Annotated in this window: 59 protein-coding genes, 1 pseudogene and 1 riboswitch (2 of these 61 running past the window's edge); of the genes and pseudogenes, 37 read left to right on the top strand and 23 right to left on the bottom strand. The window is 72.6% G+C overall.

Annotation, left to right across the window (positions count from 1 at the left end; translation table 11 throughout):
* On the top strand, positions 1–598 hold the 3' portion of the coding sequence (locus ACZ4U1_RS18395) for a phosphodiester glycosidase family protein (protein WP_467904385.1). 641 nt of this gene lie to the left of the window's left edge; 598 of the gene's 1239 nt are visible here — the last part of the coding sequence; its start codon lies beyond the left edge, outside the window; the stop codon is at positions 596–598.
* 14 nt (positions 599–612) lie between these two features.
* Here ACZ4U1_RS18395 and ACZ4U1_RS18390 read toward each other — a convergent pair whose 3' ends face one another.
* From ACZ4U1_RS18390 to ACZ4U1_RS18365, 6 genes are all read right to left on the bottom strand, one after another.
* Positions 613–807: a hypothetical protein gene (locus tag ACZ4U1_RS18390; protein WP_358644418.1), complete on the bottom strand. Its 195-nt coding sequence runs from the start codon at positions 805–807 to the stop codon at positions 613–615.
* Positions 808–910: 103 nt separating this feature from the next.
* The gene (locus ACZ4U1_RS18385; RefSeq protein WP_467904384.1) at positions 911–1774 is read right to left on the bottom strand and encodes a phosphatidylinositol-specific phospholipase C/glycerophosphodiester phosphodiesterase family protein; all 864 of its coding nucleotides are present in this window, start codon (positions 1772–1774) and stop codon (positions 911–913) included.
* A gap of 115 nt (positions 1775–1889) precedes the next feature.
* Positions 1890–2963: an acyl-CoA dehydrogenase family protein gene (locus tag ACZ4U1_RS18380; RefSeq protein ID WP_467904383.1), complete on the bottom strand. Its 1074-nt coding sequence runs from the start codon at positions 2961–2963 to the stop codon at positions 1890–1892.
* Positions 2960–4141: an acyl-CoA dehydrogenase family protein gene (locus tag ACZ4U1_RS18375; protein ID WP_467904382.1), complete on the bottom strand. Its 1182-nt coding sequence runs from the start codon at positions 4139–4141 to the stop codon at positions 2960–2962. The genes ACZ4U1_RS18380 and ACZ4U1_RS18375 overlap by 4 nt, the downstream gene beginning before the upstream one ends.
* Entirely contained in the window at positions 4138–5103 is a 966-nt protein-coding gene (locus tag ACZ4U1_RS18370) for an NADPH:quinone oxidoreductase family protein (protein WP_467904381.1), read from the bottom strand. Before ACZ4U1_RS18370 ends, ACZ4U1_RS18375 begins: the two co-directional genes overlap by 4 nt.
* 86 nt (positions 5104–5189) lie before the next feature.
* On the bottom strand, positions 5190–5762 hold the full coding sequence (locus tag ACZ4U1_RS18365) for a helix-turn-helix domain-containing protein (RefSeq protein WP_467904379.1): 573 nt from the start codon (positions 5760–5762) through the stop codon (positions 5190–5192).
* Between the two features lie 65 nt (positions 5763–5827).
* Here ACZ4U1_RS18365 and ACZ4U1_RS18360 point away from each other — a divergent pair, with 65 nt between their 5' ends.
* From ACZ4U1_RS18360 to ACZ4U1_RS18325, 8 genes are all read left to right on the top strand, one after another.
* Positions 5828–6820 (top strand): NAD(P)/FAD-dependent oxidoreductase, encoded by a 993-nt coding sequence (locus ACZ4U1_RS18360; RefSeq protein ID WP_467904377.1) that lies wholly within the window; start codon positions 5828–5830, stop codon positions 6818–6820.
* Positions 6821–6849: 29 nt separating this feature from the next.
* A complete protein-coding gene (locus ACZ4U1_RS18355; protein WP_467904376.1) occupies positions 6850–8388 on the top strand; it encodes an ATP-dependent DNA ligase in 1539 nt (512 codons plus the stop codon).
* The gene (locus tag ACZ4U1_RS18350; protein WP_467904375.1) at positions 8385–8858 is read left to right on the top strand and encodes an NUDIX hydrolase; all 474 of its coding nucleotides are present in this window, start codon (positions 8385–8387) and stop codon (positions 8856–8858) included. Before ACZ4U1_RS18355 ends, ACZ4U1_RS18350 begins: the two co-directional genes overlap by 4 nt.
* Positions 8859–8935: 77 nt before the next feature.
* Complete coding sequence (locus ACZ4U1_RS18345; RefSeq protein ID WP_467904373.1) at positions 8936–10321, top strand: NADP-dependent succinic semialdehyde dehydrogenase; 1386 nt, start codon at positions 8936–8938, stop codon at positions 10319–10321.
* Positions 10322–10347: 26 nt separating this feature from the next.
* Positions 10348–10581 carry a DUF6213 family protein gene (locus tag ACZ4U1_RS18340; RefSeq protein ID WP_356148676.1) on the top strand — a complete coding sequence of 78 codons (234 nt, stop codon included), beginning with the start codon at positions 10348–10350 and terminating at the stop codon, positions 10579–10581.
* Between the two features lie 174 nt (positions 10582–10755).
* Positions 10756–11817, top strand: coding sequence for a type III polyketide synthase (locus ACZ4U1_RS18335; RefSeq protein WP_467904371.1), 1062 nt, complete (start codon positions 10756–10758; stop codon positions 11815–11817).
* On the top strand, positions 11817–13034 hold the full coding sequence (locus tag ACZ4U1_RS18330; protein WP_467904370.1) for a cytochrome P450: 1218 nt from the start codon (positions 11817–11819) through the stop codon (positions 13032–13034). The genes ACZ4U1_RS18335 and ACZ4U1_RS18330 overlap by 1 nt, the downstream gene beginning before the upstream one ends.
* A 7-nt stretch (positions 13035–13041) precedes the next feature.
* A complete protein-coding gene (locus ACZ4U1_RS18325; protein ID WP_467904369.1) occupies positions 13042–13563 on the top strand; it encodes a cupin domain-containing protein in 522 nt (173 codons plus the stop codon).
* Positions 13564–13578: 15 nt separating this feature from the next.
* Here ACZ4U1_RS18325 and ACZ4U1_RS18320 read toward each other — a convergent pair whose 3' ends face one another.
* Complete coding sequence (locus tag ACZ4U1_RS18320; RefSeq protein WP_467904368.1) at positions 13579–14805, bottom strand: acyl-CoA dehydrogenase family protein; 1227 nt, start codon at positions 14803–14805, stop codon at positions 13579–13581.
* Between the two features lie 170 nt (positions 14806–14975).
* Between ACZ4U1_RS18320 and ACZ4U1_RS18315 the strand changes: the two genes are divergently transcribed.
* A complete protein-coding gene (locus ACZ4U1_RS18315) occupies positions 14976–15584 on the top strand; it encodes a TetR/AcrR family transcriptional regulator (RefSeq protein ID WP_467904367.1) in 609 nt (202 codons plus the stop codon).
* A 12-nt stretch (positions 15585–15596) separates the two neighbouring features.
* Here the strand turns inward: ACZ4U1_RS18315 and def are convergent, their stop codons facing one another.
* Positions 15597–16136, bottom strand: coding sequence for a peptide deformylase (def, locus tag ACZ4U1_RS18310; RefSeq protein ID WP_467904365.1), 540 nt, complete (start codon positions 16134–16136; stop codon positions 15597–15599).
* Positions 16137–16289: 153 nt separating this feature from the next.
* On the opposite strand from def, the gene ACZ4U1_RS18305 reads away from it, so the two are divergent.
* From ACZ4U1_RS18305 to rocD, 8 genes are all read left to right on the top strand, one after another.
* Positions 16290–17528, top strand: a complete 1239-nt coding sequence (locus ACZ4U1_RS18305) for a DUF1727 domain-containing protein (RefSeq protein ID WP_467904364.1) — start codon at positions 16290–16292, stop codon at positions 17526–17528.
* 20 nt (positions 17529–17548) lie between these two features.
* Positions 17549–18277 (top strand): type 1 glutamine amidotransferase, encoded by a 729-nt coding sequence (locus ACZ4U1_RS18300; RefSeq protein WP_467904363.1) that lies wholly within the window; start codon positions 17549–17551, stop codon positions 18275–18277.
* Positions 18278–18504: 227 nt separating this feature from the next.
* The gene (locus ACZ4U1_RS18295; RefSeq protein ID WP_467904362.1) at positions 18505–19530 is read left to right on the top strand and encodes a 6-phosphofructokinase; all 1026 of its coding nucleotides are present in this window, start codon (positions 18505–18507) and stop codon (positions 19528–19530) included.
* A gap of 103 nt (positions 19531–19633) precedes the next feature.
* The gene (locus tag ACZ4U1_RS18290; protein WP_467904360.1) at positions 19634–20584 is read left to right on the top strand and encodes a cytochrome c oxidase assembly protein; all 951 of its coding nucleotides are present in this window, start codon (positions 19634–19636) and stop codon (positions 20582–20584) included.
* A gap of 70 nt (positions 20585–20654) precedes the next feature.
* Positions 20655–20822: a hypothetical protein gene (locus tag ACZ4U1_RS18285; RefSeq protein ID WP_189300980.1), complete on the top strand. Its 168-nt coding sequence runs from the start codon at positions 20655–20657 to the stop codon at positions 20820–20822.
* A 37-nt stretch (positions 20823–20859) separates the two neighbouring features.
* Positions 20860–21345: an Lrp/AsnC family transcriptional regulator gene (locus ACZ4U1_RS18280; RefSeq protein WP_356148706.1), complete on the top strand. Its 486-nt coding sequence runs from the start codon at positions 20860–20862 to the stop codon at positions 21343–21345.
* A 153-nt stretch (positions 21346–21498) separates the two neighbouring features.
* Entirely contained in the window at positions 21499–22308 is an 810-nt protein-coding gene (gene ddaH, locus ACZ4U1_RS18275; protein WP_467904359.1) for a dimethylargininase, read from the top strand.
* A complete protein-coding gene (rocD, locus tag ACZ4U1_RS18270; RefSeq protein ID WP_467904357.1) occupies positions 22308–23525 on the top strand; it encodes an ornithine--oxo-acid transaminase in 1218 nt (405 codons plus the stop codon). Before ddaH ends, rocD begins: the two co-directional genes overlap by 1 nt.
* 67 nt (positions 23526–23592) lie before the next feature.
* On the opposite strand, the gene ACZ4U1_RS18265 is transcribed toward rocD, so the two are convergent.
* Together ACZ4U1_RS18265 and ACZ4U1_RS18260 are read right to left on the bottom strand one after the other, a co-directional pair.
* Complete coding sequence (locus tag ACZ4U1_RS18265) at positions 23593–24243, bottom strand: DUF305 domain-containing protein (protein ID WP_467904356.1); 651 nt, start codon at positions 24241–24243, stop codon at positions 23593–23595.
* Positions 24244–24373: 130 nt separating this feature from the next.
* Positions 24374–24775: a DUF6153 family protein gene (locus ACZ4U1_RS18260; RefSeq protein WP_467904355.1), complete on the bottom strand. Its 402-nt coding sequence runs from the start codon at positions 24773–24775 to the stop codon at positions 24374–24376.
* Between the two features lie 146 nt (positions 24776–24921).
* On the opposite strand from ACZ4U1_RS18260, the gene ACZ4U1_RS18255 reads away from it, so the two are divergent.
* Together ACZ4U1_RS18255 and ACZ4U1_RS18250 are read left to right on the top strand one after the other, a co-directional pair.
* Positions 24922–25647 (top strand): lysophospholipid acyltransferase family protein, encoded by a 726-nt coding sequence (locus ACZ4U1_RS18255; protein WP_467904354.1) that lies wholly within the window; start codon positions 24922–24924, stop codon positions 25645–25647.
* A gap of 57 nt (positions 25648–25704) precedes the next feature.
* Positions 25705–26727 carry an NAD-dependent epimerase/dehydratase family protein gene (locus ACZ4U1_RS18250; RefSeq protein ID WP_467904353.1) on the top strand — a complete coding sequence of 341 codons (1023 nt, stop codon included), beginning with the start codon at positions 25705–25707 and terminating at the stop codon, positions 26725–26727.
* A 63-nt stretch (positions 26728–26790) separates the two neighbouring features.
* On the opposite strand, the gene ACZ4U1_RS18245 is transcribed toward ACZ4U1_RS18250, so the two are convergent.
* The 8 genes from ACZ4U1_RS18245 to ACZ4U1_RS18210 all read right to left on the bottom strand — a co-directional run bounded on the left by ACZ4U1_RS18245 (position 26791) and on the right by ACZ4U1_RS18210 (position 33734).
* Positions 26791–28386 carry an alpha/beta hydrolase gene (locus tag ACZ4U1_RS18245; RefSeq protein ID WP_467904351.1) on the bottom strand — a complete coding sequence of 532 codons (1596 nt, stop codon included), beginning with the start codon at positions 28384–28386 and terminating at the stop codon, positions 26791–26793.
* A gap of 143 nt (positions 28387–28529) precedes the next feature.
* Positions 28530–29297 (bottom strand): urease accessory protein UreD, encoded by a 768-nt coding sequence (locus tag ACZ4U1_RS18240; protein WP_467904350.1) that lies wholly within the window; start codon positions 29295–29297, stop codon positions 28530–28532.
* A complete protein-coding gene (gene ureG, locus ACZ4U1_RS18235) occupies positions 29285–29962 on the bottom strand; it encodes an urease accessory protein UreG (protein WP_467904349.1) in 678 nt (225 codons plus the stop codon). The genes ACZ4U1_RS18240 and ureG overlap by 13 nt, the downstream gene beginning before the upstream one ends.
* Positions 29963–30194: 232 nt before the next feature.
* Positions 30195–30869, bottom strand: coding sequence for an urease accessory protein UreF (locus tag ACZ4U1_RS18230; protein ID WP_467904348.1), 675 nt, complete (start codon positions 30867–30869; stop codon positions 30195–30197).
* A complete protein-coding gene (locus ACZ4U1_RS18225) occupies positions 30869–32590 on the bottom strand; it encodes an urease subunit alpha (protein ID WP_467904347.1) in 1722 nt (573 codons plus the stop codon). Before ACZ4U1_RS18225 ends, ACZ4U1_RS18230 begins: the two co-directional genes overlap by 1 nt.
* A complete protein-coding gene (locus tag ACZ4U1_RS18220) occupies positions 32583–32894 on the bottom strand; it encodes an urease subunit beta (RefSeq protein ID WP_467904346.1) in 312 nt (103 codons plus the stop codon). Before ACZ4U1_RS18220 ends, ACZ4U1_RS18225 begins: the two co-directional genes overlap by 8 nt.
* 10 nt (positions 32895–32904) lie before the next feature.
* Positions 32905–33207 carry an urease subunit gamma gene (locus tag ACZ4U1_RS18215; RefSeq protein WP_467904344.1) on the bottom strand — a complete coding sequence of 101 codons (303 nt, stop codon included), beginning with the start codon at positions 33205–33207 and terminating at the stop codon, positions 32905–32907.
* A 248-nt stretch (positions 33208–33455) separates the two neighbouring features.
* Positions 33456–33734, bottom strand: coding sequence for a type II toxin-antitoxin system Phd/YefM family antitoxin (locus ACZ4U1_RS18210; RefSeq protein WP_467904343.1), 279 nt, complete (start codon positions 33732–33734; stop codon positions 33456–33458).
* A gap of 87 nt (positions 33735–33821) precedes the next feature.
* On the opposite strand from ACZ4U1_RS18210, the gene ACZ4U1_RS18205 reads away from it, so the two are divergent.
* The 3 genes from ACZ4U1_RS18205 to ACZ4U1_RS18195 all read left to right on the top strand — a co-directional run bounded on the left by ACZ4U1_RS18205 (position 33822) and on the right by ACZ4U1_RS18195 (position 35816).
* Entirely contained in the window at positions 33822–34457 is a 636-nt protein-coding gene (locus tag ACZ4U1_RS18205) for an ATP-dependent Clp protease proteolytic subunit (protein WP_467904342.1), read from the top strand.
* A 7-nt stretch (positions 34458–34464) separates the two neighbouring features.
* Positions 34465–34770, top strand: a complete 306-nt coding sequence (locus tag ACZ4U1_RS18200) for a hypothetical protein (RefSeq protein WP_467904341.1) — start codon at positions 34465–34467, stop codon at positions 34768–34770.
* 418 nt (positions 34771–35188) lie between these two features.
* A riboswitch (cyclic di-AMP (ydaO/yuaA leader) is annotated at positions 35189–35339 on the top strand.
* A 3-nt stretch (positions 35340–35342) separates the two neighbouring features.
* On the top strand, positions 35343–35816 hold the full coding sequence (locus ACZ4U1_RS18195) for a C40 family peptidase (protein WP_467904339.1): 474 nt from the start codon (positions 35343–35345) through the stop codon (positions 35814–35816).
* Positions 35817–35823: 7 nt separating this feature from the next.
* On the opposite strand, the gene ACZ4U1_RS18190 is transcribed toward ACZ4U1_RS18195, so the two are convergent.
* The gene (locus ACZ4U1_RS18190; RefSeq protein ID WP_467904338.1) at positions 35824–36441 is read right to left on the bottom strand and encodes a LysE family translocator; all 618 of its coding nucleotides are present in this window, start codon (positions 36439–36441) and stop codon (positions 35824–35826) included.
* An 84-nt stretch (positions 36442–36525) separates the two neighbouring features.
* On the opposite strand from ACZ4U1_RS18190, the gene ACZ4U1_RS18185 reads away from it, so the two are divergent.
* Positions 36526–37449, top strand: coding sequence for a LysR family transcriptional regulator (locus ACZ4U1_RS18185; protein ID WP_467904337.1), 924 nt, complete (start codon positions 36526–36528; stop codon positions 37447–37449).
* A 530-nt stretch (positions 37450–37979) separates the two neighbouring features.
* On the opposite strand, the gene ACZ4U1_RS18180 is transcribed toward ACZ4U1_RS18185, so the two are convergent.
* Positions 37980–38435, bottom strand: coding sequence for an ATP-binding protein (locus ACZ4U1_RS18180; RefSeq protein ID WP_467904336.1), 456 nt, complete (start codon positions 38433–38435; stop codon positions 37980–37982).
* A gap of 213 nt (positions 38436–38648) precedes the next feature.
* On the opposite strand from ACZ4U1_RS18180, the gene ACZ4U1_RS18175 reads away from it, so the two are divergent.
* A complete protein-coding gene (locus tag ACZ4U1_RS18175) occupies positions 38649–39509 on the top strand; it encodes a helix-turn-helix domain-containing protein (RefSeq protein WP_467904335.1) in 861 nt (286 codons plus the stop codon).
* A 9-nt stretch (positions 39510–39518) separates the two neighbouring features.
* Positions 39519–39740 carry a DUF397 domain-containing protein gene (locus tag ACZ4U1_RS18170; RefSeq protein ID WP_467904333.1) on the top strand — a complete coding sequence of 74 codons (222 nt, stop codon included), beginning with the start codon at positions 39519–39521 and terminating at the stop codon, positions 39738–39740.
* Between the two features lie 79 nt (positions 39741–39819).
* Here the strand turns inward: ACZ4U1_RS18170 and ACZ4U1_RS18165 are convergent, their stop codons facing one another.
* The gene (locus ACZ4U1_RS18165; RefSeq protein WP_467904331.1) at positions 39820–40947 is read right to left on the bottom strand and encodes an 8-amino-7-oxononanoate synthase; all 1128 of its coding nucleotides are present in this window, start codon (positions 40945–40947) and stop codon (positions 39820–39822) included.
* A gap of 147 nt (positions 40948–41094) precedes the next feature.
* Between ACZ4U1_RS18165 and bioB the strand changes: the two genes are divergently transcribed.
* The 4 genes from bioB (at position 41095) to ACZ4U1_RS18145 (ending at position 45102) form a co-directional block, all read left to right on the top strand.
* Positions 41095–42312 carry a biotin synthase BioB gene (gene bioB / locus ACZ4U1_RS18160; RefSeq protein WP_467904329.1) on the top strand — a complete coding sequence of 406 codons (1218 nt, stop codon included), beginning with the start codon at positions 41095–41097 and terminating at the stop codon, positions 42310–42312.
* A complete protein-coding gene (locus ACZ4U1_RS18155; protein ID WP_467904328.1) occupies positions 42305–43585 on the top strand; it encodes an adenosylmethionine--8-amino-7-oxononanoate transaminase in 1281 nt (426 codons plus the stop codon). The genes bioB and ACZ4U1_RS18155 overlap by 8 nt, the downstream gene beginning before the upstream one ends.
* Position 43586: 1 nt before the next feature.
* Positions 43587–44303 (top strand): dethiobiotin synthase, encoded by a 717-nt coding sequence (gene bioD / locus ACZ4U1_RS18150; RefSeq protein ID WP_467904326.1) that lies wholly within the window; start codon positions 43587–43589, stop codon positions 44301–44303.
* Positions 44304–44409: 106 nt separating this feature from the next.
* On the top strand, positions 44410–45102 hold the full coding sequence (locus ACZ4U1_RS18145; RefSeq protein WP_467904324.1) for a class I SAM-dependent methyltransferase: 693 nt from the start codon (positions 44410–44412) through the stop codon (positions 45100–45102).
* Here the strand turns inward: ACZ4U1_RS18145 and ACZ4U1_RS18140 are convergent, their stop codons facing one another.
* A complete protein-coding gene (locus tag ACZ4U1_RS18140; RefSeq protein WP_467904322.1) occupies positions 45103–45477 on the bottom strand; it encodes a fic family toxin-antitoxin system, toxin component in 375 nt (124 codons plus the stop codon).
* A gap of 4 nt (positions 45478–45481) precedes the next feature.
* A complete protein-coding gene (locus ACZ4U1_RS18135) occupies positions 45482–45724 on the bottom strand; it encodes a toxin-antitoxin system HicB family antitoxin (protein ID WP_467904320.1) in 243 nt (80 codons plus the stop codon).
* 170 nt (positions 45725–45894) lie between these two features.
* Here ACZ4U1_RS18135 and ACZ4U1_RS18130 point away from each other — a divergent pair, with 170 nt between their 5' ends.
* The 7 genes and pseudogenes from ACZ4U1_RS18130 to ACZ4U1_RS18100 all read left to right on the top strand — a co-directional run.
* On the top strand, positions 45895–46737 hold the full coding sequence (locus tag ACZ4U1_RS18130; RefSeq protein WP_467904318.1) for an ABC transporter ATP-binding protein: 843 nt from the start codon (positions 45895–45897) through the stop codon (positions 46735–46737).
* Between the two features lie 4 nt (positions 46738–46741).
* Positions 46742–49309 carry an ABC transporter permease gene (locus ACZ4U1_RS18125; protein ID WP_467904316.1) on the top strand — a complete coding sequence of 856 codons (2568 nt, stop codon included), beginning with the start codon at positions 46742–46744 and terminating at the stop codon, positions 49307–49309.
* A gap of 141 nt (positions 49310–49450) precedes the next feature.
* Positions 49451–49897: pseudogene (locus ACZ4U1_RS18120) on the top strand (GNAT family N-acetyltransferase); the annotation flags it as partial.
* A gap of 152 nt (positions 49898–50049) precedes the next feature.
* Complete coding sequence (locus tag ACZ4U1_RS18115) at positions 50050–51456, top strand: hemolysin family protein (RefSeq protein WP_467904314.1); 1407 nt, start codon at positions 50050–50052, stop codon at positions 51454–51456.
* Entirely contained in the window at positions 51453–52472 is a 1020-nt protein-coding gene (locus ACZ4U1_RS18110; protein WP_467904312.1) for a hemolysin family protein, read from the top strand. The genes ACZ4U1_RS18115 and ACZ4U1_RS18110 overlap by 4 nt, the downstream gene beginning before the upstream one ends.
* Positions 52473–52525: 53 nt before the next feature.
* Positions 52526–53314, top strand: a complete 789-nt coding sequence (locus ACZ4U1_RS18105; RefSeq protein WP_467904310.1) for an SGNH/GDSL hydrolase family protein — start codon at positions 52526–52528, stop codon at positions 53312–53314.
* A 120-nt stretch (positions 53315–53434) separates the two neighbouring features.
* Positions 53435–53580, top strand: partial view of a hypothetical protein gene (locus tag ACZ4U1_RS18100; RefSeq protein ID WP_467904309.1) — the start only. It continues 301 nt past the right edge of the window; the window shows 146 of its 447 coding nt (coding positions 1–146); the start codon lies at positions 53435–53437; its stop codon lies off the right edge, out of view.

Below are 53580 nucleotides of genomic sequence, written 5' to 3'. Positions count from 1 at the left end.
GGTGCGGGCCGTCTGCGGCACCGACACCCAGCGGTCGGCGCCGTGCAGCAGCGACACGTACGAGGTGAAGGTGCGCGGCGGCCGGGTGGTCGCCGCCTCCGACGCCCCGGGCAGCGGCACGATCCCGGCGGACACCACGGTCCTGGTGGGCCGTGAGGAGGGCGCGCGGAAGCTGCGCAAGCTGTCCGTCGGTGACCCGGTGAAGGTCACGCACACCCTGGTGGCGGCCTCGTCCGGGGTGCCGTACACGTTCGCGATCGGCGGGTTCCCGATCCTGCGCGGCGGCACCCCGCTGTCCGGCCTGGACGATGTCACCTCGGCGGTGCGCACGGTCGTCGGCTTCAAGGACGGCGGCCGGCGGCTGCTGCTCCTCGCGCTGGACGGCTCCGCCGCCTACCGCTCCGGCCTGACCGTCGCGGAGGAGGCCGAGACCATGCGGTCGCTGGGGGCCACCGACGCCTTCAACCTCGACGGCGGCGGCTCGACGGAGCTGGTCACCCGCGGCACCGACGACACCGCCGTGACGGTGCGCAACCACCCGAGCGGCGGCGCCGAACGCCCGGTGCCCAACGGCATCGGCGTCTTCTCCGCGGAATGACGAACGCGGTGACCTCAGGGCCGCAGGCTGCTCACCAGGTCGGCGGTCGCGGTGAGCCCGCTGTGGATGGTGGGCGCCATGCTGGTGCTGGCCAGGTAGAAGCCGAGCAGCAGGCAGACCAGGGCATGGGAGATCTTCAGCGAGCAGTTGCGAATGAAGATCACGGCCAGGATCAGAAGCAGCAGCACCACAGAGATGGAAATGGCCATCGGGAACCCTCCTCCGCCACGCCCCGTGTGCGGCGTTCGGCCGCAAGTGTGGCGTAGCGGAGGGTTCGTCCGGGCTGCTGACATGTCCTCCGATCGTGTGGTCTTACGCGGAGGGGTGGGCGTCGAGGAAGGCCTCCAGGCCGGCGAGGTCGTCGGTGTTGAGGTAGTCGACCCCGGCGGCGAGCAGCTCGGTCCACAGCGCGTCCCGGGCCGGGCCCGCGGTGTCGGGGGTGGCCCAGAACCGGACCTGCTGTCCGCGCGCGTGGGCGGCGGCGGTGATGCCGCGCAGCTTCTGCCGCTCGGCGTCCGGGAAGGTCCCCACGCCCGTCCAGCCGAAGTTCTGCGTCCAGTTGTCGCTGATCAGCGAGATGAGGGAGGCCGGGGCGGAGCCGCCGAGGTCGCCGAGCCGGCCGTCGTAGAAGGCGCGGCGCTCGGTCTGCGCCTCCATCGGGGTACGGGCCGCGCGGTCGCCGGAGACGACGGCGGTGACCGGGCCGGGGTGGACGCGGCCGTGCGCGTACCGGGTGAACAGGTGCGGGTAGCGGCGCAGGTGGCGGTCGAGTGCGCGGTACGTCGAGGAGCCCTCGGTCTTGATGTCGACGAGGAGCTGCAGCGGCCGGCGCGAGCCCGGGTGGACCGAACCGTGGTTGGCCTCGACCCGGGCGGCGAGCGGTTCCAGGTAGAGGGATTCGAGGGTGCGGGACGGGTCGAGGCCGGACGCCTCGTGCCCGATGAGGAGCTGGTCGCCCACGAGGAAGATGTCGGCTTCGACGCTGCCGAAGCGGTGGTCCAGGGCGTCGAGGAGGGGCCGCGCGTGCGCGTAGTCGTTGTGGGCGTGGGCGTGCCGCAACGGGCGCGGGCGATGCGCCTGCTGCCCGGCCGACGCTCCGTGCGCGGGCAGGGCGAGGGTGCCGGCGAGGGCGGCGCCGAGGGTGGTGAGGGCGCTGCGACGGGTGGTGAGGGCCATGCACTGCCTCCCTGGGAATGCCGGATGGGGCCGAAGGGAGTATGCGTGCGGCACACCACCGATCGACCCCACCGAGCGGGGAGTTCGCCCTCTGTTCACTTGTGGCCGGTCGGTGTCAGGGCCCCTGGAGATCGATCACCGTGGCCAGCGCCTCGCGGTGGGTACCCGCCGTGCCGTAGGCGATCGAGTCCGCCTTGGCCCGCTTCAGGTACAGGTGGACCGGGTGCTCCCAGGTCATGCCGATCCCGCCGTGGAGCTGCAGCGCCTCCTCGGTGACGTGGACCGCCACGGGTGCCGCGTACGCCTGCGCGACGGCGACCGAGACCTCCGTGTCCTCGCCGGTGGTGAGCGCGTCGGCCGCGGCGCGGGCGGCGGCCCGGAGGTTGACCACCTCCAGCCACAGCTGGGCGAGCCGGTGCTTGAGCGCCTGGAAGCCGCCGACCTGCCGGTTGAACTGCTTGCGCTCCTTCAGGTACCAGACCGTCTCCGTCAAGGCCCAGTCGGCCACGCCGAGTTGCTCGGAGGCGAGCAGACCGGCGGCGGCGCTGAGGGCACGCCGTACGGCGGGTTCGGCCTCGCCGACCCGGCGGCCGGGAGCACTCTCCAGCCGTACGGCCGCCAGTGGACGGGTCAGGTCGAGGGAGACCTGCGGGGTGACGGTCACGGCGTCGGCGGCGACGGCGTACAGGCCGCCGTCGTCGGCCGGGACGAGCAGCACGTCGGCGACGGCCGCGTCCGCGATGCCCGTCAACTCGCCGTGCAGACGGCCGTTCTCCACCCGTACGGCCTTGACGCCGCTGCCCGGGGCCGTGTGCAGGCCGACCGCGAGCGCGCCGATGGTGCGCCCGGAGGCCAGTCGGCCCAGCAGCTCCCGGTCGTCACAGGCGAGCAGGGCCTCGGTGGCCACGACCGCGCTGGTCAGGTACGGCACCGGAGCGACCGCCCGCCCCAGCTCCTCCAGGACGACGGCGGCCTCCCGGTGGGTCGCGCCCTGACCGCCCTGCTCCTCGGGGACCAGCAGTCCGGCCAGGCCCATGCTCTCGGCGAGGGACTTCCACAGGGCGCGGTCGTGCGGGGCGTCCGACTCGCTGCGGGCGATCACGTCGGCCGCGGCGCAGTGGTCCGTGAGCAGGTCGCGGACGGCGGCCCGCAGCGCCTCTTCCTCCTCGGAGTACAGCAGATCCGTCATCGGGCGAGGTCCTTCCAGGCGACGTCCTTGTCGGTGCGCGGCTCGGCGGGCAGGCCCAGGACGCGCTCGGCGACGATGTTCAGCAAGATCTCGGTGGTCCCGCCCTCGATGCTGTTGCCCTTGGAACGCAGATAGCGGTAGCCCGCGTCCCGGCCGGTGAAGTCGACGAGTTCGGGGCGGCGCATGGTCCAGTCGTCGTACAACAGGCCTTCCGCTCCGCGCAGTTCGACCTCCAGGCCGCTGATCTCCTGGTTGAGGCGGGCGAAGGCGAGCTTCATGCCGGCGCCCTCGGGTCCGGGCTGCCCGGCGACGAGCTGCTGGCGCAGGCGTTCGGCGGTGAGCCGGGAGACCTCGGACTCGACCCACAGCCTGAGCAGCCGCTGGTGCAGGTCGTGGGTGCGCAGTTCGGGGCGTTCGCGCCAGGTCTTCGCGACCGGGCCGATCATGCCGCCCTCGCGGGGCAGGGCCATGCCGCCGATGGCGACGCGTTCGTTGTTGAGCGTGGTCTGGGCGACCCGCCAGCCGTCGCCGACCTCGCCGAGGCGGCGGTCGTCGGGGATGCGGACGTCGGTGAGGAAGACCTCGTTGAACTCGGCCTCGCCGGTGATCTGGCGCAGCGGCCGGACCTCGACGCCGGGGTCGGTCATGTCGCAGATGAAGTAGGTGATGCCCGCGTGCTTGGGCACGCCCGGGTCGGTGCGGGCGATGAGGATGGCCCAGCGGGCGTTGTGCGCCCCGGACGTCCACACCTTCTGCCCGTTGACCACCCACTCGTCGCCCTCGCGGACGGCCCGGGTGCCGAGCGCGGCGAGGTCGGAGCCGGCGCCGGGCTCGCTGAACAGCTGGCACCAGACCTCCTCCCCGGTCCACAGCGGCCGCAGATAGCGCCGCTTCTGCTCCTCGGTGCCGTACTTGAGGATGGTCGGCGCGGCCATGCCGAGCCCGATGCCGTTGCGGCGCGAGTCGTTGTCGGGGGCGCCGGCGGCTTCCAGTTCGGCGTCCACCACGGCCTGGAGCGAGCGCGGGGTGCCGAGTCCGCCGAGACCCTCCGGGTAGTGCACCCAGGCGAGGCCCGCGTCGAAGCGGGCGCGGAGGAACTCCAGGCGGTCGGTGGCGGCCGGGGGGTGCGCGGCCAGGAACTCCTCGGTGCGGCGGCGCAGTTCCGCTGCGTCGATCATGCTGCCTCCTCCGTCAGTACGGCGATCCGGCCGGTGGACAGGCCGTCCGCCACCTTCTGCACGGCGGCCGCGGCCCCCTCCAGCGGCACGCGTTCGCTCACCAGCGGCTTGACGGCGCCCCGGGCGGCCAGTTCGGTGAGCTGCTCGTGGCAGTGCCGGACGAGCCCCGGGTTCTTGGTGTTGTACAGGCCCCAGTGCAGGCCGAGGATCGAGTAGTTCTTCACCAGCGCGTGGTTGAGGGCCGGGCTGGGGATGGTTCCGCCGGCGAAGCCGACGACGACGATCCGGCCCTCGAAGGCGACGACCTTCGCGGACTGGGCGTAGGCGTCGCCGCCGACGGGGTCGTAGATCACGTCGGCGCCGCGTCCGCCGGTGGCTTCCTTCACGGCGGCGACGACGTCCTCGCCGCGCCGGTCGATCACCACGTCACAGCCCAGCTCCCGGGCGACGGCGGCCTTGCCGGCGCCGCCGACGACGCCGATGACCGTGGCGCCGGCCGCCTTGCCGAGCTGTACGGCGGCGCTGCCGACGCCTCCGGCGGCGGCGTGCACGAGCAGGGTCTCGCCCGCTTCCAGGCGGGCCCGGCGGTGCAGGCCGAACCAGCCCGTCTGGTAGCCGATGTGCAGGGCCGCGGCCTCGGCGTCGTCCAGCGCCTCGGGCGCGGGCAGCAGGGCCCGGGCGTCGGCGAGGGCGTACTCGGCGAAACCGCCGTACGGCAGCGCGGGGTTGGCGATCACCCGGCGGCCGTCCTCGGTCTCGCCGCAGATCTCCACACCCGGGGTGAAGGGCAGCGGGGGCCGGATCTGGTACTGGCCCCGGCACAGCAGCGCGTCCGGGAAGTTGACGTTGGCGGCGCGCACCCTGAGCAGGACCTGGCCGTCACCGGGCGTGGGCCGCTCGACGTCATGGAGCCGCATCACCTCGCTCGGCTCGCCGTTCTCGTGCACTTGCCATGCCTGCATGCGGTGCCTCCACGCGACTGCTTCGCCGGACCGGGGTCGATCGCATACTAAGCGGTCGCTTGCCGATCAGGGAACAGTCGCGTGGGTCACGTGCGGGCCGGCCGCGCCCGTACGTGCATCCGCTCCCCCTGCGGCCCGAACAGGCTGAGGAACTCCACCGGCCCCTCCCCCGTCGACCCGAACCAGTGCGGCACCCGCGTGTCGAACTCGGCCGCCTCGCCCGCCGACAGCACGACGTCGTGCTGTCCGAGCACGAGCCGGAGCCGCCCGGAGAGCACGTACAGCCACTCGTACCCCTCGTGCGTCCGCAGGTCGGGCTCCATCGCGCGCTGCGGCTCGATCACCTTGTAGGCCTGGAGGCCGCCCGGCTGGCGGGTCAGCGGGTAGAGGGTCCGCCCCTGCCGCACGATCGGCTTGGCCCGCACCCGGGGATCCCCTACCGGCGGCGCGCCGACCAGCTCGTCCAGCGGCACCTGGTGGGCCTGGGCGATCGGCAGCAGCAGCTCCAGGCTGGGCTTGCGCAGACCGGACTCCAGCCGGGACAGCGTGCTCACGGAGATGCCGGTGGCCTCCGACAGCGCGGCCAGGGTCACCTCCCGCTCCTTGCGGATGCGACGCAGCCTCGGACCCACGTCCGCCAGTACCTCGTCTGTACTCATGGCCCCTATTGCAGGAACGGCAAATACGTTTGTCAATCCCGCAGCGGTCGAGCGACCGTCGCCTCATGACCGAGAACAACGTGACCGAGAACACCAGGTACGAGGTTGTCGTCGTCGGCGGCGGAGCCGCCGGCCTGTCCGCCGCGCTGGTCCTGGGCCGGGCCCGGCGCCGCACCCTGGTCGTGGACGCGGGCGAGCCGCGCAACGCGCCGTCCGCGCACATGCAGGGGTATCTGTCCCGGGACGGCATGTCCCCGGCCGAGTTCCTCGCCGTCGGACGGGAGGAGATCGCCCGGTACGGGGTGGAGCGGGTCCGGGACCGGGTGGTGGACGCCACCCGGGACGCGCACCGAGACGGGGCCGGGGACGGTGACTTCACGGTCGTCCTCGCGGGCGGCCGGACCGTACGGGCCCGGCAGCTGGTGGTCGCGACCGGGCTGAAGGACGAGCTGCCGCCGGTCCCGGGGCTCGCCGAGCGGTTCGGCCGGGACGTGCTGCACTGCCCGTACTGCCACGGCTGGGAAGCCCGCGACCTGCCGACCGGCGTCCTCGCGACCTCCGCGCTCAGCGTGCACCAGGCCCTGATGGTCACCCAGTGGTCGAAGGACGTACGTCTCTTCCTGCACGAGGTGAGCGAGTGGGAGCTGACGGACCAGGACCTGCGCCGGCTGGCCGCCGCCGGGGTCACGGTCGTCCCCGGCAAGGTGGCGGAACTCGTGATCACCGACGACCGGCTGACCGGGGTCCGGCTCGCCGGGGACACCCCCTCCGGGGGAGGAACGGTCCACCACCGCGCGGTGCTGTACGCCGCCCCGCGCGCCGTCCCGAACAACGACCTGCTGGTCCGGCTGGGCGCGGAGCTGCGCGAGACCCCGTTCGGCAGCTACCCGGTGATCGACGAACGGGGCCTGACGAGCGTGCCCGGCCTGTGGGCGGCGGGCAACGCGAGCGGCTTCGCGGAGCAGGTGGTGAACGCGGCGAGCAGGGGTTACCGGGCGGGCGCGGCGATCAACGGGGAGCTGCTGATGGCCGACCTCGACGCTGCCGTACGGGTGTAGACCCGGCTGCTCCGGTGCACCATGGCTGCATGCTCCTGACCCGGTTGGCCCAGGTGTCCCGGGAGGTCGCCGCGACAGCGGCCCGGTCCCGCAAGACCGCGCTGCTCGCGGACTTGTTCCGGGACGCGGAGGCGGACGACGTGCCGATCGTCATCCCCTATCTGGCCGGACGCCTGCCGCAGGGCCGGCTCGGCGTCGGCTGGAAGGTGCTGGGCCGCCGGGTGCCGCCGGCCGACGAGCCCTCCCTCACCGTGCGGGAGGTCGACGCCCGGCTCACCGAGCTGGGCAAGGTGTCCGGGCCCGGCTCCCAGGCGGAGCGGGCCCGGATCGTCGGCGAGCTGATGGGCGCGGCGACGGAGGAGGAGCAGCGGTTCCTGCTCGGTCTGCTCACCGGCGAGGTCCGGCAGGGCGCGCTGGACGCGGTCGCGGTGGAGGGCCTCGCCCGGGCGACCGGCGCGGACCCGGCGGACGTGCGGCGGGCCGTGATGCTCGCGGGCTCGCTGCAGACGGTGGCCCAGGCCCTGCTCGGCGAGGGGCCCGGGGCGCTGGAGCGGTTCCGGCTCACCGTGGGCCGCCCGGTGCTGCCGATGCTGGCGCACAGCGCGTCCTCGGTCGCGGAGGCGGTGGAGAAGCTGGGCGCCTGTGCGGTGGAGGAGAAGCTGGACGGCATCCGGGTCCAGGTGCACCGGGACGGCGACACCGTGCGGGTGCACACCCGCACGCTGGACGACATCACCGACCGGCTGCCGGAAGTGACCGCCGCCGCACGGGAGTTGCGGGGTGAGCGGTTCATCCTGGACGGGGAGGTGATCTCCTTCGACGCGGCGGGCCGGCCCCGGTCCTTCCAGGAGACGGCCGGCCGGGTGGGTTCCCGGACGGACGTGGTGCGGGCGGCCGAGGAGGTCCCGGTCTCCCCCGTCTTCTTCGACGCCCTCTCCGTCGACGGCCGCGACCTGCTCGACCTGCCGTTCGCCGAGCGGCACGCGGAGCTGGCCCGGCTGGTGCCCGAGCCGATGCGGGTGCGGCGCACGGTGGCCGCGGGCCCGGCGGACACCCCGGAGGCGGAACGGTTCCTCGCCGAGACCCTGGCCCGCGGCCACGAGGGCGTGGTGGTCAAGGCGCTGGACGCGCCGTACAGCGCGGGCCGGCGCGGCGCCTCCTGGCTGAAGGTCAAGCCCGTGCACACGCTCGACCTGGTGGTGCTGGCCGCCGAGTGGGGTCACGGCCGCCGCACCGGCAGGCTGTCCAACCTCCACCTCGGCGCCCGCACCCCGGACGGCGGCTTCGCGATGCTCGGCAAGACGTTCAAGGGCATGACCGACGCGATGCTCGCCTGGCAGACCGAGCGGCTCCAGGAGCTGGCGGTCGAGGACAACGGCTGGGTGGTCCGGGTCCGCCCCGAACTGGTCGTGGAGATCGCCTACGACGGGCTCCAGCGCTCCACCCGCTACCCGGCCGGCGTCACCCTGCGCTTCGCGCGCGTGGTCCGCTACCGCGAGGACAAGCGCCCCGAGGAGGCCGATACCGTGGAGGCCCTGCTGGCAGCCCACCCGGAGGTCACGCCGTGACGGTGCGGACGACGAAGCACAGCGCGGGACTGCTGTTGTTCCGGCACACCGATCAGGGGCTGGAGGTATTGCTCGGCCATATGGGCGGCCCGCTCTGGGCGAAGAAGGACGCGGGCGCCTGGACCGTGCCGAAGGGCGAGTACGACCCGGCGGAGCCGGCCTGGGAGGCGGCCCGGCGGGAGTTCCAGGAGGAGCTGGGGCTGGCGCCGCCCGACGGGGAGGCCGTACCGCTGGGCGAGGTCGTGCAGCGCAACGGCAAGATCGTCACGGCGTGGGCGGTGGCGGCGGACCTCGACCCGGAGACGATCACCCCCGGGACCTTCACCATGGAGTGGCCGCCGCGGTCGGGCCGGACGCGGGAGTTCCCCGAGCTGGACCGGGTGGCGTGGTTCGGACTGGACCGGGCCCGTGCGGTGATCGTCACGGCCCAGGCCGCGTTTCTCGACCGGCTGGCGGAGCACTCGGGCTGACCCGAGAGCCTGTCGCGTTGCGACTTGCCGGGCCGCGCGCGAAGGTCGAGACAAGCCCGCTCCCAGGGAGGTCAGCCATGCCCATCGCGACGGTGAACCCGGCGAACGGCGAGACGCTCAAGACGTACGAGCCGATGGGCGAGGAGGAGCTGGAACGCCGGCTCCAGCTCGCCGAGGCCACGTTCCGCACGTACCGGACGACGTCGTTCGCCGACCGCGCCCAGCTGCTGAACAAGGCCGCCGACCTGCTGGACGAGGACCGGCAGGAGATCGGCCGGGTCATGACCACCGAGATGGGCAAGCCGGTCAAGCAGGCCCGCGCGGAGGCCGCGAAGTGCGCCAAGGCGATGCGCTGGTACGCGGAGCGGGCCGAGGGGCTGCTGGCCGACGAGGAGCCCGCCGAGTCCGATGTGAGCGACTCCGGCGCCTCCCGGGTCCGGGTCCGCTACCGGCCGCTCGGCCCGGTCCTCGCCGTGATGCCGTGGAACTTCCCCCTGTGGCAGGTGATCCGGTTCGCCGCGCCCGCGCTGATGGCGGGCAACGTGGGCCTGCTCAAGCACGCCTCCAACGTCCCCCAGACCGCGCTCTACCTGGAGGACCTGTTCCACCGGGCGGGCTTCCCGGAGGGCTGCTTCCAGACGCTGCTGATCGGCTCCGGCGCGGTGGACGACATCCTGCGCGACGAACGCGTGAAGGCGGCCACCCTGACGGGCAGCGAACCCGCGGGCCGGGCGGTCGCGTCCACCGCCGGCGAGATGGTCAAGAAGACGGTGCTGGAGCTGGGCGGCAGCGATCCCTACGTCGTCATGCCCTCCGCCGACCTGGACCGCGCGGCCGAGGTCGCGGTGACCGCGCGGGTGCAGAACAACGGGCAGTCCTGCATCGCCGCCAAACGGTTCATCGTGCACACCGACGTCTACGACGCGTTCGCCGAGAAGTTCGTCGCGGGCATGCGGGCCCTCAGGATCGGCGACCCGCTGGCGGAGGACACCGAGATCGGGCCGCTCGCCAGCGAGCAGGGCCGCGCGGACCTGGAGGAGCTGGTGGACGACGCCCGGCGGAGCGGGGCCCGGGTGCTGTGCGGCGGACAGCGGCCGGACGGGCCCGGCTGGTACTACCCGCCGACCGTCCTGGCCGGCATCACCCGGGAGATGCGCATCCACCGCGAGGAGGCGTTCGGGCCGGTCGCCACGCTGTACCGGGCGGACGACCTGGACGAGGCCGTACTCATCGCCAACGACAGCTCGTTCGGGCTGAGTTCGAACGTGTGGACGCGGGACGAGAACGAGGTGGAGCGGTTCGCGCGGGACCTGGAGGCCGGCGCCGTGTACGTCAACGGGATGACCGCCTCCCATCCGGCGTTCCCGTTCGGCGGGGTGAAGCGCTCGGGCTACGGGCGTGAGCTGTCCGGGCACGGAATCCGGGAGTTCTGCAACATCACCACGGTTTGGCAGGGTGCGTGAGCGCCGCGCGGCTACCATCCCGTTTTGTGAACCGCGAAGTGACCCTGCCTCTGATCGTCGACGACCGCGGTGTCCTGCAGGTCTCCGCGGCCGACGTGAGTAAGTTGTTGCGGACCGTGGGTGCGCGGTGGCTGCATCTCGTCGAGGCCGGGGAACAGAGGCTGGACGAGGACACGGTCGCCGCGCTGACCATCGAGCTGGCCAAGCTGGCCGACCGGATCGACGTGGCGTGCATCGCGCACAGCAGTGGGGCGCCGTAACGGCCGGCACCGCGTTTTCCCTCGTCCGGGGGCATGAATCGCCCTGCGAGCCTGACCCGGGGGTCCCCGGTTCGGAGTAATCCAGCGCGAGATCGTCGTCCTCCCGGGTGACGGTGGGTGGAGCACCCAAAAGGTGTGGACCACCTTCCGGACAGCGGAAAGCAGGGACGGTTCATGGCGACTTTGTGCAGACCATCGGTGTCGGTCCCGGAGCACGTGATCACGATGGAGGAGACGCTGGAGCTGGCGCGCTCCCGTCACGCGGACCACCCCCAACTGCCACTGGCGCTGAGGCTGATCGAGAACACCGGCGTCAGGACACGGCACATCGTGCAGCCCATCGAGGAGACCCTGAAGCACCCGGGCTTCGAGGAGCGCAACAAGCTCTACGAGGCCGAGGCGAAGGCCCGCGTCCCCGCGGTGATCCAGCGCGCCCTGGACGACGCGGAGCTGCTCACCAGCGACATCGACGTGATCATCTACGTGTCGTGCACGGGCTTCATGATGCCGTCGCTCACGGCGTGGCTGATCAACGAGATGGACTTCGACAGCACCACGCGCCAGCTCCCGATCGCCCAGCTGGGCTGCGCGGCCGGCGGCGCCGCGATCAACCGGGCGCACGACTTCTGCTCGGCCTACCCGCACGCCAACGCGCTGATCGTGGCCTGCGAGTTCTGCTCGCTGTGCTACCAGCCCACCGACCTCGGCGTCGGCTCGCTGCTCTCCAACGGCCTGTTCGGCGACGGCATCGCCGCCGCCGTGGTGCGCGGGCGCGGCGGCACGGGCGTCAGCCTGGAGCGCAACGGCTCCTATCTGATCCCCAAGACCGAGGACTGGATCGCCTACGACGTCCGGGCGACCGGTTTCCACTTCCTGCTGGACAAGCGGGTGCCCGCGACCATGGAGCCGCTCGCCCCGGCGCTGAAGGACCTGGCGGGCAGCCACGGCTGGGACGCGTCCGACCTGGACTTCTACATCATCCACGCGGGCGGCCCCCGAATACTGGACGACCTCAGCAAGTTCCTGGAGGTCGACCCGCACGCCTTCCGGTTCAGCCGGGCCACGCTCACCGAGTACGGCAACATCGCCAGCGCCGTCGTCCTGGACGCGCTGCGCCGGCTGTTCGACGAGGGCGGCGCCCACGACCGGGCCCGCGGTCTGCTCGCCGGGTTCGGCCCCGGCATCACCGCCGAGATGACGGTGGGCCGCTGGGTCAACGAGGACGGGAACACCTGATGATCGAGGAGGCGACGCTCACCGAGACCCTGCCCCCGGTCCGGCACTGGCCGGCGCTCGACCTCACGGGGACGGAGTTCGACCCGGTGCTGGCGGAGCTGATGGCCGAGGGCCCGGTCACCCGTGTCCAGCTGCCCAACGGCGAGGGCTGGGCCTGGCTGGTCACCCGGTACGACGACGTCCGCCGGGTGGTCAACGATCCCCGCTTCAGCCGTGCGGCGGTCATGGGCAGACCGGTCACCCGGCTCGCCCCGCACTTCATCCCCGAGCGGGGCGCGGTCGGCTTCCTCGACCCGCCCGACCACACCCGGCTGCGCAGCTCGGTCGCCGCCGCCTTCACGGCCAAGGGTGTGGAGCGGGTCCGTGCCCAGGCCCGCCGCATGCTGGACGAGCTGGTGGACGACCTGCTCCGGGCCGGCCCGCCCGCGGATCTCACCAGTGCGGTGCTCGGCCCGTTCCCGATCGCGGTGATCTGCGAGCTGATGGGCGTCCCGGCCCGCGACCGGCACGGCATGCACGCCTGGACGCAGCTGATCCTGTCCTCCGCGCACGGCAAGGAGGTCAGCGAGACGGCGAAACGGGAGATGAGCGCCTACTTCTCCGACCTGATCGGACTGCGCGAGCACAGCACCGGTGAGGACGTCACCTCGCTGCTCGGCGCCGCCGTGGGCCGGGGCGAGGTCACGCTGGAGGAGGCCGTCGGCGTCGCCGTGCTGCTCCAGATCGGCGGCGAGGCGGTCACCAACAACAGCGGGCAGATGTTCCACCTGCTGCTGAGCCGCCCCGACCTGGTACGGCGGCTGCGCGCGGAGCCGGGGATCCGCCGGCGGGCGATCGAGGAACTCCTGCGCTGGATCCCGCACCGCAACGCGGTCGGCCTGTGCCGGATCGCGCTGGAGGAGGTGGAGATCGGGGGCGTCCGCATCCGCGCGGGCGACGCGGTCTACGTCTCCTACCTGGCCGCCAACCGTGATCCGGACGTCTTCCCCGACCCGGAGACCATCGACTTCTCCCGCAGCCCGAACCCGCATGTGGCGTTCGGCTTCGGCCCGCACTACTGCCCCGGCGGCATGCTCGCCCGGCTGGAGGAGGAACTCCTGATGGACGCCCTGCTGGACCGGGTGCCGGGCCTGCGGCTGGCCGTACCACCGGACCAAGTGCCCTTCCACCGGGGCGCGTTGATCCGGGGGCCCGAGTCCCTTCCGGTGACCTGGTGAGGGGCCCATGACCGAGACCGAGGGACTGTACGTGCCGCCGGGGCAGGGCCGGGTCGTGGAGACACCGGCCCAGCGGGTGACGTTCAAGGTCACCGGCACCCACTCGCGGATGGCCTCCACCTTCGAGGTGGAGGTACCGCCCGGCTTCGACGTGGGTGCCCATGTGCACACGCGCAGCGAGGAGTTGTTCTACGTCCTCGACGGCGAGCTGGACGTCCTCGCCTTCGAGCCCCGCATCCGCACCCCCGACAACTGGCAGAAGTGGGAGTCGCGTTCGGGCAGCCGGGTGGTCCGCGCGACACCGGGCACGGTCATCGTCGTACCACCGGGCTGTCCCCACGCCTTCGCGAACCCGACGGAGACACCGGCGAGGATGTTCTTCCAGGCGTCCCCGCCGCCGGATCACGAGCGGTACTTCGAGGAGCTGCTGGAGATCCTCGCCGGGGGCGGCCCTCCGGACCAGGGGGCCATCGAGGCCCTGCGGGCGAAGTACGACATCGAGCAGCTCACACCGCTGAGGCACCGGTGAGTGCCAGGGCCTGCCCTAGCGGATCGGCATCCCGGCCAGGGTGCGGGCGATGACGAGCCGCTGGATCTCGCTCGTCCCCTCGAAGATGGTGTAGATCGCGGCATCCCGGTGCATACGCTCCACCGGGTACTCGCGGGTGTACCCGTTGCCGCCGAGGATCTGGATCGCCTGGGCCGTGACCTTCTTGGCGGTCTCGCTGGCGAACAGCTTCGACATGGAGCCCTCGGCCGCGGTGAACGGCTTGCCGTTGATCGCCATCCAGGAGGCGCGCCACACCAGCAGGCGGGCGGCGTCGATCCGGGTGCGCATGTCCGCCAGCTGGAAGGCCACGCCCTGGTTGTCGATGATCGGGCGGCCGAACTGCTCCCGGGTCCTGGCGTAGTCGAGGGCGACCTCGTAGGCGGCGCGGGCGGTGCCGACCGCCATGGCGCCGACCGCCGGGCGGGACGCCTCGAACGTGGCCATGGCCGCGTTCTTCACGCGCTCGCCGCCGGCCTTCGCCTTCTCCCGGGCGCGGGCGAGCCGCTCGTCCAGCTTCTCCTTGCCGCCGAGCAGGCAGGAGCCGGGCACCCGGACGTTGTCGAGGATGACCTCGGCGGTGTGCGAGGCGCGGATGCCGTGCTTCTTGAACTTCTGGCCCTGGGCGAGGCCGGCCGTACCCGGCGGAACGATGAAGGAGGCGTGGCCCTTGGAGCCCAGCTCCGGGTCGACCACGGCGACGACGACGTGGACGTTCGCGATGCCGCCGTTGGTCGCCCAGGTCTTGGTGCCGTTGATCACCCACTCGTCCTTGGCCTCGTCGTACACGGCACGCGTGCGCATGGAGGCGACGTCGGAGCCGGCGTCGGGCTCGGAGGAGCAGAACGCGGCGACCTTGACGTCGTTCTGGTCGCCGTACATCTGCGGGATCCAGGTGCCGATCTGTTCCTCGGTTCCGTTGGCGAGCACGCCCACGGCGGCGAGGCCGGTGCCCACAATGGAGAGGGCGATGCCCGCGTCGCCCCAGAACAGCTCCTCCATGGCCATCGGGATGCCGAGGCCGGTGGGGTCGAAGTACTGCTGCGCGTAGAAGTCGAGGGAGTAGATGCCGACCTTCGCGGCCTCCTGGATGACCGGCCAGGGAGTCTCCTCGCGTTCGTCCCACTCCGCCGCCGCGGGGCGGATCACGTCCGCGGCGAAGCCATGGAGCCAGTCGCGCACTTCCTTCTGTTCGTCGTTCAGCTCCATGGTGAACTCGGCCATGTCCCCTCCAATGGCGATGGTGCGATGTTACTTGCGGTAACCCGAGTGTGTTACTGATCGGTAGGAAAAGTCAACCGTCGATGACGCCTCGGTATCCCGTTCGATGTCAGGGGCACAGTCAGTGTTAGTTTGCGCAGGCGTCACCGAATCAGCACGGGTGGGGAGAGCACATGGACACCACGCAGCGGACCGATCAGCAGCGGTCCGCCGACCGCCGACGGCGCGAGCTGCTGGAGGCCGCCGACCGGGTGGTGCTGCGCGACGGCCCGCAGGCGTCGATGAACGCGATCGCGGCGGAGGCGGGCATCACGAAGCCGATCCTCTACCGGCACTTCGGTGACAAGAGCGGCCTTTACGCAGCCTTGGCCAAGCGGCACACCGACGCCTTGCTGGCATCGCTGCGGGCGGCGCTGGACGCTCCCGCCGACCGGCGCGAGCGGGTCGAGTCCACGCTGGACACGTACCTCGCCGCGATCGAGGCACGGCCCCAGGTGTACCGGTTCCTCATGCATCCGGCGGAGGGCAGCAGCGTGCCGTTGCTGCGCAGGATGGGCGAGGAACTGGCCCAGGTCATCGAGGAGCGGGTGGATCTGGGGCCGCAGAGCCAGCAACTGGCGCGGGTGTGGGGGCACGGGATCGTCGGCATGATGCACGCGGCGGGTGACTGGTGGCTGGGGGACCGTCCCTGTTCCCGGGCCGAGTTGGTGCGATCCCTCGCCGACCTGTTGTGGGGTCGGCTCGCGGCGGCCGGGGACAAGATGGGCGGTCCCGGGTTCTGACGGCCGCTCCCCTCACCGGCGCCAGGAAGCCCGGGCGATCTGCCGCATCAGTCTGCGCCTGCGCCATCCCGTCACGCGGTCGGCATACACCGTGCCGTCGAGGTGGTCGCACTCATGCTGCAGGCACCGGGCGAAGAAGCCGGTGCCGTGGACGGTGACCGGGTCGCCGGTCACCGTGAAGCCCTCGACCACCGCGTGGTCGTAGCGCTCGGTCCCCGCCTCCAGACCCGGCAGGGACAGGCAGCCCTCCGGGCCCCGGATCACCACCCCGTCGGTCTCGACCAGGCGCGGGTTCACGATGTGACCGAGATGACGCACGTCCTCGTCGTCCGGACAGTCGTACACGAACACCCGCAAGCCCACCCCGACTTGGTTCGCGGCCAGGCCCACCCCCTGCGCCGCGTACATCGTGGCGAACAGGTCCTCCACGAGGGCCGCCAGGTCGGGGCCGAAGTCCGTGACGTCCCGGCAGGGCTCGCGCAGCACCGCGTCGCCGAGCAGGGTGAGAGGCCGGACGCGCCCGTGGGCGCCCGCAATGGAACCGTGTCGCATGGCGGCAAGGGTACGGTTCGTATCGCTCATGCCCGCCGCCGAAGGCATGGGCCGGGATTCGGGTGTGCGAATGGATCTCGATAGGCTGAGGTTCACACCACGTAGCCGGATGGCCCCAGGCGGCGGCGCGTACGCAAGGAGGATCGAGAACTGATGGCAGGCAACTCGGACCCGCTCTCGCCGCGGGCCAAGCTGGCCGTGACCGCGGGCAAGGCGGTCGCTGCGGCATCGCGGGCCGCGGGACGCGGCAGCGGGTCGGTGATCGGTGGCCGGGTCGCGCTGAAACTCGACCCCGATCTGCTCGGGCGGCTCGCCCAGAACCTGGACGTCGTCCTGGTCTCCGCCACCAACGGCAAGACCACGACCACCCGGCTCATCGCCGAGGCGCTGCGCGCCGCGGGCCCGGTCGTGTCGAACGCGCTCGGCGCCAACATGCCCGCCGGTATCACCTCGGCGCTGGCGGGCGGCTCGGACGCGAAGTTCGGCGTCATCGAGGTCGACGAGAAGTACCTGGCCGGTGTGGCCCGGGACACGTCCCCGAAGTGCATCGCGCTGCTGAACCTCTCCCGCGACCAGCTGGACCGCGCGGCCGAGACCCGGATGCTCGCCGAGAACTGGCGCGAGGGCCTGGCCGGCTCCAAGGCCGTGATCGTCGCCAACTGCGACGACCCGCTGGTGGTGTGGGCCGCGTCCTCCTCCCCGAACGTGGTCTGGGTCGCGGCCGGGCAGATGTGGCAGGAGGACGCCTGGTCCTGCCCGTCGTGCGGTGGCGTGATGCAGCGCCCGGGCGACGACTGGTTCTGCGGCGAGTGCGGGTTCCGGCGGCCCACGCCGACCTGGGCGCTGTCCGGGGACCACGTCCTGGACCCGCACGGCTCGGCCTGGCCGATCCACCTGCAGCTGCCGGGCCGCGCCAACAAGGCCAACGCCGCGTCCTCGGCGGCGGTCGCCGCCGTCTTCGGCGTGCCGCCGCAGGTCGCCCTGGAGCGGATGTACCAGGTGCAGGCGGTGGCCGGCCGGTACGACGTCGTCCAGTTCCAGAACCGCGACCTCAGGCTGCTGCTCGCCAAGAACCCGGCCGGCTGGCTGGAGACGTTCTCCCTGATCGACCCGGCGCCCGCGCCGGTGATCCTGTCCGTGAACGCCCGCTCCGCCGACGGCACCGACACCTCCTGGCTGTGGGACGTCGACTACACGCGGCTGACCGGCCACCCGATCTTCGTCATCGGCGACCGGAAGCTGGACCTCGCCGTCCGCCTGGAGGTCGCGAACCAGCACTTCCAGGTCTGCGACAACCTCGACCAGGCCGTGCAGATGTGCCCGCCCGGCCGGATCGAGGTCATCGCGAACTACACCGCGTTCCAGGACCTGCGCCGCCGCGTCGGCAACTGAACAGGAAGGGCGAGCACCCCATGAGCGACAACCAACTACGGCTGGTGTGGATCTATCCGGACCTGCTGAGCACCTACGGCGACCAGGGCAACGCCCTCGTCGTGGAGCGCCGGGCCCGGCAGCGCGGCCTGGACGTGGCCCGGCTCGACGTGCGCAGCGACCAGCCGATCCCGACCTCCGGCGACATCTACCTGATCGGCGGCGGCGAGGACCGTCCGCAGCGGCTCGCCGCCGAGCGGCTGCGCCGTGACGGCCATCTGCACCGGGCGGTGGAGAACGGCGCGATCGTCTTCTCCGTCTGCGCCGGCTACCAGATCCTCGGCCACGAGTTCATCAACGACCTCGGCCAGCGCGAGCCGGGCCTCGGCCTGCTCGACGTGGTGTCGGTGCGCGGCGAGAAGGAACGGTGCGTCGGCGACGTGCTGGCGGACATCGACCCGCAGCTGGGCCTGCCCCAGCTGACCGGCTTCGAGAACCACCAGGGCGTCACCCACCTCGGCCCCACCGCCCGGCCCCTCGCGAAGGTGCTGGTCGGCAACGGCAACGGCACCGGGGACGGCACGGAGGGCGCGTACAACGGGACCGTCTTCGGCACGTACATGCACGGGCCGGTGCTCGCCCGCAACCCGCTCCTCGCCGACCTGCTGCTGAAGCTGGCGCTGGACGTCAACGCGCTGCCGCCGATCGACGACCGCTGGTACGAGGCGCTGCGCGACGAGCGCATCACCGCCGCGCAGCAGCCCGCGTAACCCCACCGCGCGACGCTGCGCGTCACCCGGGTGTCACCGGGATTTCAGCGTGGTCCGGCAGGCTCGTGGCGGGCCCGCCTGACGGTCCGTCCGCTCACATGTGCGGGCGCGTCCAGCAGGCGGACGCCCGCTACGGAGCCACCCCCTCACGCCGGTAGGGTGACCGGGAATCCGCCGGACAACGTGGTCCGGTCTACCCGGCCCACGTTGAGAAGGTATATCGGGCTATGCGCATTGGTGTCCTCACGTCCGGCGGCGACTGCCCCGGCCTGAACGCCGTCATCCGGTCCGTCGTGCACCGTGCCGTCGCCGACCACGGCGACGAGGTCATCGGTTTCCGGGACGGCTGGAAGGGCCTCCTGGAGTGCGACTACCTCAAGCTCGACCTGGACGCCGTGGGCGGCATCCTGGCCCGCGGCGGCACCATCCTCGGCTCCTCCCGGGTCCGCCCGGAGCACCTGCGGGACGGGGTGGAGCGGGCCAAGGGCCATGTCCGGGAACTCGGTCTGGACGCGATCATCCCGATCGGCGGTGAGGGCACGCTGAAGGCGGCCCGGCTGCTGTCGGACAGCGGGCTGCCCATCGTGGGCGTGCCCAAGACCATCGACAACGACATCGCCGTCACCGATGTCACCTTCGGCTTCGACACCGCGGTGACCGTGGCCACCGAGGCCCTGGACCGGCTGAAGACCACCGCCGAGTCCCACCAGCGCGTGCTGATCGTGGAGGTCATGGGCCGGCACACCGGCTGGATCGCGCTCCACTCCGGCATGGCGGCCGGCGCCCACGCCGTCGTCGTACCCGAGCGGCCCTTCGACATCGAGGAGTTGGCGCGCAAGGTCGGCGAGCGGTTCGAGGCGGGCAAGCGGTTCGCCATCGTGGTCGCCGCGGAGGGCGCCAAGCCGAAGCCCGGCTCCATGGAGTTCGACGAGGGCGGCAAGGACATCTACGGCCACGAGCGCTTCGCCGGGATCGCCCGGCAGCTGTCGGTCGAGCTGGAGCACCGGCTCGGCAAGGAGGCCCGTCCGGTGATCCTCGGGCATGTGCAGCGGGGCGGTACGCCGACCGCGTACGACCGGGTGCTGGCGACCCGTTTCGGCTGGCACGCGGTGGAGGCCGTGCACCGGGGCGAGTTCGGCACGATGACCGCGCTGCGCGGGACCGACATCGTGATGGTGTCGCTGGCGGAGGCGGTCGAGACGCTGAAGACCGTACCGGTGGAGCGGTACGACGAGGCGGAGTGCGTCCTGTAGTCCACCCGGGAACAACCCGCCCCCGGTCACAGCCGTGACCGGGGGCGGTTCTACTCTTGGGGGCGGACAACTCGCACAACCCCCACGAAACAGGAGCCGGCGGATGGATCACAGCGGGCACGGCATGACCATGGATCTGCCGCCGTTCACGCTGGGGCGAGGGCTCGAGTGGTCGGCGGACCCCTTCTTCCTCATCGCCTGCCTGGCCGGTCTGGGCCTGTACGGCTGGGGTGTCGTACGGCTGCGGCGGCGCGGGGACGCCTGGCCGGTGAGCCGTACCGTCTCCTACGTCGTCGGCGTGCTCACCATCGCGCTGGTGATGTGCACCAAGCTGAACGACTACGGCATGGTCATGTTCAGCGTGCACATGGTGCAGCACATGGTGATCAGCATGCTGTCGCCGATCCTGATCCTGCTCGGCGCCCCGGTCACCCTGGCGCTGCGCGCGCTGCCGACCGCCGGCAAGGGCCGCAAGGGTCCGCGCGAGCTGCTGCTGATGCTGCTGCACAGCCGGTACATGCGGGTCGTCACCCACCCGGCGTTCACCATCCCGCTGTTCATCGCGAGCCTGTACGCCCTGTACTTCACCCCGCTGTTCGACTTCCTGATGGGCTCCAGGGCCGGGCACCTCGCGATGATGGTGCACTTCCTCGCGGTCGGTGTCGTGTTCTTCTGGCCGATCATCGGAGTCGACCCGGGCCCGCACCGGCCGGGTCACCTGATGCGGATGCTGGAGCTGTTCGCGGGCATGCCGTTCCACGCGTTCTTCGGTATCGCGCTGATGATGGCGTCGACGCCGATGGTGGACACCTTCAGGAACCCGCCCGCCTCCCTCGGCGTCGAGGCGCTCTCCGACCAGAGCTCGGCGGGCGGCATCGCCTGGGCGTTCAGCGAGATCCCGTCCGTGCTGGTGCTGATCGCCCTGCTGTTCCAGTGGTACCGCTCCGAGCAGCGGCAGGCCAAGCGCAAGGACCGGGCCGCCGACCGGGACGGCGACACGGAGCTGGAGGCGTACAACGCCTACCTGGCCTCGCTGAACGCGCGCGAGGGCTAGTCGCACCTATCCCCTCCGGGCCCGAACCGGGGCACCATGGTCAGGGACGGACCATGAGGAGGGTGTCGCGATGCCCGGTTCCACGAACGGTTCCACCAAGACGATGGGGGCGCTCACGGTCGGCGGGCTGGTCCTCGTGACCGCCTACACGGTCGCGCTGGGCAGCAACGGCTGGCTGTGGTTCGGGTGGGTGGTGCTGGGTCTGCTGACCCTCGCCCTGGTGGTCACCCAGGCGTAGCACCGCCCTCGCGGGCCTGGCTGATTACAGTGCCCGCATGAACAGCAGGGCTGCGTCCTTCGACGACCTCGACGGCAAGATCATTACGGCGCTCATGGCGAACGCCCGCACCAGCTTCGCCGAGATCGGGGCGGCGATCGGGCTGTCCGCCACCGCGGTCAAACGGCGGGTGGACCGGCTGCGCGAGACCGGGGTGATCACCGGGTTCACGGCGACGGTCAAGCCCTCGGCGCTGGGCTGGCGCACCGAGGCGTACGTCGAGGTCTACTGCGAGGGCGCGGCCCCGCCCCGGCGGCTGGCGGAGGTCGTCCGCAACCATCCGGAGATCGCGGCGGCCATGACCGTCACCGGCGGCGCCGACGCACTGCTGCACGTGCGTGCCCGGGACGTGGAGCACTTCGAGGAGGTGCTGGAGCGGATCCGCGCCGAGCCGTTCATCCGGAAGACGATCAGCGTGATGGTGCTGTCCCATCTGCTCCCGGAAAGCCCGGAAGCGGGCGCCACCCATCCGGCCCCCGAATGACCCCGGTCTCGCGCAGGACTCGTGCGTGACCTGCGCCGACAACGCAGCGATGCTGCGCATCTGCGCAGCTTTTCTCGCTTGTCGTCCGTCTTCCTCCCTTCTTACCGTGGTGGCATCCCTCAGTGACACACAGGAAAGCGGAGGAAACCCTCTGTGTCCGAAAGCCGTGTGCCGCGTTCCCGGCGCTTTCTGGTCTGTGAACCCAGACACTTCGCCGTGCAGTACGCGATCAACCCCTGGATGCATCCCGACAAGCCGGTCGACGTGGACCTGGCCCAGGAGCAGTGGCAGGCGCTGATCCGCGCCTACCGGGCCCACGGCCACAGCGTCGACACCGTCGAGCCGGTCCCGGGCCTGCCCGACATGGTGTTCGCCGCCAACGCGGCGTTCGTCGTCGGCGGCCGGGTGTTCGGCTCGCTGTTCCACGCTCCGGAGCGGCGCCCGGAGTCGGTGCACTACGACACCTGGTTCAAGGCGGCGGGGTACGACGTGTACCGCCCCGAGTCGGTGACCGAGGGCGAGGGCGACCTAGTGTGGACGGGCCGGTACGTGCTCGCCGGCACCGGGTTCCGCACCACCCGCGAGGCGCACCGGGAGGCGCAGGAGTTCCTCGGCCACCCGGTGATCGGCCTGACCCTGGTGGACCCGTACTTCTACCACCTGGACACCGCGCTGTTCGTCCTCGACGACGACAACGTCTGCTACTACCCGGAGGCGTTCTCGCCGGGCAGCCGGGAGGTGCTGCGGCGCCTGTACCCGGACGCGGTGCTCGCCACCCGCGAGGACGCCATGGCGTTCGGCCTGAACTCCGTCTCCGACGGCCGGCACGTCTTCATCGCGCCCCGGGCCGAGGCGCTGGCCGAACGGCTGGCCGGCCACGGCTATGTCCCCGTCCCCGTCGACCTGTCCGAGTTCCACAAGGCCGGCGGTGGCATCAAGTGCTGCACCCAGGAGATCCGCTGATGACCGCACCCGCGCGCACCCGTACGTCCGACGACCTGATCCGCGCGGAGGAGCCGGTTCTCGCGCACAACTACCACCCGCTGCCCGTGGTCGTGGCCCGCGCCGAGGGCACCTGGGTGGAGGACGTCGAGGGCAACCGCTACCTCGACATGCTGGCCGGCTACTCGGCCCTCAACTTCGGCCACCGGCACCCGGCGCTGATCGAGGCGGCCCACCGCCAGCTCGACCGGCTCACCCTCACCTCCCGCGCCTTCCACAACGACCGGCTGGCCTCCTTCGCCGAGCGGCTCGCGAAGCTGACCGGCCTGGACATGGTGCTGCCGATGAACACCGGCGCGGAGGCGGTGGAGAGCGGCATCAAGGTGGCCCGCAAGTGGGCGTACGACGTGAAGGGCGTCCCGGCCGACCGGGCGACGATCGTGGTCGCGGCGGAGAACTTCCACGGCCGTACGACGACGATCGTCAGCTTCTCCACGGACGAGACCGCCCGCGCCGGCTTCGGCCCCTTCACGCCCGGCTTCAAGGTCGTGCCGTACAACGACCTGGCCGCGCTGGAGGAGGCCGTCGACGACACCACGGCGGCGGTGCTGATCGAACCCGTCCAGGGCGAGGCCGGGGTGATCATCCCGGACGAGGGTTATCTCGCCGGGGTACGGGAGCTGACCCGCCGCAAGGGGTGTCTGTTCATCGCGGACGAGATCCAGTCGGGCCTCGGCCGCACGGGCCGTACCCTCGCCGTCGAGCACGAGGGCGTCGTCCCGGACGTGCTGCTGCTCGGCAAGGCGCTGGGCGGCGGCATCGTGCCGGTGTCGGCGGTGGTGGCCCGGCGCGAGGTGCTGGGGGTGCTGCACCCGGGTGAGCACGGCTCGACGTTCGGCGGCAACCCGCTCGCGGCGGCGGTCGGCACGGCCGTGGTCGAGCTGCTGGAGACCGGTGAGTTCCAGCGCCGGGCGGCCGAGCTGGGGGTGGTCCTGCGGGACGGCCTGACCGAGCTGGTGGGCAAGGGCGTGACCGGGTTCCGCGCGCGCGGGCTGTGGGCCGGCGTGGACGTCGACCCGGCGCTCGGCACCGGCCGCGAGATCAGTGAGCGCCTGATGCGCGAGGGGATCCTGGTCAAGGACACCCATGGCTCCACGATCCGGCTGGCCCCGCCGCTGACCATCACGGCGGAGGAGCTGCGGTCCGCGCTGGCCGCCCTGGAGAAGGTGCTGGTCTGAGGGACGGCGGTCTGAGGGACGGCGGGCGGGGGCCGGCGGTGTGACCGGCTCCCGCCCGCCGCGTGCGTCACTTCTGGCCGAGGAGCTTCTTCATCTCCTTGATCTCGGCGTTCTGCGCGGTGACGATGTCGTCCGCCATGGCGGTGGCGGCACCGTAGCGGCCCTTGTCCTTCTCGGTGGTGGCCATCGCTACGGCGCCCTGGTGGTGCTCGATCATCAGGGTCAGGAACCGGGTGTCGAAGTCCTTGCCGCCGGCCTTCTTCAGGGCCGTCATGTCGGCCTCGCTCATCATCCCGGGCATCCCGGAGTGGTCGGAGTGGCCGGAGTGGTCCATGCCGGCCATGGGGACCTCCTCCCCCCAGGACTCCAGCCAGCCGGTCATGGTGCGGATCTCCGGGTCCTGTGCCTTCTCGATGCGCGAGGCGAGGTCCTTCACCTCGGCCGAGGCGGCCCGGTCGTCGGTGAGTTCCGCCATCTCCAGGGCCTGCCGGTGGTGCGGGATCATGCCCTGCGCGAAGGCGACGTCCTGGGCGTTGTGCGCGGCGGCCGACGCGGAGGCGCCGGCGGTGGCGGAGGCGCCGTGGCCGCTGTGACCGCTGCCGCTGTCGCCGTCGCCACTGCCACAGGCGGTCAGGACGAGGGCACCGGTCACGGCGAGAGCGGCGAGGGCGGCACGGCGGGTCAGGGAACGGGCGGAACGGGTGAAACGGGTGGTCATGCGGAGAACTCCTGCTGTTGTGGAGGGATTCGGGCACGCGTGAGCACGACCGCGGCACCTGCGCACGGCAGGGCGTACTGCGCCTGGCAGGGCGTACTGCGCCTGGCAGGGCGTGCGGCCGGGGCGGCCTCTAGATCCGCAGGAGTTGGAGTTCGGCCAGATCGGGCGGGGCCCGGGCGCCGTCCGGTGCCGTGACGGGACCGGAGCGCGGGCAGGGAGCCGGCGCGGGGGCGGTCACCGGGCCGGGGGCCGGCGCGGGCAGCTGCGGGCCGCCGTCCACCGCGCCCGAGGCGCAGCTGGGGTCGGCGTGGTGCAGCCGGTGGCCGCCGCAGTGACCGGTGCCGTCCGGGCAGTCGTCCGGCGCGGTGACGGCGACGGCGCCGTACGCGGCCCGGGTGTGTCCGGCGTGTCCCGTGCCCCCGCCGGGGGCGAGGGCGTGCATGCCGAGCAGCCCGGCCAGCAGGGCCAGCACGAGCAGCGCGCGGTGCCGCCGCTGGGGCGGTCGCGGGGCGTGCGCTCGGGTGCCGGTCATCGGGGACATCGTACGGGGGCCGGTAGCGGCCGGAGCGCAGGGGCGCACCGGGCCGGGGCCGGTGTTCCCGCGCCGGGTCAGCATGACCCGGGCCGCGGGCGGTTACAGATGACTCACACCGGCCGAAGCGGAGTGAGGGGCGAGCCGTGTTCTACTACCTGCTCAAGTACGTGTTCCTGGGGCCGTTGCTCAGACTGGTCTTCCGTCCCCGGATCGAAGGCCTGGAGCACGTGCCCGCGTCGGGCCCGGCGATCATCGCCGGGAACCACCTGTCCTTCTCCGACCACTTCCTGATGCCGGCGATGCTGAAACGTCGCATCACCTTCCTCGCCAAGGCGGAGTACTTCACCGGGCCGGGGGTCAAGGGCCGGCTGACCGCGTTCTTCTTCCGCAGCGCCGGGCAGATCCCGGTGGACCGCTCGGGCAAGGAGGCGGGGCAGGCCGCGATCCGTGAGGGGCTCGGGGTGCTGCGCAAGGGGGAACTGCTCGGCATCTACCCGGAGGGCACACGCTCGCACGACGGCCGGCTGTACAAGGGCAAGGTCGGGGTCGCCGTCATGGCCCTCACGGCCGGGGTGCCGGTGGTGCCCTGCGCGATGATCGGCACGTTCGAGGCCCAGCCGCCCGGCAAGGTCGTCCCCAGGATCCGCCCGGTGACCATCCGCTTCGGCGAGCCCCTGGACTTCTCCCGCTATGCCGGCATGGAGAACGAGAAGGCCGTGCTGCGGGCGGTCACCGACGAGATCATCTACGCGATCCTGACGCTGTCCGGGCAGGAGTACGTCGACGAGTACGCGGCGGTCGTCAAGGAGCGGCAGGCGGCGGAACAGCGGGCGCGCGAGCGCAGGTTCCCGCGGGCGCCGTTCGCCTGATCTCTGCCGTCGGCAGAAGGGCGCCGCCGCCCGTGGCCGGATGCCTAGGCTCACCGTATGAGGACAGCGGTGGTGATCGGGGCGAGCGGGCAGATCGGGCGGCCGGTGGTGGCGGCGCTGGCGCGGGACGGCTGGGCGGTGACGGCCGCCTCGCGCGGTGGCGGCCGGGACGCGGCGTGGGACGAGGGGGTGCGGACGGTCCGGCTCGACCGCGCCGACGACACGGCCCTGGCCTCACTGGTGGGCGACGGCTGCGACCTGGTGGTCGACGTGGTCGCCTACGATGCCGGGCACGCACGGCAGTTGACGGGCCTCGCGGGCCGGATCGGCTCGGCGGTGGTGATCTCCAGCGTCTCCGTGTACGAGGACGGCGCGGGGCGCGGCTTCGACACGCAGGGCGAGCCGGACGGCTTCCCGGTCTATCCGGTGCCGGTTCCCGAGACCCAGCCGACGGTCGCTCCGGGCGAGGCCTCCTACAGCACCCGCAAGGCCGCGCTGGAGCATGAACTCCGGGAGTCGGGCGGCGCGTTGCCGGTCACGGTGCTGCGGGCGGGGGCGGTGCACGGGCCGTACAGCCCGTTGCCGCGCGAGCTGTACTTCGTGAAGCGGAATCTGGACGGGCGGCGTGACCGGGTGCTGGCCCACCGGGGCGAGAGCCGGTTCCATCCCGCGAGTGCCCGGAACATCGCCGAACTGGTGCGGCTGGCGGCGGCCCGGCCGGCCTCCCGGGTGCTCAACGCCTGTGACGCGGACGCGCCGACGGTCGCCGGGATCGGCGCGGCGATCGACGCCGTGATGGGGGTGGAGACCCGGACCGCGTACCTCGACGGGCCGCCGGCCGGTTCCGTCGGCCGGACGCCGTGGTCGGTGCCGCTGCCGGTGGTGTTCGACATGTCCGCCGCCGAGCGGGAGCTGGGCCACCGGCCGGTGGTGTCGTACGCCGAGAGCCTGCCGGAGACGGTGGAGTGGCTGACCGGCGCGCTGCAGGGGCGGGACTGGCGGGCGGCCTTCCCGCTGCTCGCCCAGGTCTACCCGGACCTGTTCGACTACGCGGCGGAGGACGCCTGGCGCGGCGCATGACGGGCGCATGGCAGAGGGGCGGCCGGAAGAGTCCGGCCGCCCCTCGTCACCGTACCGGTGCGGTTACGGCTTGGGCGTGGCGTGCGGGGCGCAGGTCACGTCCTCGCCGTCCAGCGCGCCGTCGAGCAGGTAGGCGTCGACGCGCTGGTTGATGCAGGGGTTGACCAGGCCGGTGACGCCGTGGGAGCCCGCGTTCTTCTCGGTGATCAGGCGGGAGCCCTTGAAGCGCTTGTGCAGCTCGACGGCGCCGTCGTACGGGGTGGCGGCGTCACGCGTGGACTGCACGATCAGGACCTTCGGCAGACCCTTGTGGGTCCTGACCTCGACCGGGGTGTGCTGCTTGGCGGACCAGGTGGCGCACGGCAGGTTCATCCAGGCGTTGGACCAGGTCAGGAACGGGTAGTCCTTGTGGAGCCGGGTGTTGTCCCGGTCCCAGCGCTGCCAGCTGGTGGGCCACTTGGCGTCGGCGCACTCGACGGCCGTGTAGACGGCGTTGCCGTTCTCCGCGGAGATGTTGCCCGCGGTGTCCGACAGGTCCGGGGCGGCGGCGTCGACCAGCGCCTGGGTGTCACCGGCGACGTACTTGCTGAAGGCGGTGGCGACCGGCACCCACGAGGAGTCGTAGTACGGAGCGCTCTGGAAGAAGGAGATCAGCTCGGCCGGGCCGACGACCCCGCCGATCGGGTGCTTCTTCGCGGTGGCCCGCAGGTCCAGCCACTTGGCCTGGACGGCGGCGCGGGTGGTGCCGAGGTGGAAGGCGGCGTCGTTGGCGGCCACCCAGTCCTGCCAGTCCTTCCAGCGCCCCTCGAAGGCGACGTCCTGGTCCAGGTTGGCCTGGTACCAGATCTTCTCCCGCGAGGGGTTGACCACGCTGTCCACGACCATGCGGCGCAGGTGGCCCGGGAAGAGGGTGCCGTAGACGGCGCCGAGGTAGGTGCCGTAGGAGACGCCGAGGTAGTTGAGCTTCTTCTCGCCCAGAGCAGCGCGGATGACGTCCAGGTCGCGCGCGGTGTTCGGCGTGGTCATGTGCGGCAGCATCGCGCCGCTGCGCTCGGCACAGCCATCCGCGTACTCACGGGCCAGCTTGCGCTGCGCGTTCTTGTCGGCCGTGCTGTCCGGCACCGGGTCCATCTTGGGCGCCTTGACGAACTCCTGCGGGTCGATGCAGGAGATGGGCGCCGAGTGGCCGACGCCGCGCGGGTCGAAGCCGACGAAGTCGTAGGCCTTGGCGACGTTCGCCCAGATGGCGTTCTTGGTGGTGACCCGGCGCGGGAAGCGCAGACCGGAGCCGCCGGGGCCGCCCGGGTTGTAGATGAGCGCGCCCTGGCGCTCCTTCTTGGTGCCGGTGTTGCCGATGCGGTCCACGGCGAGCTTGATCTGCTTGCCGTAGGGGTGGGCGTAGTCGAGCGGCACGCTGACCCAGCCGCACTGGATGGGCTTCTCCAGCCCCCAGTCGGCCGGGCAGTCCTGCCACTTGATGCCGGCCTTGGCGGCGCGGGCGGCGGCTGTCTCGGCGCCCTTGGCCTCCCGGTCCGGACCCGGCCGGCTCGCGGCACCGGCCATCGGTGCCGACACGGCGCCGGCGATCAGGGTGGCGGTGACGAGTACTCCGGCGGAACCGAGTGCCAGCAGACGGCTCTTCGGTCTGTTCTCCCTCAAGTGGGCCCCTCCCCGTACCTCGCTGTGAGTTGTCAGGCGGGGATCCTCTCGGCTGTGAGCGCGCCGAGAACAGGGTTTGCCGGTGTTCTTTACCAATCCGATAACCGGATGATCATGTTCGAGCCGCGAACTGCCCGCTCGCCTCAGCCGAGCCCGGTGAGCGCCTCGTCCAGGAGCCGTCGCAGGCGCAGGGCGTCGGGCGCGACGGCACTGACGAGAACCGCCGGTCCGGCCAGCGGTATCAGGGCCGCGCTCTCCCCCAACATCCGCGCCCCCACCGGGGAATCCGTGAACTCGGGCCCCACCACGACGAGCTGGCCCACCGCACGGTGTCCCGCCAGCACCGCCGGCCCGTCCCAGCCGCCCGGTGCGCCCAGGCCGCAGGACAGCTCCTGGTCCAGTACGGTCCGGCCCGCGACGCGCACGGTGAGGCGGCTGGTGAGCCGGCCGGGCTGCTCCCCGGCCCGTCCCAGGACCTGCTCCTCGCGCAGGACGAGACGGGCGCCGGCGGCGAGTTCGGCCCGGGTGGTGACGTACAGGTCGCTGCCGTCGGCGGAGATCAACTGCTCGGGCAGCCAGTGCAGTTCGGCGCCGTCGGCCACGTCGAGCCGGACGTCGTAGCGGGCCTCGCCCTTGGTCTGGCCCGGCAGGGCGAGGGTGGCGGCGGCCGAGCCGACGTGCAGCCGGGCGCCCTCCTCCACCCGTGCCGACAGCGAGAAGCGGTCACCGCCGAGCGGCCCGCTCATCGCGCCGACGACCATGACCTTCGCCCCGGGTCCGGTCGACCGGGTGCGGCGCAGCGCCAGCGGGCCCTCTCCGTCCAGGACGGGCAGGGCCGTACCGCCGCGGCCGTCGGCGCGGGCGACGATCCGGGCGCTCGCCCGGACCCCGGTGACGGTCACGCCGTCCACGCGGCGAGCCGTTCGCGGACCCAGGCGGCCACCTCGAAGACGCCGGTCTCGCCGCGCAACGACTGGAAGACCACGGGGAGTCCGGCCCGCTGCGCCTTGGCGTCGGCGGCCATCCGGGCGAGGTCGGAGCCGACGTACGGGGCGAGGTCGGTCTTGTTGACGACGAGGAGGTCGGCGGTGGTGACGCCGGGCCCGCCCTTGCGCGGGATGTCGTCGCCGCCGGCCACGTCGATGACGAAGATCTGGGCGTCCACGAGGCCCTTGGAGAAGGTGGCGGTGAGGTTGTCGCCGCCGGACTCGACGAGGACCAGGTCCAGCGGGCCGACCGCGTCCTCCAGGTCCTCGACGGCTTCGAGGTTGGCGGAGATGTCGTCGCGGATCGCGGTGTGCGGGCAGGCTCCCGTCTCGACGGCGGTGATCCGCTCGGGCGGCAGCACGGCCTCCCGGAGCAGGAACTCGGCGTCCTCGCGGGTGTAGATGTCGTTGGTGACGACCGCGAGGGACAGCTCGTCGCGCAGCGCCCGGCAGAGCGCGGCGACGGTGGCGGTCTTGCCCGATCCGACGGGTCCGCCGAGTCCGATGCGCAGGGCGCGGCGGGCTCCGTCGGGGCGGTGCGCGTCCGCGCTGACGGCGGCGGGGCCGGGGTGGGTGTGGTCGAGGTGCATGTGCGGCTCCTTGTGCGCGTGGCCCGGTGTCGGCGAGGGCCGGTGCTGGTCCGAGCGGGGCGGCGGGGTGGGGCTACGTGTCTGGCGGCTAGCGGGGCTACGTCTCCGGGAGACCTGGCAGGACAGGCGCTGTTCGGCTGAGCGAGTCGGGTGGGCAGGGGCTACGTCTCCGGGAGACCTGGCAGGACGGGCGCTGTTCGGCTGAACGAGTCGGGTGGGCGGGTGGGCGAAGTCATGACGCGAACAGCCGCACCGGCCACGCGGCATGCGCCTCGGCCATGACCTCCAGCAGCGGTGCCGAAGCAGCGGGCAGTGCGTCGACCCCCTCGGCGGCCACTGTCCGCGCCGCCTCCGCCGCCGCGTCCGCCACGCGGTCCAGCTCGGGCGCCAGCCGGGCGAGAACCGCGGTCGCGTCGAACGGGTCGAGGCTCAGCAACCGCACGGTGGCCGTCGCCGGCCCGCTCACGCTCTCGTACGCCGCGCAGTGGGCCGCGTCCTCGGGCGCGAGTCCCGCCGCCCGGGCGGCCAGACCCAGCACGACCGGCTGATGGGCGCCCTTCGGGAACTGGCGGGCGATCGCGTCGAGTTCGGCGGACGGCCAGGTCGCCCGCGCGGCCCGCAGCAGCTGCCGGCCGAGCCGCCGCGCGGCGGCCCGCAGGGCCGGGGACGGGGTGCGGGCGTCGGCCGCAGCGTCCAGCTCGCCGGGGTCGGCACCGAGCACGGCGGCCGCCGCGAGCGCGCCCGCGACCAGCCCGGCGGTGTGCAGCCGGCCCCGGCAGAAGTCCTCCAGGCTCGCGGCGTCGGTGATGCGCCCGGCCTTGACGGCGGCCTCCGCCCCGCCGGAGTGCGCGTGCCCTCCGGCGGGAAAGCGGCCGTCGGCCAGGACCAGTAGTGCTGCCCTGGACATCAGAAGAGGAAGTAACGCTGGGCCATGGGCAGTTCGGCGGCCGGCGCGGCCTCGACCAGTTCGCCGTCGATGTGCACGGCGAAGCTGTCGGGGTCGATCCGGACGTCGGGCCGGGCGTCGTTCTCGCGCATGTCGGCCTTGGTGACCGCGCGCGTGGACTCGATCGCCCGGAACCGCTTGCCGAGCCCCAGCCGTTCCGGCAGCCCGTCCTCGATCGCCAGGTCCGAGACGAAGTTGACGGAGTTGGCGGCCGGGGCCCGGCCGATCGCGCCGTACATCGGGCGGGGCAGGATCGGCTGCGGGGTGGGGATGGAGGCGTTGGCGTCGCCCATCTGCGCGTACGCGATCTGTCCGCCCTTGATGACGAGGAGCGGTTTGACCCCGAAGAACGCCGGCTCCCACAGCACCAGGTCGGCGAGCTTTCCGGTCTCGACGGAGCCGATCTCGGCGGCGAGGCCCTGGGCGAGCGCCGGGTTGATCGTGTACTTGGCGACGTAGCGCCGTACCCGGTGGTTGTCGGCGCGGCCGTCGCCGGGCAGCGGGCCGCGGCGGCGCTTCATGACGTGCGCGGTCTGCCAGGTGCGCAGGACGACCTCGCCGACGCGCCCCATGGCCTGGGAGTCGGAGGAGATGATCGAGATCGCGCCGAGGTCGTGGAGGATGTCCTCCGCGCCGATGGTGGAGGGGCGGATCCGGGACTCGGCGAAGGCCAGGTCCTCGGGCACGGCCGGGTTGAGGTGGTGGCACACCATCAGCATGTCGAGGTGTTCCTCGGTCGTGTTGACGGTGAAGGGCCGGGTCGGATTGGTGGAGCTGGGCAGCACGTTCGGCTGCGAGACGACCGTCATGATGTCCGGGGCGTGGCCGCCGCCGGCGCCCTCGGTGTGGTACGAGTGGATGCCCCGGCCCGCGATCGCGGCGAGGGTGTCGCCGACGAAGCCCGCCTCGTTCAGGGTGTCGGTGTGGATGGCGACCTGGATGCCGGTCCGGTCGGCGACGGTGAGCGCGGCGTCGATGACGGCCGGCGTGGAGCCCCAGTCCTCGTGCAGCTTCAGGCCGACGGCGCCGCCGCGGATCTGGGAGAGCATCGCCTCGTGGCTGACGGTGTTGCCCTTGCCGAGGAAGCCGACGTTGACCGGGTAGGCCTCCATCGCCTCCAGCATCCGGGCCAGGTGCCAGGGGCCGGGCGTGACGGTGGTGGCCTTGGAACCCTCGGCGGGGCCGGTGCCGCCGCCGACCAGGGTGGTGACGCCGGAGGCCAGCGCCTCGTCGGCGATCTGCGGGCAGATGAAGTGGACGTGCGCGTCGATGGCGCCGGCGGTGAGGATGCGCCCGTTGCCCGCGATGATCTCGGTCTCGGGGCCGATGACGAGGTCGGGGTGGACACCGTCCATGGTGTCCGGGTTGCCGGCCTTGCCGAGGGCGGTGATCCGGCCGTCGCGGATGCCGACGTCGGCCTTGACGATGCCCCAGTGGTCGATGACGACGGCACCGGTGATCACGGTGTCCGGGGTGCCCTCGGCGCGGGTGGCGCGGGACTGGCCCATGGACTCGCGGATGACCTTGCCGCCGCCGAAGACCGCCTCGTCCCCGGAGCCGCCGGGGCCGCCGGAGCGGTCCTCCTCGATCTCGATCAGCAGGTCGGTGTCGGCGAGCCGGATGCGGTCGCCGGTGGTGGGGCCGAACAGGTCGGCGTAGGCGGCGCGGGAGATCTCAGCCATCGAGGGCACCTCCGGTCTCCCCGCGCAGCCCGGGCACGATCCGGGCGCCGGCGAGGGGGACGAGTTCGATCTCCACGGGGATGCCGGGCTCGAAGCGGACGGCGGTGCCGGCGGCGACGTTCAGCCGCTTGCCTCGGGCGGCGGCGCGGTCGAACTCCAGGCCGGGGTTGGCCTCGGCGAAGTGGTAGTGGGAGCCGACCTGGACCGGCCGGTCGGCGGCGTTGAGGACGGTGAGCCGGGTGACGTCACGGCCCGCGTTGCAGACGACGGGGTCGTCCGCGAACAGGATCTCTCCGGGAATCATCGCGGCGCCCTCAGATGATCGGCTCGTGGACGGTGACGAGCTTGGTGCCGTCCGGGAAGGTGGCCTCGACCTGGACGTCGTGGATCATCTCGGCGACCCCGTCCATGACGTCGTCCCTGGTCAGGATCTTGCGGCCGGAGGACATCAGCTCGGCGACGGTACGGCCGTCCCGCGCGCCCTCCAGGATGTGCGACGTGATGAGGGCGACCGCCTCCGGGTGGTTGAGCCTCAGGCCGCGGGCCTTGCGCTTCTCGGCCACGTCGGCCGCCACATGGATCAGCAGCCTCTCTTGCTCGTGCGGGGTCAGTTGCACGTCCCACCTCACAGTCCTTGCTCCGGACCGTGCGGGGTCCGGTTGCCGCAGCCACCACGACGGGGATAGGTGTAACACACAGACAAATCCCCGGAGCGTCATCAATCCGGGCAGAAAAACCCCTGGTGGCGTGGATCGGCAGGCTAGAACGCCGGAGTTTCAACGACGTTAACCAGACTTTGATCGGCCCATGACCGGCCGATGGGCTCCCGCAGAGGAGAGGGGCTCCGGCGGAGGGAGGAGGCGGCTCAGGACACGCCCGGCCGCCGGTGCTCCGCCGCGATCCCGAAGCGCTGCTGCTCGCGGGGTACGGAACCGGCCTCGCGCACCCCGGACACCGAGCTGATGACCTGTTCCTCGGCCGGCTCGTCCAGCGCGTCGAGCCGCTCCAGGTCGGCGGCCGAGACCAGCGCGACCAACGGCTTGCCGTGCCGGGTCACGACGACGCGCTCACCGCCGTACACGACGCGGTTGATCAGGTCGGCGAGCTCAGCCCTGGCTTGCGTCACCGGAATCTCGTAGGCCATACCCCCATCATAACGTGACGTACGTCCTGTACATTCTGTACAGAAGTCGAGCCCCGAGGGGGCCTCGTCACGAGGAGGCGTATGTCCATGTACCGACCGGCAGCCCGTCATGTCCTGCCCGAGTTCACCGAGCGCACGGGGAGCACCGTCCGCACCCTCGACCCGTACGCGAAGCTCTTCGAGGACCGGATCGTCTTCCTCGGCGCACCGGTCGACCACGCGGCGGCGAGCGACGTGACGGCGCAGCTGATGTACCTCGAACACGCGGCCCCGGACCGGGACATCACGCTGTACGTCAACTCGCCGGGCGGCTCCTTCGACGCCATGACGGCGATCTACGACACGATGCGGTACGTCAGTTGTGACGTCGCCACCTACTGCCTGGGCCAGGCCGGCGCCTCGGCCGCGGTGCTGCTCGCGGCCGGCACCCCGGGCAAGCGGTTCACCCTTCCGGGTGCACGCGTGGTGATCGAGCAGCCCGCGCTGCCCGAGCCGGTGCGCGGCCAGCCCAGCGACCTGCTCATCCAGGCCGAGGAGTTGGCCCGGACCCGCAGGACGCTCCAGGAGATGCTCGTCCGGCACACAGGGCGCACGGACGAGCAGGTCGGCCAGGACCTGGAGCGTGACCTGATCCTGGACGCCGCCGGAGCCGTCGCCTACGGTCTGGTGGACGGCATCGTGCCCAGCCGCCGGGACACGCCCGGCGCACCGGACGCGAGGTGAGCCGACCATGCTGCCGGACCTTCCGCCGCTGCCCGCCCTGACCCGCGCCGAGGGCGAGCTGATCGACCGTTACCTGGAGGCGGTCGACCTGCTCGGCCGTATCAACCCGGCCCGGCCCGGCGACACCTACCACGGGCTGCGCGCGGCGCAGGCCCTGGTGCGCAAGGCGGCAGAGCTGCGCGACGCGCTCGTACTGATGCACCAGCGGGGCGAGACGGAGCTGCACGGGGACACGCTGGCACGGGCCTTGCGGGTGCTGGACGGTGAGCGCCGGGCCGCTCGCGTCACGCTCCCGCCGGACGGCGTCGGCTGAGGCGGACACCCGTCCGGCCCGGCGGCACCCGGGCGTCGACAGACGTCGTTCGGGCGGGAATTGAAACGGCCCGAACGACGTACCGCCGACCGGTGTACATCCAGATCGTTTTCCGGGCCTCCCGAGTTGCGCGGCACGCGGGTCCGTGGGTCGCGTGACAGCGCTTCGTCCCAGGTCGGGGGCTACGTCCGGAAACTGACGGGGGCTCGAACAGAGCAGTGTCCACCCGAACGGGTGAGTGGTGAGTAACGCCACAAATCCCCGATTCCATTGGGATTTTCGGACAGTCGTGAGCCAAGATCCCTGTCTGACGACAAGCCCCCGCCACCGCGGCGGGGCGATCCGGGCGGACGCCGAGTCCTGCCGCCGCCCGGATGACCGGTCGACGGAGTGGATCGGCAGGAGTGGAGGACCCAAGCAAGGCGGGTCGCCGGAACGGATGTTCGTCCGACACGGACGGGCGTGAGGTTCCGAGCAACCCTTGGGGTGAAGCCGCGGCAACGCGGCCGGGCTACTTCGCCAGCCCGAATCCGACAGGTCATCCTTCACAGGCGGCTGACGAAGGGTTGCGCATGACTGCGCTCAATCGTGTCCCGTCGCTGATGGCCCGGGCCGGCACGGCCTCGGCTCTCACCCTCGCCGCCGTGGGCGGCTCGATCGCGGTGCCCGGTCTCGCAGGTGAGGCCTCCGCCGCGACCACGGCGACGAAAGCACTCCAGATCGCGGCCTCCAAGAAGGGTGCGCCGTACGCCTGGGGAGCCACCGGGCCGCGCCGGTTCGACTGCTCGGGGCTGACGCTCTACTCCTACAAGAAGGCGGGCAAGAAGCTGCCGCGCACCGCAGCGCAGCAGTACAACAAGACGCACCACATCTCCGCCCGCAGCCGCAAGGCGGGCGACCTCGTCTTCTTCCACTCGGGTTCGTACGTCTACCACGTCGGCATCTACGCCGGCCACGGGAAGATCTGGCACGCCCCCAAGACCGGCGACGTGGTCAAGCTCCAGAAGATCTGGACGAAGAGCGTCTGGTACGGCCGGGTCAGCTGACCCGCCCTCAGGCCAGGAGCGGCTCCAGCAGCAGGGCCGCTCCCAGGACCGTCAGCGCCACCCCGGTGCCCGCCTCAAGCCCACGGGCGGCCCGGGGCCGGCGCAGCCACCTGCCGAGCCGCTCCACGAGCAGGGCGACCAGCTGGAACCACAGCAGCGCCAGCGCGCACACGATCAGCGCGAGCAGCAGGGTCCGCGGCAGGGCCGGGCTGCCGGCCGGCACGAACTGCGGCAGCAGGCTCAGGAAGGTCAGCGAGGCCTTCGGGTTGAGCACGTTGGTGACGAACCCCTGCCGGAGCGGGTGCGCGGACCCGGCCGCGGCCTCCGCGGACGTCCGGGCGGGCCGCCGCAGCGCCCACAGGGTACGCACGCCGAGCTGGAGCACATAGGCGCCGCCCAGCAGCTGCAGGGCGTGGAACAGCGCGGGTACGGCGACCAGGACGGCGGCGACGCCGGCCACCGCCAGGCTGGTGTGCACCAGGAGCCCGCCCGCGATGCCGAGCCCGCACACCGCCCCGGCCCGGCGCGAGACGAGCGCGTTGCGTACGACCACGGCGAAGTCGGCGCCCGGCATGGCGACCAGGGCCGCGGCGATCCCGGTGAAGGCGATGAGCTGTGCGTCCATGCCGTCCACCCTGCCGGGCCAAAGCGTTCAGCAGGTATTTCGAATGGCCAGGCTCGGCCTTAAGCAATGCTTTAGCCTCTGGCTATGTACGACCCGACACGGCTCGCCGCGCTCGTGGCGGTCGCGGAGGCCGGCTCGATCACCCGGGCCGCCGACCGGCTCGGCTACACGCCGCCCGCCCTCTCCCAGCAGCTGGCCAAGCTGGAGCGGGAGGCGGGCACGGCACTGCTGGTGCGCCACCATCGCGGAGCCCGGCTGACCGAGGCCGGCGAGGTGCTGGTGGGCCATGCCCGGCGGGTGCTGGACGAGCTGGAGCGGGCCCGGCACGAACTGGCGCGGCTGACCGGTCTCACCGGCGGCGCGCTGCGGCTCGGCACCTTCCCGACCGCGGGGGTGCACCTGCTGCCGCCGGCGCTGAGCGCGTTCCGCCGGGCGCATCCCGACGTACGGCTCTCGGTCGCGGACTACGACCCGCCGTCCGGGGTCACCGCGGTGGCGGCCGGCGAGGTGGATCTGGCGCTCACCCACACCTACCATCCGGCGGAGCCCGTCCCGGTGCCGGCGGCGGTACGGCTGGAGCCGGTTCTGGTGGAGGAACTGGTGCTGGTGACGGCCCCGGGGCACGCGCTCGGCAGTGGCTCGGCCCGGCTGCCGCTGGCGGAACTGGCCGGACAGCCGCTGATCAGCATGGCCCCGCACCATCCGGCCCGGCGGGAGATCGAGGCCCTGCTCGCCGAGACGGGCGCCACACCGGCGCTGCTGGTGCCGACCCCCGGCTATGCCGTGGTGTGCGCGCTGGTCAGTGCCGGGCTGGGGGTGGCCGTCGTACCGGAGATGGTGGCGCGCACCGCGACGACACCGGTCGGCGTGCGGCCCCTGGAGGGCGGCAGGCTACGGCGCACGATCTCGGTGGCGTACCGCGCGGACGAGACGAACCCGGCGGCGGACGCCTTCCGGGCACTGCTGCGGGGGGCGTTCGGACGGGCGGCGAGAAGCACGGCAGGCTGAGCGCGCCGGTGCCAGGGCCACCGGTTCCTGATGTGCACCGACGCCTCGGGGAATCTGCCGTGCGTCACCTGTTCGGCGGCGCCTCGAAGCCCCGGCGCGTCCCCGTCCGGAGGGCCGGCACCCGCCCAGGGGACCAACCGCCCGCGCCCCCAGCACCCCAGCCCGCAAAACCAAGCCCCCGCCCCAAACGCCAGCACCCCGCCCCAAGGACCCGTACCCGCCCGAAAGACCAGCACCCAGCCCGGAAGGCCAGGGCTCCGCCTGGGATCCAGCACGCCACCGGAGGGCCAGCACCCGCCCGAAGGGCCACCTCCCCCGCAGCTCCAGCACCCGCCCGAACCCCCCGCCCGAACACCCACCCCCCCCACTCGACGGACCAGCCCACCACCCGAACCCCCGGCCCACCGCCCGAACACCAGCCCGCCGAAGGGTCAACCCCCGAAGCGCCAGTCCCACCCGAACCCCCGGCCCCCGCCCGCCCCCCGAAGGACTAGCCCACCGACCGAACGGCCAGCCCGTCGCCCGGAGGGCTAAGGCTTTGGCCGGCCCGCTGGGACCGGGGCTGCCGGGAGGGTCCAGGGGAGTTCGATGGAGACCGTCTTGCCGCCCTCGCGGGTGGGGCGGATGCGGAGTCTGCCGCCGCACTCCGCGGTGAGCCAGCGGATGATGACCATGCCGCGGCCGTTGTCCTGCTGGACGGCGGCGGGCAGTCTCTTCGGGAAGCGGGGATGGCTGTCCGTGACGCCGATGCGCAGGTGTTCGTCATGGTGCAGCGCGATGTCGACCGTGAAGGTGGGTGACTGACCGAAGGTGTGCTGTACGGCGTTCGTGGCGAGTTCGGAGACGATGAGGCGGACGGTGTCGGCCGTCTCGGTGTCCGACGGCAGGCCCCACTCCGCGAGGGTGCCGACGACGTAGGAGCGGGCGGCGGAGACCGAGGCGGGATCGCTCGGCAGAGTGACGGATGCTTCCAGGTGGTCTGCCATGGCGACGTCGTCCCTTTCCCACGGGACCGCGGTCCGACAGACGGCGGATGGTTCGAGTACGGTCCCGGACTGGTGCTTGTTCGCCAGACTGCCACCAACGGGCCGGTCACGGGGAGCGATCCACCGAGATATGCATATATCTGTCGCTCGAAGCGGTGAACTCTGCGACGCGAGACCGTATTTGGGCGGCCCGGAAGGAGTAAGGAGAAGCCCATGCAGAACGGTCCGGCGGTGCGGCGTCGAAAACTGGGCGCCGAACTGCGCACACTGCGTACCGGCGCTGGGCTCACGAGCGGTGAGGCGGCCCGGCTGGTCGGCTGGCACCAGTCGAAGGTCAGCCGCATCGAGACCGGCGCCAGCGGCGTGAAACCGGCCGATCTGGGGTTACTGCTGGACGCCTACGGGGTCCGGGACGGGCATCTGCGCGAGCTGCTGCTGATGCTGGCGGGGTCGGAGGACGCGGGCGGCCGGCACCGCTGGTGGCACGCCTACCGCGGGGTGCTGCCGCCCACGTACCGCGACTTCATCAGCCTGGAGTCGCAGGCCAGCGCCATGCGCACGCTGGAGACCACGGTCGTGCCCGGGCTGCTCCAGACGGCCGAGTACGCCCGCGCGGTGACCCGGGCGGCCGTGAAGGACCTGGACGAGGACCGCCTGGACACGCTGGTGGAGGTGCGGCTGGCCAGACAGGACGTACTCCGTTCGGACCCGCCGCTGGTGCTCAGTGCCGTACTGGACGAGGCGGTGCTGCGGCGCGAGGTCGGCGGTCCCGGAGTGATGGCGCGGCAGCTGGAGCGGCTGATGGAGGCCGCGCGGCTGCCCCAGGTACGGCTCCAGGTGCTGCCGTTCGCCGCGGGGGCGCATGTCGGCCTCACCGGGCCTTTCGTTATCTTCTCATTTCCGAGCACTTCTGATCTGGATGTGGTTGTTCTCGACCAGTTGACGAGTAGCCTCTACCTGGAACGGAAAGAAGACCTCATGGCCTACACCGAGGCCTTCAACACCCTTCAGTTCCACGCCCTTTCCCCCGAGGAATCGTTGGACTACATCGCCGGGATAGGTGACGGCGCGTAAGGAGGCACCATGTCAGCTCTGCCTCGGAACGTCCCTGCCAGTACCGACCTGCACCACGTGCGCTGGCTGCGCAGCAGCTACAGCACGGGGGCCAACAACTGCGTGGAGACGGCACGGCCGCGCTCCGGCCCCGCGGCCGGACTGCTCGCCGTGCGCGACTCGAAGAGGCCGGCCGGTCCCGCCCTGCTCTTCTCCCCCGAGAGCTGGACGGGATTCCTGACCGCACTCTGATCAGAAGCGATTCAGAACCGATTCAGAACCGATCAGCCCCTGACCGCTTTCGTGCGACGCACGGCCGTGTCACGCCGACTCATGGTCGTGTTTCGCCGATGACCCGTACAGCGCGTTCGATCTCCGCCCCGGACAGGTCCGCGCGGGCCGTCAGCCTCAGCCGGGAGATGCCGTCGGGCACGGAGGGAGGGCGGAAGCAGCCCACGGCCAGGCCTGCCGTACGGCAGTCGGCCGCCCAGCGCACCGCCTGCTCCGGGGACGGAGCCCGCACGGAGACCACCGCGGCGTCCGGACGCACCGCCTCCAGACCCGCGGCGGTCAGCCGTGCGTGCAGTTCCGCGGCCACCTCACGGGCCCGCGCCGCCCGTTCGGGCTCACGTTCCAGCAGCCGCAGCGCCGCCAGCGCGGCACCGGCCGCCGCCGGCGCCAGACCCGTGTCGAAGATGAACGTCCGGGCCGCGTTGACGAGGTGGTCGATCACCCGCGCCGGGCCGAGCACCACGCCGCCCTGACTGCCCAGCGACTTGGACAGGGTGGCCGTGACGACCACGTCCTCGGCGCCCGCGAGTCCGGCCGCCTGCGGGGCGCCCCGGCCGCCGTCGCCCAGCACGCCGAGCCCGTGGGCGTCGTCCACGACCAGTCCCGCGCCGTGCTCCCGGCAGGCCGCGGCCAGCTCGGCCAGCGGAGCCCGGTCGCCGTCCACGGAGAACACCGTGTCGGAGACGACGATCGCCGGACCCTCGTGCGTGGCCAGGGCCTTGCGCACGGCCTCGGGATCGGCGTGCCCGACGACCTGCCGCTCCCCCCGGGCGAGCCGGCAGCCGTCGATGAGGGAGGCGTGGTTGCCCGCGTCGGAGACGATCAGCGAGCCGTGCGGGCCGAGCGCGGTGACCGCGGCCAGGTTCGCGGCGTACCCGGAGGAGAACACCAGGGCCGCCTCGAACCCGCAGAACGCGGCCAGTGCCCGCTCCAGCTCGGTGTGCAGGGCGGTGGTACCGGTGACCAGCCGGGACCCGGTGGAGCCGCCGCCCCAGGTCCGGGCGGCCTCGGCCGCTCCCCCGGTGACCTCGGGATGGCGGGCCAGACCCAGGTAGTCGTTGCTCGCCAGGTCCAGCAGCGGCGAGTCGGCGGGGCGCGGGCGCAGGGTGCGGACGAGTCCCGCGCGGCGGCGCGCCTCGGCCTGCTCGTCGATCCAGCCGAACGCCATGGTTCCTCCGGTGCTTTTGTAGGTAGCGGACAGACCCTAGCGGCACGGCCGACCACCCAGGGTGTGGCAATACCCACACGGTGAACCGGCTCTGTTGTGCGAAGTCTCCTTGGCCCGGGGCGGTCCCGTAGGACAGGATCAAGCCTCATGGACCTGCTGAACACGCTGGTGGACAAGGGGCTTCGGCGCGAGCTGCCGACCCGCGAGGAAGCGCTCGCCGTGCTGGCCACCTCCGATGACGACCTGCTCGACGTGGTGGCCGCGGCCGGCAAGGTGCGCCGGCACTGGTTCGGGCGCCGGGTGAAACTCAACTATCTGGTCAACCTCAAGTCCGGCCTGTGCCCGGAGGACTGCTCGTACTGCTCCCAGCGGCTCGGCTCCAAGGCCGACATCCTGAAGTACACCTGGCTCAAGCCGGACGAGGCCTCCCAGGCGGCCGCGGCGGGCCTCGCGGGCGGCGCCAAGCGGGTCTGCCTGGTGGCCAGCGGGCGCGGTCCGACGGACCGGGACGTGGACCGGGTCTCCCAGACCATCAAGGCGATCAAGGAGCAGAACGAGGGCGTCGAGGTGTGCGCCTGCCTCGGCCTGCTCTCCGACGGCCAGGCCGAGCGGCTGCGCGAGGCCGGCGCGGACGCCTACAACCACAACCTCAACACGTCCGAGGGGACGTACGGGGACATCACGACCACCCACACGTACGCCGACCGGGTGGACACGGTGCAGAAGGCGCACGCGGCCGGTCTGTCCGCCTGTTCGGGTCTGATCGCGGGCATGGGCGAGAGCGACGAGGACCTGGTCGACGTGGTGTTCTCGCTGCGTGAGCTGGACCCGGACTCGGTGCCGGTGAACTTCCTGATCCCGTTCGAGGGCACCCCGCTGGCCAAGGAGTGGAACCTCACCCCGCAGCGCTGCCTGCGGATCCTGGCGATGGTCCGGTTCGTCTGCCCGGACGTCGAGGTCCGCATCGCGGGCGGCCGCGAGGTCCATCTGCGCACGATGCAGCCGCTGGCGCTGCACCTGGCCAACTCGATCTTCCTCGGCGACTACCTGACCAGCGAGGGCCAGGCCGGCAAGGCCGACCTGGAGATGATCGCGGACGCCGGGTTCGAGGTGGAGGGCGCCGGTGAGGTGACGCTGCCGGAGCACCGGGCGGCCGGCGGCGGGTGCGGCTCGCACGCCGAGGCGGGCTGCGGTGCGCACGCGGAGGCCGGGTGCGGTGCGCACGCCGAGGCCGGGTGCGGCTCCCAGGAGGGCGGCGGTGTCTGCGGTACGGCGGACGTGCCCGCCACGGCGCACGAGCCGCGCCCCGACCTCGTCGCGGTCCGCCGCAGGGGCGCCGGGACGGACCTCGCGCCCAATGCGTGACCTCGGTGTGCCGGAGCTGCTGGAGCTGGACCGGCGCCATGTGTGGCATCCGTACGGCCCGATGCCCGGGCGCGCGGAACCGCTCGTCGTGGAGGCGGCGAGCGGGGTCCGGCTGCGGCTGGCCGACGGTTCCGGCGAGCTGGTCGACGGCATGTCGTCGTGGTGGTCGGCCATCCACGGCTACAACCACCCGGTGCTCAACGAGGCCGTGCGCGAGCAGTTGGGCCGGATGAGTCATGTCATGTTCGGCGGGCTCACGCACGAGCCCGCCGTCCGGCTCGCGAAGCACCTTGTCGACATGTCGCCCGACGGCCTGGAGCACGTCTTCCTGGCCGACTCCGGGTCGGTGTCGGTCGAGGTCGCGGCGAAGATGTGCCTGCAGTACTGGCGCTCGCTCGGCCGGCCGGGCAAGCGGCGGCTGCTGACCTGGCGGGGCGGCTACCACGGCGACACCTGGCAGCCGATGTCGGTGTGCGACCCCGAGGGCGGGATGCACGAGCTGTGGACCGGTGTGCTGCCGCGCCAGGTGTTCGCGGACGCGCCGCCCACCGGGTACGAGGAGTCGTACGCGGACCATCTGCGCGAGCTGATCGCGCGGCACGCGGACGAGCTGGCCGCGGTGATCGTGGAGCCGGTGGTGCAGGGCGCCGGCGGGATGCGCTTCCACTCCCCCGCCTATCTGCGGGTGCTGCGCGAGGCGTGCGACGCGCACGACGTGCTGCTGGTGTTCGACGAGATCGCCACCGGGTTCGGCCGCACCGGCGCGCTGTTCGCGGCGGACCACGCGGCCGTCACCCCGGACGTCATGTGCGTCGGCAAGGCGCTGACCGGCGGCTATCTGACGATGGCGGCCACCCTGTGCACCGCGCGGGTCGCCGACGGCATCTCGCGGGGCGAGGTGCCGGTGCTCGCGCACGGCCCGACGTTCATGGGCAACCCGCTGGCCGCGGCCGTGGCCTGTGCCTCCATCGAGCTGCTGCTCGGACAGGACTGGCTCGCGGAGGTCAAGCGGATCGAGGCGGGGCTGCGCGCGGGCCTGGCGCCGGCGCGCGAACTCTCCGGGGCGCGGGACGTCCGCGTCCTCGGGGCCATCGGGGTCGTCCAGCTCGACCACGCGGTCGACATGCGGGCCGCGACGGACGCCGCCGTGCGGGAGGGCGTGTGGCTGCGCCCGTTCCGCGACCTGATCTACACGATGCCGCCGTACGTCACCTCGGACGAGGACGTGGCACGGATCGCGCGCGCGGTGTGCGCCGCGGCGCGGGAGGGATGACATGCCGGTACTGGTGATTTCGGGGACGGGCACGGAGATCGGAAAGACCGTGACCACCGCCGCCGTCGCCGCCGCGGCGCTCGCGGCCGGGCGCTCGGTGGCCGTGCTGAAGGCCGCCCAGACGGGTGTACGGCCGGACGAGCGCGGGGACGCCGACGAGGTCGCGCGGCTCGCCGGTCCGGTCACGGCCGGCGAACTCGCCCGCTTCCCCGAGCCGTTGGCGCCGGGCACGGCGGCCCGGCGGGCCGGGATGGCGCCGGTGCATCCGCACGAGGTGGCCGAGCGGGCCGCCAAGCTGGCCACCGAGCACGATCTGGTGCTGGTCGAGGGGGCGGGCGGGCTGCTCGTCCGGTTCGACGCGGCCGGCGGCACGCTGGCCGACGCGGCCGCGCTGCTGGGCGCGCCGGTGCTGGTCGTCGCGCAGGCCGGGCTCGGTACGCTCAACGCCACGGAGCTGACGGCCCGCGAGCTGCGGCGTCGTGAACTGGAGCTGGCGGGCGTGGTGATCGGCAGCTGGCCCGAGGCCCCCGATCTGGCCACCCGCTGCAACGTGGCCGACCTGCCGGAGGTCGCCGACGCCCCGCTGCTCGGCGCGCTGCCCGCGGGCGCCGGGGCGCTGCCGCCCGCTCGGTTCCGTACGGCGGCGCCGGGCTGGCTCGCTCCCCGGCTGGACGGCACCTGGGACGCGGAGGCGTTCCGGATCCGGGCGGCGCCGTAGCCCCCGCACTCGTGCGCCGTCCCTGTCCGCCGGCGGGCGGCGCGGGTGCGCCGGGCCGTCCCGGGGGAGACTCTCCCCCAGGGACGTGTCGTCCAGGGAGGTTGCCATGCGGCTGCTGTCCACCCGCTCCGGCCAGATGGCGCGGAGTCCCGTAAGTCATCCGCTGTTCGCCCGTTGCTACGCCCGGATCAGCGTGGGCGCCGAGTCCCGGCTGGGGATGGCCGGGGTGCGGGAGCGGCTGCTCGCCGGGCTGTCCGGGCGGGTGATCGAGATCGGCGCGGGCAACGGGCTGAACTTCGGGCACTATCCCGGGGCGGTCGCGGAGGTCGTCGCGATCGAACCGGAGCCGCTGCTGAGGAAGTTGGCGCTGCGGGCCGCGCTGCGCGCCCAGGTGCCGGTCGACGTGGTGCCGGGCGCGGCGGAGGCCCTGCCGGTCAAGAGCGAGGCGTTCGACGCGGCCGTGCTGTCGCTGGTGCTGTGCAGCGTGCGGGATGTCGAGCGGGCGCTCGGCGAGGTACGACGGGTGCTCCGGCCCGGCGGCGAGGTGCGGTTCTTCGAGCACGGGCGGGGCGGCGGCCGGGCGATGACGCTGACCCAGCAGGCCCTGGACCGCACCCTGTGGCCGGCGCTGGCCGGTGGCTGCCATCTGTCCCGGGACCCGGTCGCCGCGCTGCGCGCCGCCGGGTTCCGCCTCGGCCCGCACCGGCGGGTGATGCTGCCCGAGCACGGTCCGGCGCTGCCGGCCTCGTACTGCTCGCTCGGGGTGGCGTGGCGGGAGGACGAGCCGGACGCCCGCTGATCAGATGCTCCAGCCGCGCAGTTCCCGGGCGATGTCGTCCACGCTCGCCGCTCCGTCCTTGACCAGCCGGGCCAGGTCCCGGACCTGCTCGGGGGTGGGGGTGACCTTCTCGCCACTGGCGACCAGGTAGGCGTAGGCGACCGCCGAGGCGAACAGCGCGTTGGAGCGTTCCAGCGCGGGCACGTGGATCAGCAGCTGGAGCAGGGAGGCGGCGCGGGTGTGCGGGGTGTCGTAGACGGGCACGCCGAATATCTCGGCGCGGTGCCGGGCGACGGCGGCGACCAGGGCGCCCCAGTCGGTGACCTGCGGATCCCCCGGGGTCCTCTGTTCGGCGAGCATGAGCAGCCAGGCGAGATCGATGCTGAGCTCGTTCAAGGGATCAGCGGCGGCCTTCACCGGCGTCGGCGGAGCGGGTCTCGGCGAACTCCTCGGCGAACACGGCCTCGTACTGCTTCATGAAGTCGGCGGCGGCCTCCACGAAGGTGCGGCCCGCCTCGCCGGTGTCCTGTCTGACCAGCTCTTCGATGTAGCGGTTGACGCTCATGCCGCGGGCCAGGGCGCGCTCGCGGGCCGCGCGGGCGGTGCCCTCGTCCACGCGCACGTTCAGCTGGGTCTTCGCCATGCCTCGACGCTAGCGCCGGAATGCTAGCGGCGGCAAGGGCGCACGGAGGCGCTGCGCCGGGCGCGCACGTCCCCTACGCTCGCCCGCACGGGTGGTGCCCTACGCTCGCCCGGACGGGCAGTGCCTCGCACGCGCCCGGGACGGGCTGTACCGGAGACCGGGAGGCGGTCTTGTCGACACCTGCTGCGCAGCACGTACCCGACCGCGCGCCGGACGGCGGGATCGCGGCCCGCGCCCGCGGGCTGACCAAGGCGTACGGCTCGGGGGAGACGGCCGTGCTCGCCCTGGACGCGGTGGACGTGGACATCGCGCGGGGCCGGTTCACCGCCGTGATGGGCCCCTCGGGGTCCGGGAAGTCCACCCTCATGCACTGCCTCGCGGGCCTCGACACCGTCACGGCCGGTCAGGTCTGGCTCGGCGGCACCGAGATCACGGGGCTGCGGGAGCGGGAGCTGACCCGGCTGCGGCGGGACCGGATCGGGTTCATGTTCCAGTCGTTCAACCTCATCCCGACGCTGACCGCGGCCGAGAACATCACGCTTCCGATGGACATCGCGGGGCGCAGGCCCGACCCGCGCTGGCTGGACCAGGTCATCGACAGGCTCGGGCTGCGGGACCGGCTGGGGCACCGGCCGGCCCAGCTGTCCGGCGGTCAGCAGCAGCGCGTCGCGTGCGCGCGGGCGCTGGCCTCCCGGCCCGAGCTGATCTTCGCCGACGAGCCGACCGGCAACCTGGACTCGCGGGCCGGCCTGGAGGTGCTGGGCTTTCTGCGCGGCGCCGTGGACGGCCTCGGGCAGACCGTCGTCATGGTGACGCACGACCCGGGTGCCGCCGCCCATGCCGACCTGGTGCTCTTCCTCGCCGACGGGCGGATCGTGGACGAGATGCCGGGGCCGACGGCGGAGGCCGTGCTGGAGCGGATGCGTGTCTTTCCCGGGGGGAACCCCCAGACCCCCGAGGTCGACGTGGTCCGTGGCCGGCCCGGTGACGGCCGCACCGCCCAGGAGGACTGATCCGGTGCTCAAGGCGACCCTGCGGAGCTTCCTCGCGCACAAGGGGCGGCTGGCGCTGTCCGCGCTGGCCGTGGTCCTGTCCGTGGCGTTCGTCGCGGGCAGCCTGATCTTCTCCGACACCGTCACCCGCACCTTCGACCGGCTGTTCGCCTCCACCGCCGCCGATGTGACGATCCGGCCCAGGGAGGACCTGCGGTCGGCCCGGACGAGCGGCCAGGTGCAGACCCTGCCGGCCGCCCTGCGGGACCGGGTGGCCCGGGTCGACGGGGTGGCGGCGGCCCGCGCGGAGGTGTCCGTGCAGAACGTGGTGGTGGTCGACCGCCGCAACCGGTCCGTCGGCCCGACCACCGGCGCCCCCACCATCGCCGCCGCCTGGTACGCGACCGACCGCAGCCCGGTACGGCTGACCTCGGGTCGCGCGCCGCGCGGGGCGGGCGAGGTGCTGCTGGACGCGGACACGGCCGGCAAGCGGCACGTGCGGATCGGTGATCCGCTGACCGTGCAGGCGCAGCCGGGTTCCCTCCGGGTCCGGGTCGTGGGCATCGCCACCTTCACCACGACCAATCCGGGCGCGGCCCTGGTCTACCTGGACCCGGTGGTGGCCGGCCGGGCGCTGCTCGGCTCGTCCGCGCGGGCGACCGGCATCGCGGTGGACGCGGCGCGGGGCGTGTCCGACGCGGACCTCGGGCGCCGGATCGGCGCGGCGCTCGGCACCCGGACGTACGAGGTGAAGACCGCCGCTGAACAGGCCAAGTCGGCAGCGGCGACGCTCGGCACGTTCCTCGACGTCGTCAAGTACGTGATGCTGGGGTTCGCCGGCATCGCCCTGCTGGTCGGCGTGTTCCTGATCGTCAACACGTTCTCCATGCTGATCGCCCAGCGGACCCGGGAGCTGGGTCTGCTGCGGGCGCTCGGCGCGGACCGGCGGCAGGTGCGGCGCTCGGTGCTCACCGAGGCGCTGCTGCTGGGCCTGGTCGGCTCGACACTGGGGCTCGCCGCCGGAACAGGGCTGGCGTTCGGACTGATCCGGCTGATGAGCGCGTTCGGGATGAACCTGAAGGCCACGGAGATGGTGATCGGCTGGGGGACGCCGGTCGCGGCCTACGTCGTCGGTCTCGGCGTCACCTTCGTGGCCGCCTATCTGCCCGCGCGGCGCGCCGCGGCGGTCTCCCCGATGGCCGCGCTCGCCGACGCCGAGGTGGCCGGTGTGGGGAGGCCGTTGAAGGCGCGGGCGATCGCCGGGGCGGTGGTCGGGGCGGCCGGGGCGGCGGCGCTCGCCGGGTGCGCGACGGCGACGCGGACCGCGCGGGCCGCCTCGCTGCTGGGTGCCGGTGTCGTCCTGACCCTGGTCGCGACCGTGGTGGCGGGTCCGCTGCTGGTGCGGCCGGTGATCCGGGTGCTGGGCGCGGGCTTCCCCGCCCTGTTCGGCGCGGTCGGCCGGATGAGCCGGCGCAACGCGTTGCGCAATCCGCGCCGGACGGGCGCCACGGCCGCCGCGCTGATGGTGGGCCTGGCCCTGGTCGGCGGGATGTCGGTGGCGAGCGCCTCGATGTCCGCGTCGTTCGACCGGCAGATCGACCGGACGCTGGGCGCCGACTTCGTCGTCCAGAACGCGAACTTCACGCCGTTCACCCGGCAGATCGCGGACCGGGTGGCCGCGACGCCCGGGGTCGGACTCGTCGTGGCGCAGCGGCTCACGCCGATCGCCGTACGGCTGCCGGACGGCCGGCGGGTGACGACGGTCGCGGCCGGATACGGCACCCGGCTCGACGACGTCGCCCACCTCACCTACGCGCGGGGCGGCTCGGCGGCCGCCCTGGCCGACGGGCACCTCGCCCTGGACGCCGACTACGCCGCGGAGCACGGTGTGCGCGTGGGCAGTGTGCTGCCGGTCACGTTCCCGGGCGGGCGCCGGGCGGAGCTGACCGTCGGGGCGCTGACCGACCAGGAGCAGGCGGAGGGCTTCGGCACGCGGGGCGGCATCTTCTTCGGCCTGGCGACGCTGGAGAAGTACGTGCCGGACGGGCAGGACGCCGCGCTCTACGTCAACGCGGCCCCCGGCACCGACCCGACGGACCTGCGGCCCCGCCTGGAACGGGCGCTCACGGCCTTCCCACAGGTCCAGGTGCGTGACCAGGCCGACTACAAGGACCTGGTGCACGACCAGATCGCGGTGCTGCTGTACCTGGTGTACGCGCTGCTCGGGCTGGCGATCGTCATCGCCGTGCTCGGCGTGGTCAACACCCTCGCACTGTCGGTGGTGGAGCGGACCAGGGAGATCGGGCTGCTGCGGGCGATCGGGCTGGGGCGGCGGCAGTTGCGCCGGATGATCCGGCTGGAGTCGGTGGTGATCGCGGTGTTCGGGGCGGTCCTGGGACTGGGGCTGGGGCTCGTGTGGGGCGTGTGCATGCAGCGGGTGCTGGCCCTGCGCGGGCTGACGGCGCTCGCCGTCCCCTGGGGCACGCTCGTGGCGGTGGTGATCGGCTCGGCGGTGGTGGGCGTGGTCGCGGCCCTGCTGCCGGCGCTGCGGGCGTCGCGGATGAACGTGCTGGCGGCGATCGCCCACGAGTGACCATGGCGGCGAGCCGTTCGGGTTCTCGGCCTGACCGTACCGGAGCCGTCCATGGAGGCGTTCACGGAGGCGTTCGCGCCGGTGCCGGGCCGGCTGCGCGAGGAGGAGTCCGCCTGACGGAAACCCCGTGCCCGGCGGGGCGTACGCGAGCAGGATGATCACATGACTGATCTCCGTATACGTGCCGCCGTTCCCGACGACCTCGACGCCGTCCTCGCCTTCTGGAAGACGGCCGCCGAGGGCACCAGCATCAGCGACGACCGCGCCGGGGTGGAGCGGCTGGTCGACCGCGACCCCGAGGCGCTGATCCTGGCGGAGCTGGACGGTGAGCTGGTGGGCACGGTGATCGCCGGCTTCGACGGCTGGCGGTGCCATCTGTACCGGCTCGCGGTGCACCCGGAGCGGCGGCGGCAGGGCATCGGCTCGGCGCTGCTGGCCGCCGCCGAGGAACGCTTCGTACGGCTCGGGGGGCGGCGCGCGGACGCGATGGTGCTGGTCCGCAACGAGACCGCGCACCACGCCTGGGGTGCGGCCGGGTACGGGCCGGAGGAGCACTGGCGGCGCTGGGTGAAGCCGCTCGCGGACTGAGATCCGAGGGCTTCTTTGCCCATCCTTTACCCTTGAGGGAGCACTCGGCCCTCTATGAAAGGTTGTGAGCGTCCGCCCATGGGCGAGCCTCCCAGTCCGCGACACCGCGCGTTCTTCCCTGCCCTGTCCGATCATGGGACGGGGGTGACCCGATGACCGAAGTGCTCCTCCTCCTGGTGGCGATCCTGCTCTCGCTGGCCTGCGGCGCCTTCGTGGCGGCGGAGTTCTCCCTGACCACGGTGGAACGCGGCGAGCTGGAGCGGGCCGCCGCGCGCGGCGAGCGCGGTGCCGCGGGCGCCCTGAAGGCCGTACGGAACCTGACGTTCCAGCTCTCCGGCGCCCAGCTCGGCATCACCGTCACCAACCTGGTCGTCGGCATGCTCGCCGAGCCGTCGATCGCCAAGCTGCTCGCCGGGCCGTTCCGGGCGGTGGGCCTGTCCCGGGGCGCGGCGAGTTCGGCCGCGCTGGTGCTGGGCACGGCCCTGTCGACGGTGGTGCTGATGGTCGTCGGCGAGCTGGTGCCGAAGAACTGGGCGATCTCCTCGCCGCTGGCCGTGGCCAGGCGGGTGGGCAGCGCGCAGCGCTGGTTCAGCGCGGTCTTCCGGCCCTTCATCACCCACCTGAACAACACCGCCAACCGGTGCGTGCGCCGGCTCGGCATCGAGCCCGCCGAGGAGCTGGCCTCCGCGCGCGGGCCGCAGGAGCTGGCCGCTCTCGCCCGGCACTCCGCCAAGGAGGGCGCGCTGGAGCCGGACACCGCCGAGCTGTTCGTGCGGACGCTGAACCTGGCCGACCTCACGGCCGAGAACGTGATGACCCCGCGGGTCCAGGTCGTCGCCCTGGACACGCAGGCGACCTGCGAGGACGTCGCCAACGCCACCCGGGCCACCGGCCTGAGCCGGTTCCCGGTCTACCGGGGCAGCCTGGACTCCGTCGTCGGCACCGCCCACATCAAGGACGTGCTGGCCGTCCCCGCGGACCAGCGGCGCCACCGCACGGTCGCGCAGGTGATGCGCGAGCCACTGCTGGTGCCCGAGTCGCTGACCGTCGACCGGCTGCTCGACCGGCTCGGCGGCCGGCGCACCATGGCCGTCGTCATCGACGAGTACGGCGGTACGGCCGGCGTGGCCACCCTGGAGGACATCGTGGAGGAGGTCGTCGGCGAGGTGCGGGACGAGCACGACCCGCACGAGACGCCCGACCTCGCCCCGGCCGGCGCGGACGAGTGGGGCCGCGCCCTGTACGCGGCGGACGGCGCCGCCCGCACCGACCAGCTCGCGCGCGTGGGCCTGCGCGTGCCCGAGGGGCCGTACGAGACGCTGGCCGGCCTGGTCGCCACCGAGCTGGGCCGGATACCCGCCGTGGGCGACAGCGTCGAGGTGGCCGGCTGGCGGCTGGACGTGGTCGACGCCTCGGGCCGCCGGGCCGCGCGGGTGCTGCTGCACGCACCTCTGGACGACGAGCGCACCGAGGGGGCCGGCGGGATACGCGGGGCTGACGGGACCGGCGGGACACACGGAACTCGCGGGACCCGCGGGACGCGGGAGGGCACGCGATGACCGCCGTACAGCTGCTGATCGGTCTGGCGACCCTCGTCGTCAACGCCTTCTTCGTGGGCGCCGAGTTCGCGCTGATCTCCGTGCGCCGCTCGCAGATCGAGCCGCTGGCCCAGGAGGGCGACCGGCGCGCGCGGAGCGTGCTGTGGGGCCTGGAGCACGTCTCGGCCCTGCTGGCCGCCGCCCAGCTGGGCATCACGCTGTGCACGCTGGTCCTGGGTGTGGTCGCCGAGCCGGCGATCGCGCATCTGCTGGAGCCGGTGTTCCACGCGGTGGGCGTGCCCGTGAGCGCGGGGCACGCCGTGTCCTTCGTGATCGCGCTGGCCCTCGCGACGTATCTGCACATGCTGCTCGGCGAGATGGTCCCCAAGAACATCGCGCTCGCCGAACCGGTGCGCAGCGCGCTGCTGCTCGGCCCGCCGCTGGTCGCGCTGTCCCGGGCGCTGCGCCCGGTGATCTTCGCGATCAACGCCTTCGCCAACGGGCTGCTGAAGCTGCTGCGGGTGGAGGCGAAGGACGAGGTCTCGGCGACCTTCACGGACACCGAGCTGGCCGAGATCGTCAAGGACGCCAGCGAGGCGGGCCTGATCGACAACCGTGCGCAGGAACGGCTGCACGACGCCCTGGAGCTGGGCAGCAGGCCGGTACAGGACGTGGTGGTGCCCCTGCAGCGGGTCGTCTACGCCCGCGTGGGCGTCACCCCGGAACAGCTGGAGCGTCTGTCGGCCGAGTCCGGCTTCTCCCGGTTCCCGGTGGTCGACACCGGCCGCCGCATCGTGGGCTACCTGCATGTCAAGGACGCGCTGGACGCCTCGCCCCGGGACGTGCCGTTCCGGCTCCGGGACATGCGCCCCATCGCCCGCGTCCGGGAGGGCACCCCCCTGGACGACGTCCTCACCGCCATGCGCGGCGGCCGCACCCACCTCGCGGCCGTCCTCGGCAACGACGGCCGCCTGGCGGGCCTGGTGACGATGGAGGACGTCCTGCGCCAGCTGTTCGGACAGCCCGCGCAGGGATGAGACAGGGCCTACCGACCGGCAGGTATTGGCCTCGGGATACCATCTCTGTCGCCATGCAGACGTATCCCGCATCTCCTGCGTACACCAGCCTGGTCGCGGTCGGCGACTCGTTCACCGAGGGCATGTCGGACCTGCTGCCCGACGGCTCCTACCGGGGCTGGGCCGATGTGCTCGCCGGGCGGATGGCCGCGCGCACGCCCGGTTTCCGGTACGCCAACCTCGCCGTGCGCGGGAAGCTGATCGGGCAGATCGTCGACGAGCAGGTGGAGGTGGCGGCGGCGATGAACGCCGACGTCGTCACCCTGGTCGGCGGGCTCAACGACACCCTGCGCCCCAAGTGCGACATGGGCCGGGTCCGGGACCTGCTCACCGAGGCCGTGGAACGGCTCGCGCCCTCCTGCAAGCGGCTGGTGCTGATGCGCAGCCCCGGCCGCCAGGGCCCGGTGCTGGAACGGTTCCGGCCGCGCATGGAGGAGCTGTTCGCCTGCGTGGACGAGCTGGCCGCCCGGCACGGCGCCGTCGTGGTCGACCTGTACGGTGCGCCCGCGCTGGCCGACCCGCGGCTGTGGGACGTGGACCGGCTGCATCTGACGGCGGAGGGGCACCGCCGGGTCGCCGAGGCGGTGTGGCAGACGCTCGGCTACGACCCGGAGGACACCGCGTGGCACGTGCCGATGCCGCCGACGGCCCCGCCGGGCTGGCTGATGCGGCGGACCGCCGACGTGCGGTTCGCCCGTCAGCACCTGCTGCCCTGGATAGGCCGCCGCCTGACCGGCCGCTCCTCCGGCGACGGCCGCCCGCCCAAGCGCCCGGAACTGCTGCCGTACGAGGGCCGGGCGTAGCCCGTCACCGCTGACTCCCCCTGTCAACTCCCGAATTCCAGTGCCGTGACGCGACTGGCCGGCCGGGGCGCAATGGAGGCACGGGGCCGCTCGGGCCTCGGCAGCCATGGAGGTGTGGGAGTGAGTCAGACGCCGAACCGTACGAACCGGCCCGCCTCGCGGGTCGCACTGCACCGGCAGATCGTCGCCCTGGCAGGGTTCGCGATCTGTATCGTCACGCTGCTCGTGGCGGGCCCCCGGGCGGTGGACACGCCGGTCGGCCCGTC

The organism is Streptomyces sp. NPDC028928 (assembly GCF_055564915.1).
This window is presented reverse-complemented; position numbering and strand designations above follow the sequence as displayed.

Bases quoted from the DNA above. Each gene is read 5' to 3' on its own strand.
- ACZ4U1_RS18390 (WP_358644418.1), bottom strand. From the start codon at position 807: ATGGCCATTTCCATCTCTGTGGTGCTGCTGCTTCTGATCCTGGCCGTG.
- ACZ4U1_RS18385 (WP_467904384.1), bottom strand. From the start codon at position 1,774: ATGGCCCTCACCACCCGTCGCAGCGCCCTCACCACCCTCGGCGCCGCC.
- ACZ4U1_RS18380 (WP_467904383.1), bottom strand. From the start codon at position 2,963: ATGACGGATCTGCTGTACTCCGAGGAGGAAGAGGCGCTGCGGGCCGCC.
- ACZ4U1_RS18375 (WP_467904382.1), bottom strand. From the start codon at position 4,141: ATGATCGACGCAGCGGAACTGCGCCGCCGCACCGAGGAGTTCCTGGCC.
- ACZ4U1_RS18370 (WP_467904381.1), bottom strand. From the start codon at position 5,103: ATGCAGGCATGGCAAGTGCACGAGAACGGCGAGCCGAGCGAGGTGATG.
- ACZ4U1_RS18365 (WP_467904379.1), bottom strand. From the start codon at position 5,762: ATGAGTACAGACGAGGTACTGGCGGACGTGGGTCCGAGGCTGCGTCGC.
- ACZ4U1_RS18360 (WP_467904377.1), top strand. From the start codon at position 5,828: ATGACCGAGAACAACGTGACCGAGAACACCAGGTACGAGGTTGTCGTC.
- ACZ4U1_RS18355 (WP_467904376.1), top strand. From the start codon at position 6,850: ATGCTCCTGACCCGGTTGGCCCAGGTGTCCCGGGAGGTCGCCGCGACA.
- ACZ4U1_RS18345 (WP_467904373.1), top strand. From the start codon at position 8,936: ATGCCCATCGCGACGGTGAACCCGGCGAACGGCGAGACGCTCAAGACG.
- ACZ4U1_RS18335 (WP_467904371.1), top strand. From the start codon at position 10,756: ATGGCGACTTTGTGCAGACCATCGGTGTCGGTCCCGGAGCACGTGATC.
- ACZ4U1_RS18330 (WP_467904370.1), top strand. From the start codon at position 11,817: ATGATCGAGGAGGCGACGCTCACCGAGACCCTGCCCCCGGTCCGGCAC.
- ACZ4U1_RS18325 (WP_467904369.1), top strand. From the start codon at position 13,042: ATGACCGAGACCGAGGGACTGTACGTGCCGCCGGGGCAGGGCCGGGTC.
- ACZ4U1_RS18320 (WP_467904368.1), bottom strand. From the start codon at position 14,805: ATGGCCGAGTTCACCATGGAGCTGAACGACGAACAGAAGGAAGTGCGC.
- ACZ4U1_RS18315 (WP_467904367.1), top strand. From the start codon at position 14,976: ATGGACACCACGCAGCGGACCGATCAGCAGCGGTCCGCCGACCGCCGA.
- def (WP_467904365.1), bottom strand. From the start codon at position 16,136: ATGCGACACGGTTCCATTGCGGGCGCCCACGGGCGCGTCCGGCCTCTC.
- ACZ4U1_RS18305 (WP_467904364.1), top strand. From the start codon at position 16,290: ATGGCAGGCAACTCGGACCCGCTCTCGCCGCGGGCCAAGCTGGCCGTG.
- ACZ4U1_RS18300 (WP_467904363.1), top strand. From the start codon at position 17,549: ATGAGCGACAACCAACTACGGCTGGTGTGGATCTATCCGGACCTGCTG.
- ACZ4U1_RS18295 (WP_467904362.1), top strand. From the start codon at position 18,505: ATGCGCATTGGTGTCCTCACGTCCGGCGGCGACTGCCCCGGCCTGAAC.
- ACZ4U1_RS18290 (WP_467904360.1), top strand. From the start codon at position 19,634: ATGGATCACAGCGGGCACGGCATGACCATGGATCTGCCGCCGTTCACG.
- ACZ4U1_RS18285 (WP_189300980.1), top strand. From the start codon at position 20,655: ATGCCCGGTTCCACGAACGGTTCCACCAAGACGATGGGGGCGCTCACG.
- ACZ4U1_RS18280 (WP_356148706.1), top strand. From the start codon at position 20,860: ATGAACAGCAGGGCTGCGTCCTTCGACGACCTCGACGGCAAGATCATT.
- rocD (WP_467904357.1), top strand. From the start codon at position 22,308: ATGACCGCACCCGCGCGCACCCGTACGTCCGACGACCTGATCCGCGCG.
- ACZ4U1_RS18265 (WP_467904356.1), bottom strand. From the start codon at position 24,243: ATGACCACCCGTTTCACCCGTTCCGCCCGTTCCCTGACCCGCCGTGCC.
- ACZ4U1_RS18260 (WP_467904355.1), bottom strand. From the start codon at position 24,775: ATGACCGGCACCCGAGCGCACGCCCCGCGACCGCCCCAGCGGCGGCAC.
- ACZ4U1_RS18250 (WP_467904353.1), top strand. From the start codon at position 25,705: ATGAGGACAGCGGTGGTGATCGGGGCGAGCGGGCAGATCGGGCGGCCG.
- ureG (WP_467904349.1), bottom strand. From the start codon at position 29,962: ATGCACCTCGACCACACCCACCCCGGCCCCGCCGCCGTCAGCGCGGAC.
- ACZ4U1_RS18230 (WP_467904348.1), bottom strand. From the start codon at position 30,869: ATGTCCAGGGCAGCACTACTGGTCCTGGCCGACGGCCGCTTTCCCGCC.
- ACZ4U1_RS18225 (WP_467904347.1), bottom strand. From the start codon at position 32,590: ATGGCTGAGATCTCCCGCGCCGCCTACGCCGACCTGTTCGGCCCCACC.
- ACZ4U1_RS18220 (WP_467904346.1), bottom strand. From the start codon at position 32,894: ATGATTCCCGGAGAGATCCTGTTCGCGGACGACCCCGTCGTCTGCAAC.
- ACZ4U1_RS18210 (WP_467904343.1), bottom strand. From the start codon at position 33,734: ATGGCCTACGAGATTCCGGTGACGCAAGCCAGGGCTGAGCTCGCCGAC.
- ACZ4U1_RS18205 (WP_467904342.1), top strand. From the start codon at position 33,822: ATGTACCGACCGGCAGCCCGTCATGTCCTGCCCGAGTTCACCGAGCGC.
- ACZ4U1_RS18200 (WP_467904341.1), top strand. From the start codon at position 34,465: ATGCTGCCGGACCTTCCGCCGCTGCCCGCCCTGACCCGCGCCGAGGGC.
- ACZ4U1_RS18195 (WP_467904339.1), top strand. From the start codon at position 35,343: ATGACTGCGCTCAATCGTGTCCCGTCGCTGATGGCCCGGGCCGGCACG.
- ACZ4U1_RS18190 (WP_467904338.1), bottom strand. From the start codon at position 36,441: ATGGACGCACAGCTCATCGCCTTCACCGGGATCGCCGCGGCCCTGGTC.
- ACZ4U1_RS18185 (WP_467904337.1), top strand. From the start codon at position 36,526: ATGTACGACCCGACACGGCTCGCCGCGCTCGTGGCGGTCGCGGAGGCC.
- ACZ4U1_RS18180 (WP_467904336.1), bottom strand. From the start codon at position 38,435: ATGGCAGACCACCTGGAAGCATCCGTCACTCTGCCGAGCGATCCCGCC.
- ACZ4U1_RS18175 (WP_467904335.1), top strand. From the start codon at position 38,649: ATGCAGAACGGTCCGGCGGTGCGGCGTCGAAAACTGGGCGCCGAACTG.
- ACZ4U1_RS18170 (WP_467904333.1), top strand. From the start codon at position 39,519: ATGTCAGCTCTGCCTCGGAACGTCCCTGCCAGTACCGACCTGCACCAC.
- ACZ4U1_RS18165 (WP_467904331.1), bottom strand. From the start codon at position 40,947: ATGGCGTTCGGCTGGATCGACGAGCAGGCCGAGGCGCGCCGCCGCGCG.
- bioB (WP_467904329.1), top strand. From the start codon at position 41,095: ATGGACCTGCTGAACACGCTGGTGGACAAGGGGCTTCGGCGCGAGCTG.
- ACZ4U1_RS18155 (WP_467904328.1), top strand. From the start codon at position 42,305: ATGCGTGACCTCGGTGTGCCGGAGCTGCTGGAGCTGGACCGGCGCCAT.
- bioD (WP_467904326.1), top strand. From the start codon at position 43,587: ATGCCGGTACTGGTGATTTCGGGGACGGGCACGGAGATCGGAAAGACC.
- ACZ4U1_RS18145 (WP_467904324.1), top strand. From the start codon at position 44,410: ATGCGGCTGCTGTCCACCCGCTCCGGCCAGATGGCGCGGAGTCCCGTA.
- ACZ4U1_RS18135 (WP_467904320.1), bottom strand. From the start codon at position 45,724: ATGGCGAAGACCCAGCTGAACGTGCGCGTGGACGAGGGCACCGCCCGC.
- ACZ4U1_RS18115 (WP_467904314.1), top strand. From the start codon at position 50,050: ATGACCGAAGTGCTCCTCCTCCTGGTGGCGATCCTGCTCTCGCTGGCC.
- ACZ4U1_RS18110 (WP_467904312.1), top strand. From the start codon at position 51,453: ATGACCGCCGTACAGCTGCTGATCGGTCTGGCGACCCTCGTCGTCAAC.
- ACZ4U1_RS18105 (WP_467904310.1), top strand. From the start codon at position 52,526: ATGCAGACGTATCCCGCATCTCCTGCGTACACCAGCCTGGTCGCGGTC.